Genomic DNA, 56,072 nt, shown 5'->3' with positions numbered 1-56,072 from the left:
GGGAGCGCCAGGTACAGCACCTTGTCGTCGTTGGCCGGGCTGACCATGTCGATCACGGTGGCCGAGAACCGTGTGCCGGCGGCCGCCGCGTCTCCGGCGGTGGTGCTGCTGCGGTCCGGGGTGCTGACGAGCAGGACCTTGTCCCCGGGGTGCAGTTCGCGGGCCGGCACCTGGGCGGTCTTGAGGCCGAGCGCGATCTGCTGCTGGCCGGGCCCGAGCAGCGGGTCATCGGTGACCTGCCCCAGGGTGAGCAGGGTGCCTGGGAGGAGCGCCACCGCGGCCCGTTTGCCGACCACCTCGTCGAGCCGACCGGCGGGCACCGGGCGCAGCCCCTGGCCGCCAGCGACCTGCACGGTGACCAGGTCGGCGGCGCTGATCTCCCGGCCCACCTCGACCGGTCGGGCCACCGCGAGGTAGCTGCCGGTGGCCCGGACCGAGGTGACCGCGAAGGCCGCGCCCAGCCCGCCCAGGGCGATCAGGAGTACGGCGAGGCCGAGCAGCCCCGGGCGGACCCGGCGTTGCCGGACCACCTTGGGCGGGTTGACCGGTGCGTCCACCGACCCGGTCCCGTTGCGTGTCGCGAGGCTCATCGGGTCACCACCTGGAGTTCGTTGATCTGGATCTGCACGGTGCCGCTGGTCCGGGTCTGGAGGATCGGTTCGCCCTGAACGCCGTCGTCGGTCCACCAGCGCACCGTCCAGTGCGTGGTGGCGCTGACCCTGTACGTGTCGGCTTTCGGGTAGCCCTTGTCGTAGCCGCAGTCCGGAGACGCGCGGCCGGCAAGATCTTTGTTCTTCGCGTCGTACGGGGTGCCGGGGCCGTGGCAGGTGACCCGCTCCTTGTTGCCCATGTCCCAGACGATCCGGTCGACCTTCGCCTCGATGGAGACGGTTACGCCCCGGTCGGTCGCGGAGGCGGTCAGCGGGCCGAAGTAGCTGGCGCTCGGGGTGGCCCACATCCACACCGGCAGACCGACCAGGCCGGGGCCGACGTCCTTGCGCGGTGCGACCTTCAGCCGTGCCGGCAGCAGCTTGATCGATGCCAGGGCGCGGCGGGCCAACTCCTCCGGGTCGGGCGGTGCGCCGTAGCCGGGTGGCGGCTCGTCCCGCAGCTCCGGGCGCTGGCTGCCCTGGTTGCCGCCGTCGCAGGTCAGCAGGTACCACTGCTGACCCTCGGGGGTGTTGTCCGGCTGCGGCTCCTCAAGCTTGTAGTAGCAGCCATCGCCGCTGTTGAACCAACCCATCAGGTCGTCGTAGCAGGCGATGGTCCGCCCGTCCCACTGGCAGACGCCGCCGCCCCCGCCGCCGGAGTCCCCACCGCCGTTGTCCCCACCGCCGCCGGGATCTCCGGGGTTGCCGGGGTCGTCGTCCCAGACGCTGCAGTCGGGCTGGTCGGGTGGGCAGCCGGCCCCCGGGTCGGCGCGTCGAGCGGCGGCGGCCGGCAGGGTCGCGCCGATCACCAGCAGGAGTGTGAGGCCGATCCCGGCGAGCGCCGGCCGGGCCCGGGGGGTACGGGCCGGAGCACGCCTTCCTCCCCAGCTCAGCACGGCTGGTCCCGGTGCGTCACGCCGGAGTTGATCAGCCAACGGCCGTCGGGATATCGGGCCGCGGTGGCGGTGGAGAGGTGCTTGCCGCCCCCGCTGCCCGGCACCACGCGCTGGTCCTTGGCGTAGATCAGCCGGTAGCTGGTCGTGTCCAGGCAGTCCTGGATCTCCACGGTGGCCGGTTTCGCGTCCAGGCTGACGGCGGTCACGGTCGGGTCGGACGTCAACGTCCCGGTACGCATAGCGCCGTGCTCCTTAGCCGCGCGAATGGACAATCGGACCCGAGTGAGCAGTGGATCAGCGAGAAAACGGGACAGTTCCGGCGCGCGTGGATCACCGCGCCCACTCGCCGTACGCGAGGCCGCGAGATAACCGGAGTACGCGTCAAGTGCCGCCTTTTCGGCGGCTTGTCGGTCGACGTCGGGACCTGCCGGTTGTCTGTCGTCCTGGGCCGCTGTCGGTCGTTCAACGGCCTCCCGTCCGCTGGCGCAGGCGGTGACCGGCACCGCCGCCACGACCGCCAGCAGGCAGATTGCCGCTCGTCTGAGCTGCCGTCCGCGCACCGTCGAGCCTCCTCGTGGTCGCCCGGTGCGGTGACGGGTCACCGCCGCCGGGCATGCGGAAGCGCGCCCGGATCAGCACATCCGGAGCCGTTCATTGCGCTTCTGCATTCACCGTTACGGATCTTTTGCAAATGCTTGGTCCTGTGTCGTCCGGTTGTAGAGGTGAGGCTTGCGTCACACCCAAGGGGCGAGCATAGGCTGACGTTCGCCGATGCAACAGAGGCAATTCAAGTGAACACTCTCTGTGATGACAGGTGGTGGTGACGGGTGTCCGCACTGCGTCCCGGGCAGTGGTCGAGCGTGGCGTCGTCAAAGATCGGGCGTCGCCGGGTCGAGGGGGGTCACGTCAGCCTCGTCGCCGGTCCCGGGAGTGGGACATCGCGGCCTCATCCCGGCATCCGATGGGAGTTTTCGGCCGATCGACGAGCTGCTACGTCCGACGGGGTGCCCGGCCCGGATCCGGGCGAGGGTGCCCTCTGGTGGCCGGGTGAGGAGGTCGCTTTCCGCGTCATCCGCTACACCGAAGCGATCGTTCAGTCACGATCCGTGTTCACCTTCGCGGGGGAGTCCCGGGGCGCGATGGAGGCGACATGGCGCTGACCGGCCCCCCTGCGGCCGTCCCAGGTCGGGAGAACCCACCCGATCAGACACCCCGGCCGTCCGGCGGCGCGACAGAACCCGCCCGTCAGGCAGCACCCTCTCCGCATCGCGAACGACCGGCGAGAGGCGTCTCGGCTGCGGCTCGCGCCCGGGTCTCGACCGTGCTCGCGATCCTCGCGGTCAGCCCGCTGATGCGAATGGCTGCGCTGCGCTACGCCGTACCCCCGGGCATGCCCAGCCGGACCGGCTGCGACGCCTGCGGCGCGTCGGTCGGCCTGACCCGGCCCTGGCCGACGCTGGGTCCGGCCGCCAGGTGCGGTCGCTGCCGGGCCCGGGTCGGCCCGCCGCCGGGCACGGTCGAGCTGGCCGTGCTCGCCGCGATGGTGCTGCTGGCACTGGTCGGTCCGTCGGGTGGGGCGCTGCCGGCACTGGCCTGGTGGCTCGGCTGGACGATTCCGGCGGTCTTCGTCGACCTGGCCGTGCACCGGTTGCCGGATCGGCTCACCCTGCCAGCGGCAGCAGGAACCTGGCTGCTGCTCGGCGTGGCCGCGCTCGACGCGGAGCCGGGGCACTGGCTGAGGGCCGTCATCGCCGGCGCGGGGCTGGCGCTGTTCTTCGCCACCAGCACGTTGCTGCTCGGCCGTCGGGGCTTCGGGTTGGGCGACGCCAAGCTGGCGCTCAGCGTGGGGGCGCTGCTCGGCTGGTACGGCTGGCCGGTGCTGCTGCTCGGGCTGCTGCTTGCTTTCGGGCTGTCCGCCCTGGTCAGCCTGGGTCTGCTGGCCGCGCGTCGGGCCCGCTGGAGCACGCATCTGCCGTTCGGCCCGTTCCTGTTGCTCGGCACGGCGGGCGCGCTCCTGCTGGTCAGCTGACCGCCCACCCCGCCCCTCAAGATCGCGCTCGATCCAGGATCTAGTGGTGTTGGCCGTGCTGGAAGACAACTACAACCAGGATCGAGCGCGATCTTGTTCGCGGGACCCACGGCGGAGCGGGCGCGGCGGTCAGGGGCGGGAGCGGCTCGCCAGTTTGGCGACCGGCCGGCCGGCACGCTCGGCCCGGCGGCGCAGCACCTCACCCGCAGGGCGGGCCAGCAGTGGGGTTGCCACCACGGCGACCAGAGCGCCGAACAGCACGCCCACGATCACGTCATGCGGGTAGTGCAGGCCCACGAAGACCCGGGAGAAGGCGCCGAGCGCGGCCAGTGGCAGCGCGATCAGGCCGAGTCGGCGGGAGAGCAGCAGCGTGGTGACCGCCAGCGCGCCGGCCACGGTGGCGTGGTTGCTGGGAAACGACCAGTCGCCCGGGGGCGGGCAGGCGCCCGCGATGATCGCCCGGCCGACTGTCCGGCATGGGCGATCCTCGTCCACCACGGTCTTGAACCATTCGCTGCCCGCGTACGCCAGGAGGGCCGGCACCGGCGCGATCAGGGCGAGTGCCCGGTCGTGCGGGCCGCCGGACCGGCGGCTCAGCGCGGCCATCAGCAGCAGCGCGCCGAGCAGCAGGATCACCCCCTCGGTGGCGTGTCCGACGAACCACTGCACCGGCTCTGGGCTGGCGGCGGCGGCGTCGACAACGTCGCGGTACCACTCAACACTGATCTCCGGAACGTCCATGCTGCCGTTGTCGAGCATGCATCACCTCACATCACGTTCATACCCCGTTCACCCTGGGGACACCGTAGAAACAGGGCAGATGGCACCGCAGCAGTCGAAGGTCGGGCGGCCTTCATGACCTTCGTCCAGGGTTCGTACAGCGGGCTCTGCTTGGCTGGTCGCGGACGTCGGCATTCACAGGAGGCTTCGTGCAGACCAGTTCGGCCACCGACCAACCGCCGCCCGTTGCCGGTGCGGTGGAGGACGAGACCTGGCGAATTCGGCGTGCGGCGGCCGACCTGGACCGGCTCGGCGAGACCGAGTCGATCTTCGCGTTGGGTAACGGGTGGGTCGGCTGGCGCGGTGTCCTGGACGAGGGCGCGCCGTGCGGAATGCCGGGCAGTTACGTCAACGGCTTCCACGAGCGGCGCGAGCTGAGCTACCCCGAGGAGGGGTACGCGTTTCCGCAGGCCAGCGACACCGTCATCAGCGCGCCGAACGCCGCGCTGATCCGGCTCTGGGTCGACGACGAGCCGCTGGACATTCGCACCGGGACGCTGCGCAGCCACGAACGGGTGCTCGACCTGCGCACCGGAGTGCTGCGGCGGGAGACCGAGTGGATCTCACCTGCCGGGCGGGGGGTGCGCATCCGCAGCACCCGGTTGGTGTCCCTGCCGCGTCGCCCGGTGGCCGCCGTCCAGTACGAGGTCGAGCCGTTGGACGCCGCCGTCGAGTTGCGGGTCTGCTCGGATCTGCTGGCGAACGAGAAGGTGCCGGAGCGCTCGGACGACCCTCGGGCCGCCTCGGTGCCCACCGACCCGCTGACCGCCGAGGCATACAGTGCGGCCGGCCTCGACGGGGTGCTGGTGCACCGCACCGAGCGCAGCGGCCAGCGCGTCGCGGTCGCGGTCAGCCACCAGGTCGACGGGCCGGGCACGGTCACCACCACCGGGGACTGCACCCCGGACCGGGTACGGCTGACCGTGGCGGGTCGGCTGCATCCGGGGGAGCGGCTGCGGCTGACGAAGTTCGCCGCGTACGAGTGGTCGACGGTCGACGAGGCACCCGCCGACGAGTTGGCCGCCCTGGTCGCCGCCGAGGCGGACGCGGCCCGCGCGGACGGCTTCGACGCCCTGCTCACCGACCAGCGTGCCGCCCTGGACGCCGCCTGGCAGGTCGCCGACGTGCAGCTCGACGGCGACCCGGAACTCCAGCAGGCGGTGCGCTTCGCGATGTTCCACCTGATCCAGGCCGGCCGCCCGGATTCCGACCGGACCATCTCGGCCAAGGGGTTGACCGGCAACGGCTACGACGGGCACGTGCTCTGGGACACCGAGACCTACGTCCTGCCGGTTCTCACCTACCTGGCCCCGGCGGTGGCCCGTTCGGCGCTGAGCTGGCGACACGCCCACCTGCCCGAGGCCCGGGAGCGGGCCGCGGAGCTGCGGCTGACCGGCGCGACCTTCCCGTGGCGCACCATCGGTGGCCGGGAGTCCTCTGGCTACTGGCCGGCCGGCACCGCCGCGCTGCACGTCAACGCCGACATCGCCGACGCGGTGTTGCGCTACCTGGCTGCCACCGACGACCAGCGGTTCCTTGCCGAGGCGGGGCTGGAGCTGCTGGTGGAGACCGCCCGGCTCTGGCACGGCTTCGGCCACTGGTCGGCTACGGGCGACTTCCACCTGCACGGGGTGACCGGCCCGGACGAGTACGCCGCGCTGGTCGACGACAACGTCTTCACGAACCTGATGGCCAAGCGCAATCTTCGGGGCGCGGCGGACGCCGCCGAACGCCACCCCGACCCGGCCGGTCGGCTCGGCGTGGACCGCGACGAGATCGCCGGCTGGCGGGCCGCCGCCGATGCGGTCTTCGTCCCGTACGACCGCGAGCGCGGGGTACATCAGCAAGCCGCCGGGTTCACCGAGCAGCCCGAGTGGGACTTCGCGAACACGGGCGAGGACGACTACCCGCTGCTGCTGAACTACCCCTATCTGGAGCTGTACCGCAAGCAGGTGGTCAAGCAGAGCGACCTGGTGCTGGCCATGCAGCTCTGCCCGGGCGAGTTCACCGCCGACGAGAAGGCCCGCAACCTGGCCTACTACGAGGCCCGCACGGTCCGCGACTCGTCGCTGTCGGCCGCCCCGCAGGCGGTGCTGGCCGCCGAGGTGGGGCACCTGGATCTGGCGTACGACCTGTTCGCCGAGTCGGTGCTCCAGGACCTGGCTGACCTGGGAGACAAGACCGCCGACGGGCTGCACCTGGCCTCGCTGGCCGGCGCGTGGCTGGCGCTGGTGCAAGGCTTCGGCGGGCTGCGCGACGACCGGGGGGTGCTCTCCTTCGACCCCCGGCTGCCCCGGCGGATCGACCGGCTGGTGTTCAGCCTGCGCTGGCGCGACCACCGGCTACGGGTCACGTTGACCCCGGCCGAGGCCCGCTACGAGCTGCCCGACGCCGCCTCCGGCGCCGAGGTCGAGCTGTGGCACCACGGGGAGCGGTTGCGGGTCACGGGCGCCGAGCCGGTCACCCGGCCGATGCCGCAGGTGCCCGACCCCGGACCGGAGCCGCCCTCCCCACCCGGCCGCCGCCCCGCCCGCCGCTCAACGGGCTGACCCGGCGCGGCCGGCTCAGGGCTGACCCGTTCCGGCCGGCTCAGGTCGGGCCGGGTTCGCGGCAGCCGGGTCAGGCCGGCCCGGGACCGCCGGCCATCCGCTCGCGGACGGCCTCCAGCGCCTCGAAGGCGTACGCCCAGTTGTGGCACTTGAAGCTGCGCAGGCCGTCGATCGCGGTGTGGCAGTCGGCGCAGCGCACGCCGGCGATGGCATCCGGGATCTCGGTGTTGACGTACTTGCGTTCACCGAGGATGACCGTCGCGATCATGGCCTTGTCGTGCAGGCCGGAGAGCGCCGAGGAGACGATGTCGTACCAGGTGACCCGCCGGCCGCACTTCGGGCAGTCCGGTTCGTCGCCGCTGACCCAGAGCGGGGCGCCGATGCTGCGCGCCGGCATGCCGAGCAGTTTCTCCAGCCGCCGGACGTCCGACTCCGGGGTGGTCCAGCGGTGTCGGCCGGGCAGCGATGCGGGTGAGTCGTACACGGCGCGGAACAGATCGTGGTCGACCTGCACGGTTTCCCGCTGAGTGGTCATCGGCGTCCCTCCTCGTTGAGTCGGTGTCCCCACCGTGGTCAGCGATGACCATGGGTGCAGCCGGATCAACGACACGAGGGGTCAGCGGGTCGTCGCCATGGGGTGCTAGACATCGAGATCCGCCTCGCCGTCGAAGGGGCCCCTCATGACCGAGCAGCCGGCACCCGACGTCACCACCACACCCAACGTCGCCCGGATGTACGACTACTTCCTCGGTGGCAGCCACAACTTCGCCGCCGACCGGGCCGCCGCAGAACGGGTGCTGGAGATCTTCCCGGAGACCGGCGTCGCCGCCCAGACCAACCGGCACTTCCTGCGCCGAGCCGTCCGGTACGCCGCTGAGCAGGGCGTCCGGCAGTTCCTGGACATCGGGGCCGGGTTGCCCACCCAGGACTCCGTGCACGAGGTGGTGCAGGCGGTGGCACCCGATGCGAGGGTGGTCTACGTCGACTACGACGAGGTGGCCGTCGCGTACGCCAGGCAGTTGCTGACCGGCGTACCCGGCACGGCGGTCGTTCAGGGTGACCTGCGACGGCCGGACGAGTTGCTGGCCCACCCGGACGTGCGGGCCACCCTCGACCTGGACCGCCCGGTGGCGGTGCTGCTGCTCGCGGTGCTGCACTTCGTGTCGGACGACGACGACCCGTGGGCGGCGGTCGCCAAGCTGCGTGACGCCACCGTGCCGGGCAGTCACCTGGTGCTGTCCCATCTGACGTTGGACGGCATCCCGCCGGAGCTGGCCGAGCGTGGGCAGGCCGTCTATCGCAACAGCAGCGCCCCGCTGGTGCCCCGTACGCACGCCGAGGCGTCGCGCTTCTTCACCGGGTACGAGCTGGTGGAGCCCGGCCTGGTCGCCGCCACCCGGTGGCGGCCGGACGGCGAGCCGGAGGCCGTGGATTCGCACGGCTACGCCGGGGTTGGCGTCCGCCGCTGACCCGCTTTCGCCTCCAGCGGCGTTCCCGGGTGGTACGACGGACGCAGGGCGTGCGTGCCACCGGGAGGAGCGCCGATGGTGAGCAGGCCCCAGCGGCTGCTGCGGGGGAACGACTCGCCGCTCAGCGCCTCGTTCCTGGAGCTCTTCTTCGATCTGGCGTTCGTGCTCGCCCTCAGCCAGTTGGCCGGGCACCTGCTCCACGACCTCACTCTGGTCGGCGCGTTGCGGACCGCCCTGCTGTTGACCGGGATCTGGTGGATCTGGGTGACCACCACCTGGTTCGCCGACTGGTACGACCCGGAGAGTCCGGCGGTCCGAGGGCTGCTGGTCGGCGCCGCGCTGGGCAGCCTGCTGGCCGGGGTGGCGATCCCGCAGGCGCTGGATGGGCGGGGCCTGCTCTTCGCCGGCGCGTACGTCGCGGTCCACATCGCCCGGGGCGTGGTGACGGCCGTCGCGCTGCGCGGGCACCCGCGGCAGAGCCGGGCGGTGCGAATCCTCTGCTGGTTCAGCGTCTCCGCCGTACCGTGGCTGGCCGGCGGGTTCCTGCCGGAGTGGCGGGTGCCGCTCTGGGTGTTCGCCCTCGCGATCGACCTCATCGGCCCACGGCTCGGCTGGCCCACCCCGCTGATGGGTCGCGCCCGGCAACAGGAGCTGCACCTCTCCGGCGAGCATTTCGCCGAGCGGTACCAGCAAATCATGATCATTGCGCTCGGTGAACTCGTCCTGGTCGCCGGCCTGTCGTACTCGGGCACCCGCCTCCATTTCCCGGAGACCGCCGCCTTCCTGCTGGTCTTCCTCACTGCCGTGCTGATCGGGCTGCTCTACGTGACGCCCGCCGGCCTGCGCCTGGGCCCGGTCATCGAGCGCGCCGACCCGTCCCAGCTCGGCGTCATCACTGGATACCTGCACCTGGTGATGATCGCCGGGCTGGTGGTCACCGCGGTCGGGGCCGAGCTGAGCATCGCCCACCCCACCAGGACCGGTGACATGACCGCCGTCGTGGTCATCCTCAGCGGACCCGCGCTGTTCCTCCTCGGACGGATCCTCTTCTCGCTGGCGATCCACCGGCGAATCTCCTGGCCACGGGTGGTCGCCCTGTTCGTGCTGGCCGGCGCCGGGACCGCCCTGTGGCTGCCGCTGCTGGCGGTCAGCGCGATCGCCACCGGGGTGCTGCTCGTGGTGGTCCTCCTGGACCACGCCGGCATCTTCTCCTACCACCGCTCCCGATCTGGCGCGTAGCGGAGAAGCCTGACTAAAGTCAGGTATATGGATTCCGCGCTCATTGCCGCCGTGCGGCGGTTCAACCGGACGGTCACCCAACGGGTGGGTGCGCTCGACGACGAGTACATGGCCCAGGGTCGGCCCCTGGGGCAGGCCCGTCTGCTCTGGGAGATCGGTCCTGCCGGCGCCGAGGTCGCCGCGTTGCGGGCCCGGCTCGGCCTGGACTCGGGATACCTGAGCCGGCTCCTCCGCATCCTGGAGAACGACGGCCTGGTCACCGTGGGACCGGCCGACCAGGCCGGCGGTGATGCCCGGGTACGTACCGTCGCGCTCACCGCCGCCGGCCACACGGAATGGGCCCAACTCGACGAGCGGTCCGACGAACTCGCCGCCTCGATCCTCGAACCGCTCACCGAGCACCACCGCGAACGACTCGTCGCCGCCATGGCGGAGGTCGAACGGCTCCTCATCGGGTCGATGGTCGTCATCGAGCCATGCCCGCCGAGCGACCCACGGGCCCGAGCGTGCGTGCGTGCCTACGCCCGGGACGTCGCACGACGGTTCGACGACGGGTTCGACCCGGCACTGAGCAACCCCGTCCACGACGAGGCGCTCGTCCCGCCGGCCGGCGTGTTCCTGCTCGCCACCCTCAACACCGAACCGATCGGCTGCGGCGCGGTCAAACTGCACCCCGGCGCACCCGCCGAGATCAAACGCGTCTGGGTGGCCGACACCGTACGCGGGCTCGGCGTGGGGCGGCGGCTGCTGGGCGAGCTGGAACGGTACGCCGCCGAGCGTGGCGTGACCGCCGTCCGGCTGGACACCAACCGCAACCTCACCGAGGCGATCGCCCTGTACCGCGCGGCGGGGTATCGGGAGATCGAGCCGTACAACACCGAGCGTTACGCCCACCACTGGTTTGAGAAGCAGCTCAGGCAGTGAGGTGCTGTGCGGTGCCGGCGAACGATCGGATCAGTTCCGTCTCGTTGCCGGTGCGCCAGATCAGCCCCCATCGGGCCGGCAGGGCATCGCGGATGGGCACGTAGGCGATGTCTGGTCGCGCGTAGTAGCGGGCGGCCTGGGCGTGGACGGGCGAGACGGCTTCGCCCGTGGCGAGGATCGGGATCATCTCCTGAAAGTTGGAGACGGACGGGCCGATGCGGATCAGACGCCCGCTGGGCGTGCGGAGGGGCACCAGGATCTCCCGCCAGTAGTCGGGCCGCGCCCCACCCATGACCGTCTCGTCCGCCAGATCCTCGTAGGAGACCGACTCTCGGCTGGCCAGCGGATGGCCTGCCCCAACTGCCAGCACGATGGGTTCGGTGTAGATGACCGGGCCGACGGTGAGGTCCGGCTCCTTGACGGGCAGCCACACGATCTGCACGTCGATGTCGCCGGCGCGCAGCCGACCGAAGGGGTCGCCGAAGTCGACATGCCGGAGCTGCACCTCGCACTCGGGGTGATCCTTTGCGAACCCGTCGAACAACTCGCGGAAATCGTGGAGGTTGACGGCGATGGACCCGACCCGCAGCACCCCGGTCTTGCCGCGGGCGGCGAGCCTGGCCCGCTCCATGCCCTCGCACAGACCTCGGTACATGGGCTGAATGTCGTCGAAGAGTCGTTGACCGATCGGTGTCAGTGCCACCTGCCGGTTGTTCCGCTCGAACAGCGCAGCGCCGATCCGACGTTCCTGCGTCTTGATCGCCTGGCTGACCCGGGCCTGGGTCACGTGCAGCCGCTCGGCGGTGCGGGTGAAGTGCAGTTCCTCCGCCAGGGTCAGGAAGATTTCGATGTCGCGGAGTTCCATCACGGTTCCCGATCCAGGTATTAGCGAGGGGTTATGACATGGTGCCAGGTGTGATCTTGTAGGCCGGGGCCTCGCCGGGCAGGCTGATGGACGTCGGAGCGGAACAGCAGCCGGCACCCTGAGCGAGGAGATCGTCGTGCGCAAGCTCGTGTATTACATCGCCGCCACCCTGGACGGGTTCATCGCCGGTCCCGACGGCGCCGACCCCACCGGCCCGGACGGCTTCTGGCCCATCCCGGACGACTACCTGCACCACCTCGTCAGTGAGTATCCGGAGACCCTGCCCGGTCCGGCCCGGCAGGCGTTCGGCATCACCGACCAGGGCAGCCGGTTCGACACCGTGCTGGAGGGGCGCCACTCCTACGAGGTGGGCCTGAAGGCCGGCGTGACCGACGCGTACCCGCACCTTCGCCACCTGGTGTTCTCCCGCACGCTGGGTGGCAGCCCGGACCCGGCCGTGGAGGTCATCGCCGAGGACCCCATTGCCACGGTACGAGAGCTGAAGCGCCACGACGGCAAGGACGTCTGGGTGATTGGCGGCGGTGCCCTGGCCGGTGCCCTCTACCCCGAGATCGACCAGCTGATCATCAAGCTGGCCCCGTTGACCATCGGCGCCGGCATCCCGCTCTTCGGCCGCGACGCGGTCTTCGCACCACGCACCTGGCGCCTGACCGACCACACCGTTCTGGACAGTGGCGCTCTCTTCCTCACCTACACGCGCGCCCAGACCGGAAACGAGTCCGCATGAGCACATCCCCCGACACCGTCACGATCCGTCCCATCACCGGGTCGGACGAGATTCCCCTGTTCAACCGCCTGCCGTACACCATCAACCACGAGCTCGACGACGACCTTGCCGACAAGCGCCGCCGACCGGAGTGGATGTGGGTGGCCCTGCGCGGCGACCACCTGCTGGCCAGGGTCGCCTGGTGGGGCCGCGACGACGACGCCGCTCCGCTGCTGCTGGACATCCTCGACGTCGACGACGGCGCCGAAGACCTGACCGAGGTGGCGCAGGCGTTGTACGAGACCGCCGCGAAGCAGGTCCTGGCACCCGGCGCGGTCCCTCCCGAATACGGTCGCTTCATCCCAGCCGACTGGCGCGAGGACCCGGACACGTACCGGGCGGTGCGTACCAGGATGGGTGTCCTCGAGCGCACCGGCGCACGCCTGACTGTCGAACGGCTACGGCTGGAGTGGCGCCCAGCGGCCGGCCTGCCCACGCCCGACCAACGACTGGCCTTCCGCCCGGCCCTGGACACCGACGAACTGGTCGCGCTGATGACCCGTGCCCTGGACGGGACCCTGGACGCACACAGCCGTGCCGACCTGGCGCAGATGTCGCCCCACGAGGTTGCGCTCAGGCACTACGAGCAGGAACTCGCCACGTACTCCAGCCCTCGTGAGTGGTGGCGCATCGGCACGTTGGGCGAGAACGGCGAGCAGGTCGGGTTCGTCATTCCGGCGCGCAACGCCTACCACCCGGTGATCGCCTATATCGGTGTCGTCCCCGAACACCGGGGCCACGGGTACGTCGACGGCCTCCTCGCCGAAGGCACCCGAACCCTGGCCGCGGAGGACGTCCCACGCATCCGCGCGGCCACCGACCTGGGCAACGTACCCATGGCCAAGGCCTTCGCCCGCGCCGGTTACGTCAACTTCGAGCGGGCCATCAACATGGCCTGGGAGTGAGCGGCGGCCAGCAGCCCGGCACCTGTTCCCCCTCCCGGCGAGGTGAAGGTGCGCGACGACTCGGAGGCCATGCGACCACGGCTGCCCGCATGCCGGGCCGCTGGTGCCCGATCGGCACCAGCGGCCCGTCGGTTCGCTTGATCAGCCCTTCACCGCGCCTGCGGTGAGCCCTTCGGTCAGGAAGCGCTGCCCGAAGGCGTACATGACGACCACGGGGATGCTGACGAGCAGCGACGCTGCGGCGAGCTGTCCCTGCGGCACGACGTCTCCGGCGATCATCGATTGCATCCCCACGGGGAGCGTCTTGTACTCGTCCTTTGTGATGAACACGAAGGCGAAGAGGAATTCGTTCCAGGCATTGGTCAGGGTGAAGAGCGCGACCGCCAGCAACCCTGGCTTGGCCAGCGGCAGCACCACCCGGCCGAACGCCTGGACGCGGGTGCAACCGTCGACCAGCGCGGCCTCCTCCAGTTCGACGGGGATCGACGAGAAGTACCCCACCAGCAGCCAGGTGGCGAACGGAAGCGTGAAGGTCGGGTACGTCACCACCAGAGACCACAACGAGTCGGTGATCCGCGCGCCGATGAGCATCTGGTACAACGGGATGAACAGCAGCGCGCCCGGCATCACGTAGGTGAGCAGCACCGTGACGGTAAAGCCCTGCGCCCCGCGGAATCGCAGCCGGGCCAGCGCGTAGCCCGCCAGGGCGGCGCAGACCAGTGCCACTGCGGTGGACGCCGCGGACACCAGCAGAGTGTTGAGGTACCAGCGGCCGAACGGTTGGTTGGCGAACAGGGCACCGAACTGCTCCAGGGTCCACGGCGTTGGCCACAGGTCGTCGGTGCGCATGACGACCTGGCCCTCGGACTTGAAGGCCGTGACGGCGATCCAGTACAGCGGGCCCAGTGTGAAGACGAGCAACCCGGCCAGCGCGACACCGGACCCCAGGCCCGACACCAGGGACGACGCCCGGCGACCGCCCCGGGACTGGAGGCCCGAGACCACCCGGCCGACCGCCGCCGCGATCAGCAGAATCACCCCGAGGACCACCGCGGCCTTCCAGAAGATCTCTGGCGATGCCCAGAAGAGCAGAGCGGTGACCCCTACGGCGATGACCCACGGGAGCGCCTTCCGCGCCGTCCCGGCCCACCGCCGCGCCCCGATCCACCACGCTGCCCGGCGTCGCCGGGGCAGTCTGATGCCGGTGTCCTGGCGCAACAACCGGACCAGGACGAACACCAGCCCGCCGATGATCGGCAGCATGACGAGCGTGACCGCCGCCCCCGCGCCGTACTGCAGCTGCAAGATCGCCTTTGAATAGGCGACGAGCACGTACGGCGCGGTCACGTCGCCCGGGCCGCCCTGCGTCAGCAACCAGACGAGGTCGAAGTTGTTGAACGTCCAGATCGACGACAGGGTCACCGTCACGGTGATCACGTGGCGCAGTCCGGGCAGCGTCACGTGGGTGAACCGCTGCAACGACGACGCGCCGTCGATGGTTGCCGCCTCGTACAGGTCCGCCGGGATGGCCTTCAACCCCGCGAGGAAACACACGGTGAAGAATGGCACCCCCTTCCAGACGTTGACGAGGATCACCGACGGCATGGCCAGCGACGGGTCGGACAGCCAGCCGGCGGGCCAGCTGTCGACCAGGTGGGCGCTGGCCAGCAGCGGCCCGATCCCCGAGGCGGTGAGCAGGGTGTTGACGCTGCCGAAGATCGGGTCGAGCAGCGCGCGCCAGCTGAACGCCGTCACCACCGTCGGCACCACCCACGGCACGAGGAGCAGCCCGGTCAGCACGGCCCGCCCACGACGCCGCTGGTGCAGCAGCAGGGCCGCGGACAGCCCCAACACCACCTTGAAAATCTCGGCGTACGCGGTGAAGACGAAGGAGTTCACCACGCCTGTGTGGAACTGCTCGTCGCCGACGAGGGCGAGATAGTTGTCCAGGCCGACGAACACGGTGTCCTGCCCGTGCCGTTCCGTGGTGCTGGTGAGGATCGACCGGGCGATCGGCACGAGAACGAGACTGCCGACCAGCACGGCCATGGGTGCGAGGAACAGTGCGGCCAGCCGCCAGTCACGACCCAGCCGTCGCTGGGTCGCTGTGAGAGAGCCGGGTCCCGACGGCGGGGAAATCCTCGCCGTCGGGACCCGCGCAGGATGGACCGATTTCACTGCGGCAGCCCCTGCTGGTTGAAGATCTGCACCGTCTTCGCGTGGGCGGCCGTCACGGCCTGCGCCGGCGCCGTTCCCTGAACGACCTGCTGCATCATGTCGGTGAGGACGTAGGCCGCGGCGGTGGCCTGCTGGCCCGCGCTTGCCTTCTGCGGGAAGGCCAGGCCGTTCTTCGTGTTCAGCGGCAGCGACAGCTGGGTGATCTTGCGCAGCATGGGGAACGCCGGGTCGCCGCTGGTGAAGAACGGGTCGGCGTCCCAGACCTTCTCCCAGGCGGGCATGACGAGGCCGGGTGCCTCCTTCGCCACCCCGAGCAGCGCGGGCGCGCTGACCAGGTACTGCGCCAGGAGCTTGGCGAGCGCGGGGTTCTTGGCGCCCTTGAAGACAACGAAACCTTGCGACTGGCCGAGCAGCAGGGGGTTGGCGGTCGCCGGGCCGATGCAGTCGGAGAACACGTGGGTGTTCGCGTAGACCGGGTTCTTCTTGGTCCGGGAGTCCGCGTAGACGCTGAACTGGTTGCGGGTGTAGCCGAGGACCCCCGCGAGCCAGTTCTCGTTGTTGCTGGTGTCGGTCCAGCTGGCCACCCCCGGCGGCAGCATCGGCTTGTACTTGGGATTGGTGTAGATATCGCCCAGGAAGGTCACCGCCTGCACCGTCTCGGGGGAGTTGAACGTGACCTTCCTGCCATCGTTGGAGGCGATCGACCCGCCATAGGCGTTGATCAGTGCCTCGATCATGCCGTTGGCGTCACCGGACCGATTCACCGTCATGCCCCAGCCGAACCGACGTTTGGTCGGATCGGAGATCTCCAGGCACAGATCCCGCAGCTCCTCCCAGCTGTAGATGTCCTTGGGGGCGATGCCCTTGTCCTGCATCCAGTCCTTGCGCAGGAACGACCCGATCCCGATGAAGTGGTAGGGGATTGCGAACCACTTGCCGTCGAAGACGCAGAAGTTCTTGGCCTCAGCGCAGGGTTCGCCGTACTTGGCCGTCAGCGCCTTGACGACGTCCGTCACGTCCTCCAGGTCACCCAGCGCCTGGAACTGTGCGACGAACCGTGAGTCGGTCATGAACGCCAGGTCGCGCGCCACACCGCCCTTGACCTCGGCGTCGATCTTGGCCACCACATCACCGGCGTCGGCCTGGACCAGACTGTTCTCGATCTTCGTCCCGGTGGTGTCGGCGAACTTCTTGATCGAGCTGTCGAGGGCGTCGTTCGCCGCCGTCGAATACAGCTTCTGGGACAGCATCCCCATCGAGGAGCCCTTCATCGCCGCCGCGGCGTCGATCAGCTCCTGCGGAACCTCCGGCTGCACCCTGGTGGGCGATTCGGAGTCGCCCCCACACGCCGCCAGACCGGTTGCACCGAGGACCCCCACCCCCATCCCCAGAAAGCCGCGCCGAGACCACATCGGGTTGTCCTTCATGGATATTCGCCTCCTTTTGTCCCGGCGTCGCTGCACACCGAAGGCGTACTGGGCGAACACCGAGGTCCTCGTGCTTCAGGTGTGGATCGATGCGGGCGACGTGTCCGTGGTCGCCTGCATCCCTCGATGCGTTCACGTGAATCCATCGAATGCATCGCGGCCTTGGCCTCGACGAACAGCGTCGAAAGGCCGAGGCACGGATGTCATGGCGGTGAGTTTGCGAACCGTGCGAGTCCGGTCGGCGCGTCCCAAGAATCCGAGCGAGCCTCGCGAGAGAAGCCCGTGCCGCTCGCTGGGTGGTGCGACAAGCACGGGGCAGTCGACGATCGGGCTGAGAATGCGGCGCTGAGGTTCCACTTCGGTCGGACCACGGAGGACCACCGCCGTTCGAGATTTCGAACTGAGTTCGAGATACCGTATCGAGTGGTCGCGACGCTAGAGCAACACCCTGAGAGGTGTCAATGTTTCGATGTTGTTTCGGTCCGAAACGGCGAGCCGACTATCGCGGCTGGGCCCGGTAGCCCATCCGGGCGGACAGCGTGGCCGCGCCCTCGCGCACCAGCCCCGTCCACTCCGTGTGCGCCTGAGGGGTCCAGCGAATGATCGGCGCGGACAGGCTCATGCCAGCGATGATTGCGCCGGAGTGGTCTCTGACCGCCGCAGCGACGCAGCGCATGGCGGTGTCAGACTCGCCGATGTCGACCGCGACGCTCTCCGCCCGGACACGTTCGAGATGTGCACGCAGGCGGTCCGGGTCGGTGATGCTGTCCGGCGTCATGCCGGGCAGGGGGCCTTTCAGGACGGCGTCCAGGCTCGCCTGGTCGAGGCCCGACAGCAGTACCTTGCCGACCGCCGTGCAGTGGGCCGGCAGCCGCCGCCCGACCGCAGAGACCATCCGGACGGGATGTGTGCTGTCGAACTTCACGAGATAGATGACATCGGGGCCGTCGAGCACGGCCACGTGGACCGCCTCGTCGCATGCGGCGGCCACGTCCCGTGCGACGCTCTGCGCCTCGCGGACCAGGTCAAGCCGGCCGGCGAACGCCGCGCCGAGCTGGAACAGCGGCATGCCGAGCCGATACTGCACCGGCTGGCCCGGGACGGAGATCAGGTACGAGCGAGCTTCGAGCGTGACGAGCAGCTCGTGGACGGTGGTGCGGGGGAGGTCGAGCCGCTCCATCACCTGGCGGGCCGACAGTTGGGGGCGGTCCAGGAACAGTTCGAGGATGTCGAGTGCGCGGATGACCGCGGATACCACACGAGGCATGTCGATAGTCCCTTCGAAATGCCGGACTCGTGTCAACGATCTCCACGTGGGCCAGCTTTTGAAGAGGATAACTGCGTCAGCCCCCGGCGCCAGGGTCCGGACTCATCGTCGATCAGAGCGGCCTCGATGCGGTCAAAAACGGGGCATATCCCCGCATGTTGGCCCTTTTTCGCAACCGGTCATTGCCCTTCGTTCTGCGGCCGCCCCTTGAGCTCCCGCTTTCCGCGCCAGCCGCAGGCTGTGTTGTGTGAGCCGGCAGACGGTCGAGGGCTGGCCGAGATCGCCGCGCCAAGTTCTAGCTGATGCACGAATCCTCCACCTGGGTGCGGCCCCTGACCAGCAGAAATACGGTCAAGGGCTTCGCCGAGTCAGGAGGCATCGCTTACGAGGTCTGCGCCTAGCCTGCAGATGTCTGTCCACGTGCGCGACCTCAAATGGTCGTCCCCACTGACGCTCCGGGTCTCGGTTGGTCCATGCCGGTTGCTGTCGGCGTTGCTGTCCATCTGGTGGGGTCTGTGTATGGTCCGTCGATGGTCTTTGTGAACTCCTGTCATCGGCGCGGCTTGCCATGACGCCGATATCGCGGTGGCCCGTCCTCGCGCCGGCAGTCGCGGTCGGGGTGCTGGTGCTCGGTCTTACGCTCAACGCCGCAACGATCATCTACGACCTTACGAATTACGACGTCGCGTACTACGTGCCTCCAGGGGAGGCATCCAACCGGAACGGTCTTGCAGACCTCGGCATTCAAGTCGTCAACCAACTGGCCTTGGTTCTGTCCGGCCTGGCCGTGGCTGGCCTGCTCCTGTCTATGGCAGGGCTCCTGCGCAGCAGGACGTGGGCACATGTGACGACCCTCCTCCTGGCTGTTCCATTCGCTCTTTGCTGTGGCCTGACGTTCATTGGCGATCCGGGCTCCGCCACCGGGAAACCGGGACATACCTGGGCGCCGACCTGGGTTCGCATCGGTGACGCGCTGGCACTACCCCTGGTTGTGGGCGCGGCAACCGTCGTCGTGATCCTGCTGTTTGTCCCGGCGGTGCACCGGCGCTTCCACCCGTCCGGTCGGCAGCACGACCCGCGAGGGCTTCGTCATCACGAATAGCTGAACCGTTGCTGGCCTGCGTTTGTAGGCCGACTCCTTGCGGAGTGTGACCTCTTCGGCAGCGGCCAGCCCACCCCAACGAGCTTTCCTTGGTACACGATCTCGATCCTCAGTGATGCGCTCGGTCTGTCGACCTACGTCGTTCGAGAGTCGCGTCCGCGGCTCTACGTGCTCGCCGCCGCCGTCGTCTTCGCCGTCGTGGGCGTGACTGGCATCTTCCTCTCGGACTAGGCGGCACTGATGACGCTGCCGTCGAGCCGCAAGCGCTGGTCGGCTTCGCCCGCCAGGTCGACCGCGCCGCCCCCTCAACCGACTCGCCTGTCTGCTGGAGAACTCTGCGCCCAAGCTGCGGGCCACCGCCGACTACTACGGCACGACAGAACTGGCCAAAGCCGAGCGCCTGGACCGCGCCGTGCCGCAAGCAGGTGACCGTTGCATCAGACTCCTCGAACTGGAACTCGCGAACAACCTCTGCGCTTCGGCGAACTTCGTCGACGTCCGCGACGTCCGCGACGTCCGCGGCCAACTCGACAACCCCGGTAGAGTGACGCCTCGCTACAAGATCTGTGCATCGCGTACGGACACATCCGGGACCGATCGGCGCCGGCCCCGATCGGGCGAACGGGCCGGTCCAGTGAGGGTCGTTGACCTGCGTGTGCGTGGGCCGCCAGGGACTCGAACCCTGAACCTATGGATTAAAAGTCCACAGCTCTGCCATTGAGCTAGCGGCCCGCGCGCTCAGGTTACCCGACGGTCAGCGCCGACGACTCTCGGCTTCCGGCTGGCCGTCGATGCGTGCTGCTGGCCGCGCTCGCCGCGCCTGATCATCACCAGATCGGCGACCCGGCGGTGTCCAGCGCGTTGGATACCGCCGGGTCGGGGATGTGGAGTGGATCAAGCGATGTGGGGCGGCGGTGCATGGGTGCGGGCGGGTGGGGAACCGGGATGGGCATGAGATCGAGCAGCACCCCGGCCGTGGCGGCGTCCGGGGAGGAGATCGGGCCTGATGGCGTACGCCAGCCGGGTGGTGAGGTGCATGCCTGGCTGCCCGGTCAGAACCAGACCGTCTGCGGCCTGGCCCTGAGTCGGACCAGGTTGCGCCGTTTTCCGCACGTGAGCTTCGACTACTCGGGCACTGACGTGCTCACCGAGACGGACGCGGTCGGCTGGATCTGCCCGCGTTGCCTGGCCGCCACGACTGGCCGGCGGGGGAAGGAGAAGCACGGCTGGGTCCGGGACTCACCTCGCCCTTGATCGACTTGGGTTCCGGAAGTCGGGCTGTCCTGCCCACGCGCGGATATACCGACTTCCCGGATGATGAGTGGATCAAGGCGCGAACCGTAGGGCGCGTGGTCTGCGCAAGCGAGCCGGGTGGGCGATTGAGCTGCGGCTGGGCGGGTACGGGGTCGGGCATGCGGATCGTGGTGGTGGGGGCGAGCGGCAACGTCGGTACGGCGGTGCTGCGGCGGCTGCGCCGGGAGCGGGGCGTGGAGTTGGCCGGGGTCGTCCGGCGGCTGCCCGGCCCGGATGCCGGGGAGCCGTACGACCAGGTGGAGTGGCACTCCTGCGACATCGGCGCACCGGGCGCGGCGGGGCAGCTCACCGAGGTGTTCGCGGGTGCGGACGCGGTGGTGCACCTGGCCTGGCAGATTCAGCCCAGCCACGACCAGCGGGTGCTACGCCGGACCAACGTCGATGGCAGTCGGGCGGTGTTCGACGCGGTGATCCGGGCTGGTGTGCCGGCGCTGGTGTACGCGTCCTCGGTCGGTGCCTACGCGTCCGGCCCGAAGGACCACCCGATCAGCGAGCGGTGGCCGGCGACCGGAGTGGCCGGCTCGTCGTACAGCGAGCACAAGGCGGAGGTCGAGGCGCTGCTGGACGGGGTCGAGCGGGATCACCCGACGCTGCGGGTGGTGCGGCTGCGACCCGGGTTGATCTTCCAGCGGGCCGCAGGCGTGGAGATCACCCGCTACTTCCTCGGCCCGCTCGCACCGGTGCGGCTGCTGCGCTTCGGCCGGATCCCGCTGGTGCCGACGAACCGCCGGCTGCGGATGCAGGCGGTGCACGCCGACGACGTGGCTGACGCGTACGCCAGGGCGGTGTTGGGTGATGCGCGCGGCGCTTTCAACGTCGCCGCGGACCCGGTGCTCACTCCGGAGCTGGTGGCCCGGCACTTCCACGGTTGGACGGTGCCGGTCGCCGCGCCGGTGCTGCGGGTTGCGGCGGCGCTGACCTGGCGGGCGCGGCTGCAGCCGGTCGACGCTGGCTGGGTGGAGCTGGGCCTGAACGCCCCGCTGATGTCCAGCGAGCGCGCGGAGACGGAGCTGGGCTGGCAGCCCAAGATCAGCGCACTCACCGCGCTCAAGGAGCTCTTCGTCGGCATGGCCGACGGCGATCACACGGGAAGCCCGCCCCTCTCCGGCGCACGCGATCTGCCGGGCCGCCCCGCAGCCCTCCTCCAAGCCCGCCCCCCAGGCCAGGGAAACCCCTACTAGGCCTCGGTGATCAAGAGATTTCGGTCAGAAAACGGGCTCCCAGTGACCGAAACCTCTTGATCACCGGCGCGGACGCGCGCGGGGCGGGGCGGGGCGGGCGGACGGTTAGGTCAGCTTGGAACTGGTGACTTCGGGGTTGCGGGCTCCTAGGAAGAAGATGCCGGGGAAGCCGCGGGTCTCGAACTTGCCGCTCGGGTTGCGGCGCAGGGTCGAGTTTTCGATCTTCATGGTGCCGGTGCGGTTGTTGCTCACGAAGAAGACCGCGCCGCCACCCTCGTTGGCCTTGTTGTTCTCGATGATGGTGCCGGCGATCCGTACGGTGAACTCGTTGCCGTCGCAGTAGATCGCGCCGCCGCTGCCGCCGCCCGGCGTGCCGGACTTGGCCGGGTTGGCGCCACTGCCGATCGCCTCGTTGTGGCTGAGCACGCTGTTCAGCACCACCCAGGAAACGCCGATGCTGCTCAGCGCGCCCCCGTTGGAGCAGGAGCCGCCCTGGCCGGCGGCGCCGCCGAAGGTGCTGCCCACCACGTACACCGGCTTGTTGTCGTACTGGCTCAGCACCCGGATGGCCGCTCCGCCCAGGTCGGGGCCGGTGCGGTCGCAGCGGTTGCGGACGAAGCGGGAGTTGACGACCTTGAACCGCCCGCCGCGTACGAAGATCGCCCCACCACCGCCGCCCTCGGCCTTGTCGCCGGTGGAGTTGCCATCGGCGAAGGTCAGGTTCTGCACGGTGAGCTGCGGGTGGTCCTGGTTCTGGCAGTGCGAGGTCGTCCAGCCCTGGGCCTCGTCGCAGGTGTTCATGTAGAGGATCCGGCGCTTGCCCTGACCGCTCAGCGTGACCTTGCCGCCGCCGTCCAGCACGACCTTCGGCCCGTTGGCGTTGCGGACCTTCGCGGTGGCGGTCATCCTGATCGTCACCGGGGCCGGTCCACAGTTGAACGTGATGACACCGCCGGCCGCGACGGCCTTCACCACCGCGGCGGAGGTGCAGCTCGCCGGGGTGCCGGTGCCGATGGTCCGGGTCGGCTTCGCGGTGCTCACCGCGCGCGCCTCGGCCGGCACGGTGGCCTTGCCGTTCGGGTTGCCGGCCGCGAGCACCTTGTCGGCGGGCTTCGGGCTCGTACTGGCCCCGGGGCTCGCGCTGGCCGGGGTCGCCGGCGCGACGCCCTGGTCGCCGGTCGACAGCGGCTGCGGCTCGGCGGATGAGCCAGGCTGGAAGGTGGGAGCCGGATCGTTGGGCGCGCAGGCGGGCAGGGTCGCGGTGGCGACACCGAGGACGAGCAGAGCGGCAAGCGACGTCAGGCGCACCCCGTGATGCTAGGAGCCACAACGGCGTCGCGACGAATCCGCCATGCCGGCTTAACCCCTGGCTAAGGCTGGATGGGCAGTCAGGCGTGGGAGAGGGCGAAGGCGGTCAGGAAGCCGGCGACCGTGATGAGGCCGACCAGCAGATGGGCGTCCTCGAACGCCTCCGGGACCATCGTGTCAGTGATCATGGCGAGGATCGCACCGGCGGCCAGGGCGGTGATCGTGGCCAGTACCTCCGGCGGTGCGCCTCCCAGCAGGGTGTTGCCGAGCAGCGCGGCCACCCCGCTGACCAGGGCGATCCCGGTCCAGAGCAGGAAGACGTACCGCCGGGAGCGGCCGGCCTTGCGCATGCCGGCCGCGCTGGACAAGCCCTCCGGGACGTTGCTGAGGAACACCGCCGCCACCGTGACCAGGCTGACCGCGCCACCGCTGAGCAGGCTGGCGCCGATCACCACCGATTCCGGTACGCCGTCCAGCAGCGCGCCCACCGCGATGGCCGACCCCGAGCCGGGCTTGTCACTCTCGGAGGGCTGGGCACCTGAGCGCTTCCGGTGCCGTGCGCCGCGCCGGGCGAGGCCCACATTGGCCAGGGTGTAGACGACCGCGCCACTGGCCGCGCCGATCGCGGTGGGCAGCAGCCCGCCCTGCTCGTGCGCGACCTCGATCAGCTCGTACGAGACGGCGGAGAGCAGCACGCCCGCGCCGAACGCCATCACGGAGGCGGTGATCCGTTGCGGCACGCGCGTGAACCAGCCGACCGCCGCCCCGATCAGCAGGGCCGACCCGGCCAGCAACCCCCACCCGCCCGCCTGCAACCACTCCGGCATTCCGGGGACCGTACCCGCACGGCCGGGTGCGGCAAACCGTGCTCAGAAGTCGGCGAAGAGGTACGGCACCTGGCGGGGGAAGATGCCGCGCAGCTCGGCGGCGGCGTCCGGCGGCACCTCGCCCAGGCCTCGCAACGGCAGCTCGGCGGGATCCAGCACCCCGTACGCGAGGGCGGAGAGCCCGGCGGCGGTGAGGGTTGCCGTCGGCACCCGACCGCTGCTGTCGGCGACCAACTCCAGCGCACCGGTCGTACCGTCGAGCAGGTGGCTGCCGGCCAGCCACCGGTCCCCGGTCAGCTCGATCCGGACCCGGCCCGGCCCTGCGGGCAGGCCACTCAACGCGTCCAGTGACAGCAGTCGGGCCATCGGCGCGGACGAACCAGGCCGGCCCACCCGCGCCTCGACGTGCACGTCCAGGTCGGTCAGCCACAGCTCTGGCAACTCGTCCGGCGGAACCTGCACGGTGACCCGTTCGACCTGGTCGACGTGCCGGGCGAAGAACTGCAACAGCAGCGCGCGGGCGAGCGGGTCGGTGAACAGCAGTTCGTTGCCGTGCAGAGTGCCGCCGTGCTCGTCGATGCGGTACGTGACCGCGCCGGTGGTCTCGCCGTCCACCCGGGCGGTGAGCAGCCAGTGTTCGTCGCGCTCGCGCAACCCGACCGCCCGGTAGTCAGGGAAGGTCGCGAAGCCGTGCCGGGCCTGGAGGCAGCGCTCGGTGAACGCACGCCACACCGGGTAGCCGGCGCCGATCCGCTGCCACCCCACCTCGCCGGGCAGTTCGGCACGGACCAGCGACCCCAGATCAGCCGGGGTGAAGGTGACCATGCGTGGCTTGGGCAGCCCGGTGTAGCCGAACCGGGCGTAGAAGCTGGGCCGGAACGGGTAGAGCGCGCTGAGCGCATGCCCCTCGTCGCGCATCTCGTCGAGGAGCTGGTGCAGCAGCGTCCGGACGTGCCCCTGCCGGCGAGCCAGCGGATGCGTGGCCACCCCGGCGACGCCGGCCATCGGCAGCACCACCCCGCGCAGGTTCTGCCGCATCGGGATGGCCGTGACGGCGGCCAGCGTGACGTCGTCCTCCTCGACCACCAGCGTCGTGTTGCCCTCGTGGTAGGGCAGGTAGTCGCGGAACTGCTCGGCCCGCGCCGCACCGAGCGGCGAGGACTCGAAGGCGTACGCGGCCAGCGGGAAGCTGGTGGTGAGGCGGTCGTCGGCGGTCACCCGGCGGATGGTCATCCGCCCATCTCAACCTGCCCCGATGACCTGAGCAACCGGATTGGCCCGATCCGCGCGGATCGCCGAGCGGGCCGTACGGGTCAGCGGGCGACGACGTCGGAGACCACGACTGTCACGTTGTCCGGTGCGCCGGCGTGGTGGGCGAGCTTCACCAACTGCTCGCCGCACTGCTGGCGGTCGGCGTACATGCCCAGCGCCGCCGCGATGGCCTCGTTCTCGACGTAGTCGGAGAGCCCGTCGCTGCACAGCAGCAGCCGGTCGCCGGGGACCACGGTGAGCACACCGATCGCCGGTGGGGTGTCGGCGCCCTGCACGGCCCGGGTCACCAGGGACCGCTGCGGGTGGTGGCGGGCCTGCTCCGGCGAGAGGGTGCCCTGGTCGACCAGCGCCTGCACGAACGTGTCGTCCCGGGTGAGCTGGGTCAGGTCCCCGTCGCGCAACAGGTAGCAGCGGGAGTCACCGACCTGGGCCAGCACCAGCGTCTCCCCGGCCAGCAGCGCCGCGGTGAGAGTGGTGCCCATCCCGTCGCGGCTCGGGTCGACGGTGATGGCGGCGTGGATGCGTTGGTTGGCGGTGCTGACCACGGCACGCAGGGCGTCGGCGGCGGCGTCAGGGTCGGTGGGTGGAGCCAGCTCGTCCAGGATCCGGATCACGATCTCGCTCGCCACCTCGCCCGCGGGCAGCCCGCCCATGCCGTCGGCGACGGCGATCAGGCGGTCCCCGGCGAGGGCGGAGTCCTCGTTGTTGGTGCGGACCAGACCGATGTCGTTGAGGATGACCGAGCGGAGGATCAGCGTCATGGGGACAAGCTTGCCAAGAACACCCCGCATTCGTCTCTACGCCTACTGCGTAGGTCGAGAAATCATTGCGAAATCCGCCGTCGGTCGGGCGAATCGGGGTCGATCGGCGGGGCTCAACGACGCGGATAGCGCAGTAGCAGGCTGGCGGCGACCTCCTCGTCACCCACCGTCGCGTAGCTGTGTGGCACGTCCGACACCCAACGGAGGTGGCCACCGGCCGGTGCGGTCAGCGGCGCGTCGGCCGGGCCGGCGCGCAGCACCCCGGCGAAGACGGTGACGTGCTCGGTGACCCCGGGCTGGTGGGCGGGGGAGAGCTGCCCCGGGCCGGGCGCGACACGCATCCGGTACAGCTCGTAGGTCGCGTCGGTGTCGGTGAACACCTCCAGCAGGGTGGCACTGACCGCGGTGCCGTGCACGGTGGGCCCGGCGGCCGGCTCGGCCAGCACGGCGGTCAGCGGTACGCCGAGCTGCGCGGTGACCGCCCAGAGCGTCTCCAGGGTCGGGTTGCGGGTGCCGTGCTCCAGGCCGGAGAGGGTGGCCTTTCCGACGCCGGCGAGCCGGGCCAGTGTGGACAGCGAGATCCCCCGCTCCTCGCGCAGGGCGCGGACCCGACGGCCGACGACGGCGGGATCCACGTCGAGGCCCGGACGGCGGGCTGGTGGTGGGTGCGGCACCCCGCTATCGTGCTACACGCTGTCGTTCCGTAAACGGAACAGTGGGGAGGGTGGGATGGCCGGACGCGTACAACCGCTGTTGGCGGGCGTGGTGACCGCGCTGGTCGGCTTCGCCAGCTCGTTCACCGTCGTGCTGGCCGGGCTCCGGGCGGCCGGCGCGTCGGACGCGCAGGCCGCGTCGGGCCTGCTCGCCCTCTGCGTGGCGAGCGGGCTCGCCGCGGCCTGGCTGGGCTGGCGGCACCGGATACCGATGAGCGTGGCCTGGTCCACGCCGGGCGCGGCGCTGCTGGTGGCCACCGGGCCGCCGCCGGGCGGATGGCCGGTCGCGGTGGGCGCCTTCCTCGTCTCCGGTGTGCTGATCGTGGCGGCGGGGCTGTTCCCGCCACTCGGCCGCGCGGTGGCCGCCATCCCCAAGCCGGTGGCCGGCGCGATGCTCGCCGGGGTGCTGCTGCCGCTCTGCACCGCCCCGGTCCGCGCGCTGGTCGAGCTGCCCACGGTGGCTGGCCCGGTGGTGGTCGGCTGGTTGCTGCTGCACCGGTTCGCCCGCCGCTGGGCGGTGCCCGGCGCGCTGGTGGTGGCGGTGGCGGCGATCGCGCTGACCGCACCGCCGGCCGGCCTGACCGGTGCCGCGCTGACCCCGTCGGTCACGCTGACCGCGCCGGCCTGGAACGCGTCCGCGCTGATCGGGCTCGCCCTGCCGCTGTTCCTGGTCACCATGGCCGCGCAGAACGTGCCCGGCATGGCGGTGCTGGTCGGCTACGGCTACCGCCCGCCGTTCGGCGCCGCGCTGCGGGCCACCGGCCTGGCCAGCCTGCTCGCCGCCCCGGCCGGCGGGCACGCGGTGAACCTCGCGGCGATCACCGCCGCCCTGGCCGCCGGCCCGGACGCGCACCCGGACCCGGAGCGCCGGTGGGTCGCCTCGGTCACGGCCGGCGCTGGGCTGGCCCTGCTCGGGCTGGGCGCCGGCGTGGCCACCGCGCTGGTCGCGGTCGCCCCGCCGATCCTCATCGAGGCGGTCGCCGGGCTGGCCCTGCTCGGTGCGCTCGCCACCGCGCTCGCCTCGGCGGTGACCGACCCGGCGACCCGGGAGGCCGCCGTGGTCACCTTCGTGGTGACCGCGTCCGGGGTGACGCTGATCGGCGTGGGCGGCGCGTTCTGGGGACTGGTCGCGGGTTGCCTGATGCTGCTGCTCTTCCGCCGCCGATCCGACCCGTCCGCCGCTCCGGCCCCGCCTTCCCTGGAGAGATCAACACCAGATCAGCGAAGTGGTGCCATCCCCGCCGACCGGACACCGCAACATCGCTGATCAGGTGTGGATCTCCGTCAGGTGTTCCCGGCAGTTCGGGCCAGGACCACGGCGTCCGCCCGACGACCCGGGAAGGCGAGGAAGCTCCGCAACACACCCTCCTCGACGAAGCCGGCCGCCGCGAGTACCCGCCGGGACACCAGGTTGTCCGGCTCGACCCACGCCTCCACCCGGGCCAGACCGGCGGTCTCCAGCGCCCACTCCGTGAGAAGTCGCGCCGCCCGGCTGGCCAAACCCTGCCCCCGCGCGGCGGGGATCAGCCAGTAGCCAAGGCCGGCCACACCCGGCTGAGGCCGCAGCAGCAACGTGACCGAACCAACCGCGACGTCGGTGTCCGCGCGGGCGACCGCCAGCGAGAGGCCGGCGCCGTCGGTGGTCCGACTCCATTGCCGGCGTACGAAGGCAGAGCCCGCTTCCTCGGTGAACCGGACCGGGACGGTGGTGGCCTCGGTGATCCGCCGATCCGCCGCGGCCTGCCGAACGCAGTCGAGGTCATCCATCGTCCACGGGCGGAGCCGGACGCGGCCGTCGGACAGGTCCGGTTCCGGTGGCACCAGTGACATCCGGCGGACGGTACGCGCCCGTCGGCGAGCACGCCCACTCCCTGATCCACTCCGGATCGCCGACGTGGCGGTATTCGGGCTCCAGGACACCCCCACATCGCCGATATGGAGTCGATCATCGGCCCGGCCCGGCCCGGCCCGGCCCGGCCCGGCCGCCCGGCGCGGCGGGTGGCGTCACCTTCCAGGGCTGGAGGGCTACTCCTCGGGCGGCAGGTCGGCCACGCCCACAGCCAGGAGGACCCGGCCGTCGGCCACCGACCCGATCCGGTCGGCCGGTACGTAGACCGCGCCGGTGCGGGTCAACTCGGTCGAGACCTTCAGGTAGCCGCTGTGCAGCAGCCGCGCCGCCAGATCGGCCGGAACGTCCGGCTCCTCGACCGCCGTGGCCTCGATCAGCTCGTCCAGGCTGCTGCCCGGGTCGGCGGTCGACGCCTGGACGGTCACCGCGTTCGGGTCGCCTCGCTGGACGAGGTCCACGGTCCCGACCTCGGTGCCGGCGGAGTCGATCACCGGCATCCCGGTGGTGATCCGTGAGATGGTCGCCTGCTGCTCGTCCTGCTGGTCCATCCCAGTGCGGTTCCCGGGGCGGTACGCCGCTAAACGCCGTCGCCGACCCACCCGGCGCTCAGTCAGCCCGGCAGCGGCAGCGGCAGCGGCAGCAGCGGCGGCGCACGGGGGCGGCAGGCACGGAGAGCGTGATGACTCTGAGGCATATTTATGCCACAGAGTCATCACCGTCGAAAGCACTACCGCCTCCAGGGCCCGGAGCGACACTGGCGGGCGACGGACCGCGTCGCCAGAGGCACACGGCACACCGCACCCGGCGGCACCGCGCAGACCGCCCGGTCAGCTGTTCGGGAGGGTCCAGCCGCCCGGCGGGCGAGGGGACAGCTCCCGCCAGGTGTCCGGGCCGTCGAGCAGCGCCCGGACCGTCTCCTCGGCCTCGTCCGCACTGCCGTACTCGTAGAACCGGGAGATGCCCTCGGCGCCGCCAGCGCGTTGCTCGACGTGCCACCGGTCGGCGTCCACCCGCAGGAAGACATCCCGCCGGGCCAGCCGCCCCCACTTCCCGTTCCACCAGTGCTTTCGCTGCTCCATGGCCGGACTCTATCGAACACATGTACGAGAAGGTGCGGCCCCTGCGGGAATCCCACAGGGGCCGATGTGCATCCGCTCGCGTCAGCGCGGCGCCGGCGGCTCGGTGCGGCGGCCCAGTACGTCGTCCAGCGCCCCGCGCTGCTGGCCCGGGGTGGTGTGACCGGCGGAGACCAGCGCGTCCCGGATCTCGGTGAGCAGCTTGACCTCCTCGCTCGGTGCGGAGGGCGGCGGCTCCTCGCCCCGCTTGCGCCGCTCGGCCAGCTTGTTCATCGGGAACACCACGAGGAAGTAGAGCGCCGCCGCGGTCAGCAGGAAGGTGATCACCGCGTTGACGAAGCTGATCCAGTCGAACTCGACGCCGCGGACCGTCCAGGCGGCGCCCGCTAGGCCGTTGTCCTTGCCGGTGATCAGCAGCACGAACAGCGCGATCAGTGGTTTGAGGAACGCGTTGGTCAGCGACGTGACCACTGTCGTGAACGCGGCGCCGATGACGACACCGACCGCCAGGTCGACGACGTTGCCGCGCATGATGAAGTCTTTGAAGCCCTTGAGCATCCGTACTCCTGAGGTGTCCGGTTTTCTGTCCGGCACAACCTATGCCCCTCCGGCGGGCTCCAGAAAAGCGCCGGCTTCGATCGCCGCCCGGCCCGGGTCGCCGGCCCGGATCGCCTCGACCAGCCGGGTGTGGTCGACGTAGCGCTCGGGGATGAGCGCGTCCCCCATCGCCTGGGCGACCGTGCTGCGCAGGGCGGCGCCCACCGAGCCGTACAGCTCGCCGAGCATGGCGTTGTGCGCGGCGGCGACCACCGCCGTGTGCAGTGCCGCGTCCGCCTCGACGAACGCGTCGATCCGGCCGCCGTGCCAGGCGGCCTCGCGTTCGGCGAGCGCGCCGTCGAGCGCCGCCAGGTCCTCCGGTGTACGCCGCAGCGCGGCGAGCCGGGCGGCCTCCACCTCGAAGGCGCGGCGCACCTCGATGACCTCGGTCATCCGGTCGTCGCCGAGTTGGCGGGCCACCACCGGCGCCAGTTCGTCGGTGGACACCACGTACGTGCCGGAGCCCTGCCGGCACTCCAACACCCCGGCGTGCACCAGGGCGCGGACCGCCTCGCGGACCGTGTTGCGCCCGACGCCCAGCGCGGCGACCAGTTGCGGCTCGGTGGGAATGCGCCCGCCGACCGGCCACTCGCCGCCGAGGATCCGGGCGCGGAGCTGCTCGGTGGTCTGCCGGACCCGGTGGCCGCGGGGCGGCACCGGCGGCGCGGAGGGGAAATTAACCGACGGTGGCACTGGTTACATCACCGGTCCCAAATTCATCCCATGATTGTAGGTTAGAGGTCATGACCCCGCCACCAACCGCCGCTTCGGCGCCGCCCGCTCCCGTCGCCGTCGACCCTCGCCCGACGCGCGACCCCGGTACGGGCCGTCGGACCCACCCGGCGACCGGCGGCGCGCTCGTGCTGGTCGGGATGCTGCTGGTCGCGCTCAACCTGCGCGCCGTGGTGACGAGCCTCGGCGCCCTGCTCGACGAGGTCCGCGACGGGCTGGGCCTCTCGGGCGCCACCGCCGGTCTGGTCACCACCCTGCCGACCATCGCGTTCGCCGGTCTCGGCGCGCTCACCCCGTGGCTGGTCCGCCGGGTGGCCCCGGCCCGGGTGCTGGTGGTCGCCATGCTTGCCCTCGCCGTCGGCCAGGTGCTCCGGGTCGTCACCGACTCGACCTTGATCTTCGTGCTCACCAGCGCGCTGGCGCTGTCCGGCATCGCGGTCGCCAACATCCTGCTGCCGATGCTGGTCAAGCAGCACTTCCCGCATCGCACCGGCCTGGTCACCGGGGCGTACACGATGGCGTTGACCGTGGGCACGACGGTGGCCGCCGCCTCCGCGGTGCCGATCGCGCACGCCTTCGGGTCGTGGCGGGCCGGGCTCGGCATCTGGGCCGCGATGGCCGCGGTGGCCGTACTCCCGTGGGTGCCGCTGGCGCTGAGGGCTCGCGCCGCCGCGCGGCGAGCGACCCCGACGGCGGTCGAGGTCGCACCGACGCGGGTCCGGCCGGCGCGGACCCGGCTCGGCTGGGCGATGGCCGTCTACTTCGGGGCGCAGTCGCTCAGCGGGTACGCGATCATGGGCTGGCTGGCCCAGTTGTTCCGGGACGCCGGCTACCAGCCGGAGTCGGCCGGGCTGCTGCTCGCCGGGGTGACCGCGCTCGGTGTGCCGATCGCGCTGGTGATGCCCACCCTGGCCGGCCGGCTGGGCAGCCTGCGCCCGCTGGTGCTCGGGCTGACCACGGCGTCGACACTGGCCTACCTGGGGTTGGCGCTCGCCCCGCACAGTGCCGCTCTCCTCTGGGTCGCCCTGCTGGCGATCGGTCAGGGCGCGTTCCCGCTGATCCTGACCGCCATCGGTCTGCGCGCCCGCACCGCCGAGGGGACTGTCGCGCTCTCCGCGTTCGCGCAGAGCACCGGGTACGTGATCGCCGCCCTCGGCCCGCTGATGGTCGGCATCCTCTACGGGGCCACCGGCGGCTGGACCGCGCCGATCGGGTTCCTGCTGGGCGCCCTCGCCGTGCAGACGACGGCGGGCATGGCGATCGCTCGTCCCCGCTACGTCGAGGACGAGTGACGAACGGCAGCGGTCAGGAGGAGGCCGGAGTCGGTTCGCCGGCGACTGCCTCATCCACCGTCGGGTAGGTGTGCAGCACCTCGACCAGCCCGCTCACCTCAAGGATGCGCAGCACACCCCGCTGCGGGGCGGCCAGCCGGACGACGCCGCCGGCCTCGTCGCAGCTGTTCTTGGCGCGGACGAAGACCGACAGGCCGGTCGAGTCGCAGAACGAAACGTCCGCCAGGTTGAACACCAGCCGGTTGCGGCCCTTGTCGAGCAGGTCGGTGATCTGGTCCTGCAGCTGTGGCGCGGTGGCCATGTCCAGCTCGCCCCCGACCGACACGACGACTACGTCGCCCCGTTGTTCCGTGTGCACCGTCAAGGACATTCGCCAGACCTCCTGTTAGGGGGGAACGGTATCCCACGACCGGGGTCGAACGCAGAACGGGAGCCGTGATCCGGTGGCCATCATCATTCCGTTGCTACGGGGCAAGTAGTCGGTCAGTCCCCGGTGATAGAGTCCGCCCGGTCCAGGTCAAGGGGGTTCGAAATGGCGTTGAGCACCGAGGAAAGTGGTCGACTCGTCGCGCTGCTCGGCGGGAAGGCCGACCGGGTCACGACCCGGTGGACCGAGATCGTCACCAGTTCGTTGCGGGGCCGACTGAGCCAGGCCGAGCTGCGCCGGCAGGTCCAGGATCTGCACGGCGCCATCGTCGTCACCGGCAAGCAGGGCGACATCGACCTGACCGCCGACAACGCGGCCGAGTTGCGGGCCGCGCTCTCCGAGTTGTCCCGTGGTCGGGCCCGGCAGGGCTTCTCTGCCACCGAGACCACGATCAGCGTCTTCGCGCTGAAGGACGTGCTGGCCGAGCTGGTGCAGGAGGCCGGCGGCGCCAACGCGCTGCACGACTACGTCGCCTTCTCCAGGCTGATCGACGAGATGGGCCTGTTCACCTTCGAGAGCTTCGTGCGCACCCGGGAGAGCCTGATCGCCGATCAGGCCGAGCAGCTGCTCGAGCTCTCCACGCCGGTGGTCAAGCTCTGGGAGGGCGTGGTCGCTGTTCCGCTGGTCGGCACCCTGGACTCGGCTCGGGCCCAGGTGGTGATGGAGCGGCTGCTGCAGACCCTGGTCGACACCGGCTCTCCGTACGCGATCATCGACATCACCGGCGTTCCGGCAGTGGACACCCAGGTCGCCCAGCACATCCTGAAGACCGTGGTGGCCGCCCGCTTGATGGGTGCCGACTGCATCATCTCCGGCATCCGCCCGCAGATCGCGCAGACCATCGTCGCGCTCGGCATCGAGTTCGGCGACATCGCCACCAAGGCGACCCTCGCCGACGCGCTGCGCCACGTGCTGCGGTCGGCCGGCGTGGAGAACGCCCGCCGACAGCCACGCCGGGATGCCTGATGGAACGGGTTCCGATCCTCAAGATCGGTGACATCCTGCTCGTCTCCATCCAGCTCGACATGTCCGACCAGACCGCGGTCGCGCTCCAGGAGGACCTCGCCGAGCGGATCGTGGCCACCGGCTGCCACGGCGTCATCATCGACATCACCGCGCTGGACATCGTCGACTCCTTCGTCGGGCGGATGCTCTCCACCATCGCGTCGATCTCCAAGGTGCTCGACGCGGAGACGGTGGTGGTCGGCATGCGCCCCGCCGTCGCCATCACCCTTGTCGAACTGGGGCTGTCGCTGAACGGCATCCGTACCGCGCTGAACGTCGAGCGCGGCATGGAGCTGATCGCGGCGGCCCGCGCCGACGAGCTCGACTACCAGCTCGACGACGATCCGGACGCCGAGACGGCCACGCCGTGACCGCGGGCATCGACTTGGGCCACCCGCAGGCGCAGGCGATCCAGAGCGACCAGGACGTGGTGCGTGTCCGGCAGTTGGTCCGTACGGTGGCGGTCGCCGTCAAGCTGTCACTCGTCGACCAGACCAAGGTGGTCACCGCGGCGAGCGAGCTGGCCCGCAACACCCTGGTGTACGGCGGCGGCGGCTCGGTAGAGGTGACGATCATGGACAGCGGCCGACGTAAGGGCGTACGGATCGTCTTCACCGACTCCGGGCCGGGCATCGCCGACCTCGACCTGGCCCTGACCGACGGCTACACGACCGGCGGCGGCCTCGGCCTCGGGCTCAGCGGGTCCCGCCGACTGGTCGACGATTTCGAGATCGAGACGTCTCCGGAGACCGGCACGCGCATCACGGTCACCAAGTGGTCCCGGTGAATGGCGACCCGGTCACCGACAGTGGCATCTGGTTTCGGGTGGAGGCCGGTAGCGCGACGAGCGCCGTCCGGCGCGCCGCCGAACGCCTCGGTGCGCAGGTGGCGATCGGTGAGGCACGCATCGCCGACCTGGCCATCGTCGCCGCCGAGCTGACCAGCAACCTGGTCAAGCACGCCGACGAGGGCGTCCTGCTGCTCCGGCCGGTACGTCGCGCCGGGGAAGCCGGCGTGGAGTTGGTGGCCATCGACTCCGGGCCCGGCATGGCCGATCTGACCGTCTCGTCCCAGGACGGGCACTCCACCACCGGCACGCTCGGCATCGGCCTGGGTGCCATCGTGCGGCAGGCCAGCTGGTTCGACGGATACTCCCTGCCCGGCCGTGGCACCGTCCTCGCCGTGCAGGTCTGGCCGGCGGAGCCGGCACAGCCGTCCTGGGCCGAGGCGCTGTCCCGGCCGCTGACCGGCGAAACGGTCAGCGGCGACGGGTACGCCGTCCGGGTCGCCGAGGGCCGGCACCAGGTGCTGGTCAGCGACGGGCTGGGGCACGGCCCGCTGGCAGCCGCCGCCACCGAGGCGGCGCTGGCCGCGTTCCGCAACGCTCCGGCCGGCCCACCCGCGGCAGTGGTCGGTCACCTGCACCGGAGCATGTCGCACACCCGTGGCTCCGCGCTCGCGGTCGCCGAGCTGGTGCCGGCGGCCGGTGTGCTGCACTACGCCGGCCTGGGCAACATCTCCGGCGTGGTCGTCGAGGGCGACGGCCGGCGTCGAGGGCTGGTGTCGCTGCCCGGCATCGCCGGCCACCAACGGCCGACAATCCGGGAGTACGACTACCCGTTCGGTCCGGGTGCCCGGCTGGTGATGCACAGCGATGGCGTGGTCGACCGTTGGCGGTTGACCGACTACCCGGGCCTGGCGGAGCGATCCCCACTGGTGATGGCGGCGACCCTCCTGCGCGACGCCGGTGTGCGACGCGACGACGCCTGCGTACTGGTGGCGAGGTCCTGGGCATGACCGGGGAGTCGGCCGCGCTGCCGCTGCTGCAGATGGCGCTGCGAGTCGAACAGGACATCTTCGTGATCCGCCAACGCGGCCGCGAGGTGGCCGCGGTGGTCGGCCTGGAACACCAGGACCAGGTTCGGATCGCCACCGCGCTCAGCGAGGTGGCACGGGATCTGCTGCGGACGGCCGCGGGCGCGGACGTTTCCTTCCACGTCGACGCGGGTGCCGACGGCAGGTTCCACCTGCGCGCCGACCTGGCCCCGGTGGCCCCGCTGCCGGACGGTCGCTACCAGCCGCAGTCCGGCGCGGTGTCCCGACTGGTCGACACGTTGAGCGTGTCGACCGTCGGCGGGGTTACGGTCGTGAGGATGTCCCGACGAGTCCCGGCCAACGCGCCGATGCCGACCCCGGAGCGGCTCGCCGAGTTCCGTATCGAACTCGGCCGCACCGCGCCGGCCAGTGCGTTGGACGAGTTGACCGCGCAGAACGGGCAGCTCATCGCGGCACTCGACGAGGTGCGCAGCCAGCGCGACGAGCTGGCCGTGCTGAACGACGAGCTGGCCGAGACCAACCGCGGTGTGCTGGCGCTCTACAACCAGCTCACCGAGGAGTTGGAGGAGACCAACCGGGGCGTCGTCGCCCTGTACGCCGAGTTGGACGGGAAGTCGGCCCAGCTGCGCGCGGCGAGCGAGTCGAAGAGCCGGTTCCTGGCCAACGTGAGCCACGAGCTGCGCGCCCCGGTCACCGCGATCATCGGGTTGGCGCGGCTGCTCTCCGACTCCGCCTCCGACCCGCTCACCGCCGAGCAGGCCCGCCAGGTCGGCCTGATCCGCTCCTCCGCCGCGGACCTGCTCGGGCTGGTAAACGAACTGTTGGACCTGGCCAAGGCGGAGTCCGGCCGGATCGAGCCCGACCTGGCGGACGTCGACCTGCGCCCGGTCTTCGGTCAACTGCGCGGCACGTTGCGCGCGCTGGCCACCCGCCCTGAGGTGGAGCTGGTGGTGGAGGAGCCGACCGCGCCGGCCGTGCTGCGCACCGACGAGGTGCTACTCGGGCAGGTGCTGCGCAACCTGCTGCACAACGGGTTGAAGTTCACCGAGCGCGGCGAGGTGCGGCTGCGGGCCCGCCAGCACGACGACCGGTGGAACTTCGAAGTCAGTGACACCGGGCCCGGCATCGCTGCCGACCTGCGCGAGCGGATCTTCGAGGAGTTCTATCAGGTGCCGGGCGCGACCCGGGTCGGCGGCACCGGCCTCGGCCTGCCGTACGCCCGGCGGTTGGTGACGCTGCTCGGCGGGACGCTGAAGCTGACCAGCGAGCCGGGCCGGGGCAGCACCTTCACAGTCTCCCTACCGACAGACCGGGTGTGACGGCGTGGAGGGCATGCCGGCGACCATCCTGGTGGTCGATGACAGTCGTACCAAGCGTTACCTGCTGGTCAGCTGGCTGACCCGGGCCGGGTTCACCGTGCTGGAGGCGGAGAACGGCGCGGACGCGCTGGCCCGGGTCGAGGTGGACCGCATCGACCTGGTCGTGCTCGACGTCCGGCTGCCCGACCTCAGCGGCTACGAGGTCTGCGAACAGATCAAGGCACGGCATCCGGCGATGCCGGTGATCCACGTGTCGGCGCACGCGGTGGACGTGGCCGACCGCGCTCAGGGGCTGACCCGGGGTGCGGACGCGTACCTGACCGAGCCGATCGAGCCGGAGGAGCTGATCGCCACCACGCGGGCGGTGTTGCGCTACTACCAGGCACGGCAGCGCGCCGAACTGCTCGCCGAGCGACTGCTCGGGCTGGCCGACACGACCGTGGCGGTGCACGCCGCGCCCACCTTCGTACGCCTGCTGGAAGCCGCCGCCGAGGGTGCCGCGCAGATCTTCAAGAGCCCGGCGGCGGTGATCGCCGAGACGTTCGACGGTGACTGTCTCGCGGGGATCTGCGCCGGTCCGGGCGCGGAGGCCGCGGTGGTGCCGTGGGTCGTCGACGACACCGGGGTGCCGACCGGCGCCACGGTCCGGGTGCAGACCCCGGCGAGCTGGGCGCTGGTCGACTGGCCGGCGGACGACTCGGTGACCGTTGCCGCCGCTCGGCTGCGGGAAGACCGGGCCCCGCTGTACGTGGTGGTTCCGACCGCCACCCAGACCGCTCGGACCCCGGTGCTGGTGCAGCTCGCCCAGGCGGTGGCGGCGGCGGTGGAGGGGCAGCGCTCGTTCGACGAGGAGCACCGGATCGCGGTCACCCTTCAGCGCAGCCTGCTCCCGCGTGGGCTGCCCAACGTGGTTGGGCTGGATCTCGCGGTGCGCTACGAGCCGGCCAGCGCGCAGACCGAGGTGGGCGGCGACTTCTACGAGCTGGTGATGCTCGACGGGCACCTGCTGCTGGCGATCGGCGATGTGGCCGGCCACTCGCTGCACGCCGCGACCGTGATGGCCGAGCTGCGGCACGCGGTGCGGGCGTACGCGGTCGAGGGCCACCAGCCCGGCGAGATCCTGCACCGGGTCAACGAGCTGATGCGGACACTGCTGCCCAACGAGCTGGCCACGCTCTGCGTACTGCTGCTGCACCCGTCGACCGGGCGGGTCCGGCTGGCCAGCGCGGGGCATCTGCCACCGGTGCTCACAATGGACGGCAAGGTCGAATTCGTGCAGCACTCGGCGCCGTTACTCGGCGTCCGTGCGCCTCGCCCGGCCGACCTGGAGTTCGTGCTGCCGGCCGGGGCCACGCTGGTCTTCTATACCGACGGGCTGATCGAGCGACGGGACGCCACCATCGACGAGGGGATGGCCGCGCTCGCCGCGCTCGCCGTCACGGTCGACGACGACCTGGACCGTTTCTGCGCCCGACTGCTGGTGGAGCTGGCCCCGCCGGAGATCCAGGACGACGTCGCGGTGGTCGTGCTGCGCCGCCGCTGAGCCGGTGTCGGCCGCAGCGCGTGGCTGGCGTCAGCGCGTGGCCGGCGTCAGTGCACCGAGCGGGCGTACGCGGCTGGTGACACCCCGGCGACGGCGGTGAAGTCGCGAACCAGGTGGGCCTGATCGCTGTAGCCAAGGTCGGCGGCGAGGTCCGCCCAGTTCAGCGGGCCACCGGCTGCCTGTTCGACGGCCTCCTGGAGCCGGTAGCGGCGGATCACCCACTTCGGCCCGACCCCCACGTACTCCGTGAAGAGCCGCTGCAATCGGCGGACCGGAAGGTCGTGCCGCGCGGCGAAGTCGTCGACGCGCAGCACCGACCGGTCGGTACGGATCGCCTCGGCCAGCCGGACCGCCTCGTCGGCCATCGGGTCCGGCTCCGGTTTCCAGGCGGTGAGCAGGGTGTCCAACGCGCGGCAGCGCTCGTCGTCGGTGCCCGCGCACACCGGGAAGTCGGGGAGTGTCAGCCGGCCGGTGGGCAGCGGCACCCGGCGCCCGGTCAGTTCGGTGACCGGCTGCCGCCAGAACGCGTGGAAGCCACCGGGGCGGAACTGCACCCCACACACCCGGCCGGTGCCGGTCAGCGTGATCCGGAACAGATCGCGGCCCACCCCGGCCACCTCGCCGGACTCGGGCCCGTCGCCGTCACGCCGGAACACCACGTTCACCGCCGGGTGCGGCACGACCCGCTGCTCGAACGGTGTGCTCAACACCCAGTCGATCAACCAGTAGTGCTCGACCCACGGGCGTAGCGACTCCACCGGCAGGTGCCGACGAAAGCGAACCTCGCGCAGCATGCGCCCGGGGTCGAGAATTCCCCGACTGTCGCCACGCGGTCGCTGTCGCATTCTTTCAAGACCACCCTCATACGCTGGCCCTATGACCACTCAGACTAGCGACCTGCTGGCGGCTGCCGCGCCGCGAACCGTCGATGTGGTGCGTGGCATCGCCGACGACCAGCTCGACCTGCCCACTCCCTGCCACGACTACGTGGTCCGTGACCTGCTCAATCACCTTTTCGAGGTGGTGGTCAACTTCCAGGATCTGGCCGTGAAGCGACAGGTGGAGTGGGCCGAGAAGCCCGACCACCTGGACGACGGCTGGCGGGACCGGTTCGAGGCGGAGACCGGCCGGTTGGTCGCCGCCTGGTCGGACCCGTCCACCCTGGAGGGGGTGTCCCCGGGTATGGGCATGCCGCAGGCCGTCATCGGCGGCATGGCTCTGCTGGACCTGACCGTGCACGGCTGGGATCTCGCCGTCGCCACGGGCCAGCCCTACCAGCCGGCCCCGGAGGCGGTGGCCGAGTTGCACGGGCTGGTGGAGCAGTTGGGCCCCAACGCCCGCAAGATGGGCGTCTTCGCCGAACCAGTACCAACCCCAACCACCCCAGCTCCCACCTCCACCACCCCCGACCTGGCCCACCTCCTGTCCCAAACCGGCCGCACCCCAACCTGGCCCACCCCCACCCCCTGACCGGCCCCCCGCCCCCTGACCGGCCCCCCGCCCCCTGACCGGCCCCCCGCCCCCTGACCGGCCCCCCGCCCCCTGACCGGCCCCCCGCCCCCGTTGATCATGAAGTTATTGCGCGCCCGCCCGGCGTGTCGTGGCAATAACTTCATGATCAACAGGGAGGGGGTGGGGGTGGGTGGTTGTTGACTTGGGTATTCGCTCAGTGAATAGTGGGCTGCGTGTCTACGCCGCATGTCTTGCTTGGGCTGTTGGCTGGTGGGAGCCGGCACGGCTATGAGCTCAAGCGTGCGCATGACGAGCGGCTGCCCCGGGCTCGACCACTGGCCTTCGGGCAGGTCTATGCCACTCTCGGCCGCCTGGAACGCGACGGCCTGGTGGCCGCCGCCGGGCAGGGCCGCGCGGCCGGGCCGGATCGCACGGCGTACGCGCTGACCGGCGAGGGGCGGGCCACATTGGACCAGTGGCTCTCCACCGTGGAACCACCCATGCCATACGTGGCCAGCACGCTCTTCGCCAAGGTCGTGGTGGCGCTCCTGGTCGCCGACGTCGACCGGGCCCGGTCCTACCTGATCGCCCAGCGCACCGCGCACACCGCGCGGCTGCGTGAGCTGACCGCGGTCAAGACCGACCCGGCGGCCACCCTCAGCGACGTGGTCGCCGCCGACTTCGCGATCGCCCACCTCGACGCGGATCTGCGGTGGCTGCACGCCACCCTGGGCCGGGTCGCCGACTGGCACCGGGAGGTGCATCCGTGACGCAACTCCAGGCTCGCGGCGTGGTTCGGGCGTATGGCCCGACACCCGCGCTGCGCGGTGTGACGCTCGACGTGGCCGAGGGCGAGATCGTCGCCGTCACCGGTCCGAGCGGCTGCGGCAAGTCGACCCTGCTGCACTGCCTGGCCGGGATCCTCCGGCCGGACGTCGGCGAGGTCACCTGGCGCGGGCACCGCATCGACACCTGGTCGGAGGCGGCCCGTTCCCGGCTACGGCGCACCGAGTTCGGGGTGCTGTTCCAGTTCGGCCAGCTGGTCGCCGAGTTGACCGCCGCGGAGAACGTCGCCCTGCCCCTGCTTCTCGCCGGCACGGGGCGGCGAGAGGCGCGGACGGCGGCGCTCACCTGGCTGGAGCGGTTCGGCGTGGCGGAGCTGGCCGACCTCCGGCCGGGTGAGATGTCCGGCGGTCAGCAGCAGCGGTGCGCCACGGCTCGGGCGCTGGTCACCGAGCCCTGGGTGCTCTTCGCCGACGAGCCGACCGGTGCGCTGGACACGCTCACCGGCGAGCAGGTGCTCACCCAGCTGGTCCGGCTCGCCCGTGAGCAGCACACCGCCGTCGTGCTGGTCACCCACGAGCCGCGGATCGCCGCGTACGCCGATCGGGAGATCGTGCTGCGCGACGGCCTGGTGGACCACACCGGCCTGGGGCTCGATGTGCCGCTGGCCGGCGGCGCCCGGTGAGACCGGCAACGCTGGTCCGGCTCGCGCTGGCCGGCACCCGCACCGACACCGCCCGGGTGGTGCTCACCGCGCTCAGCGCCCTGCTGGCGACCCTGGCCGGGCTCGCGGCGCTCACCGTGCTGGCCATCGAGAAACCGGCCGGTGACGCCTGGGCGCAGTCCGAGCAGTACCGCAACGCGTTGCTGCGGGAGCCCGGGTTGCGGGGCGGGACCGCGTTCGCGCTGGTGATGCTGATGATCCCGGTGCTGGCGCTCGCCGGCCAGTGCGCCCGGCTCGGCGCGCCAGCGCGGGACCGCCGGCTGGCCGCGCTCCGGCTGGCCGGCGCCACCCCCGGCCAGGTCACCCGGCTGGTGGTGCTGGAGACCGGCGTGGCCGCCCTGCTTGGCACGCTCGTCGGGCTGGGCGCCTACCTGGTCGGTCGCGAGTTGCTGCACCGACCGGACGAGCGCGGTCAACTGGCCCTGCCCACCGATGTGCTGCCGTCGACCGGCGCACTGGCCGCGGTGGTGCTTGGTCTGCCGGTCGTCGCGGCACTGGCCACTGCCCTGATGCTGCGTACGGTCACCATGAGCCCGCTCGGGGTCAGCCGCAGGGCCGTCCGCGAGCGTGGTCCGCGGCCGTGGGCCGGGCTCCTGATCGGGCTGGGCGTGGCCTCGTTCGCAGTGGTCCGTCCGGTGATGTACAGCGTGGACGGCAACGATGATGTGCTGGGCTGGCTGGTGCCGCTGTTGTACGTGGCGGGTGGGCTCGCGGCGATGATCGGGGTGGTGATCGGCACCGGCTGGATCTCGTACACCTGCGGGCGGTTGATGCGTCGGCACGCCCGCCGTCCCGCGGCCCTGCTCGCGGCGGGCCGGCTGATGGCCGACCCGTGGGCGGGCAGCCGCACGTTCGCGGCACTGCTCGCGGCCCTGATCTTCGGTGGCGGGGCGGCCGCGCAGCGCGCCTACTTCGCGACCCAGGATCAGCTCGACCGGGAGCAGAGTCGGCTCGCCGGGGTGGACGGGGGTGGCGCCGACCCGTTCTACCTGTCCACCATGGATCTGGTCGAAGCGGCGGTCGCGGTGGCCATCCTGATCGCGGCGGGCGGGCTGATCGTCGCGCTGGTCGAGGGGATCGTCGCCCGTCGGCGCGCGTACGCCGCGCTGGTCGCCACCGGGGTGCCCCGCGCCACGCTGAGCCGTTCGGTGGCCTGGCAGGCGTTGGCCCCGGCGGTGCCGGCGATCCTGCTCGCGCTCACCGTGGGCACGCTGCTCGGCCAAGGGCTCTTCCGGGAGGTGTCGACGGGCGTATCGTCGAGGGAGATCTGCGAGGCCACGGCCGCGCTGTGTGACGACCCGGCGACCCGCGACCAGTACACCCGTATCGTCTACACCCCCGAGATTGTGCGAGCCATCCCCGTACCCCTGGAGCAGTTGGCCTGGCTCGGCGCCGGTGCGTTGGTCGCGGTGCTGGTGACGGTCGGCATCGGCCTGCTCTTCCTGCGCGCCAGCACGGCGCTGGACGAGCTGCGCACGACCTGAGCACAGGTGGACTGGTCAGGTGGGGGCGTGGAAGAGGCCGGCGGACCAGGAGATCAACAGGCCGACGGCTGCGGAGCAGCAGCAGACGAGCAGCGCGGCGGCGACCACCCCGAGGATCATCCACCCGGACATGCGGCGGGCCGCACCCGGCTTGTCGGTCCCCGATCCGTCCCGATCGCCGGCCTCGTCGTTCACGCCGGAAGTCTAGGTGGGTTGATCGCGCAGTTCCTTGGAAGTAGTGGCCTCGACGGACGACCGAGGCCACTACTTCCAGGATCGAGCGCGATCATGCACACCTGACGGGTCAGGCGCGGCCGATACGGTCCAGGATCCAGGCGTTGATGAACGCCTCCTCGCGCCAGGCGTCGTAGCGACCGCTCGGGCCACCGTGCCCGGCGCCCATCTCGGTCTTGAGCAGGTAGTCGCCGCCCGGGGCGACCGCCCGCAGCCGTGCGACCCACTTCGCCGGCTCCGAGTAGAGCACCCGCGTGTCGTTGAGGCTGGTCACCGCGAGGATCGCCGGGTAGTCCACCGCGGCCACGTTCTCGTACGGCGTGTAGGACTTCATGTACGCGTACACCTCGGGGTCTTCCAGTGGGTTGCCCCACTCCTCCCATTCGGTGACGGTCAGCGGCAGCGACGGGTCGAGGATCGACGTGAGCGCGTCCACGAACGGCACCTGCGCCACGATCCCGGTGAACGCGTCCGGGGCGAGGTTGGCCACCGCACCCATCAGCAGGCCGCCGGCCGAAGCGCCCCGGGCGACCAGCCGGTCACTGGCCGTCCAGCCGGCCTTGACCAGGTGCCGGGCGCAGGCGACGAAGTCGGTGAAGGTGTTCTTCTTGGCCAGCAGCTTGCCCTGGTCGTACCAGCGCCGGCCCAGCTCACCGCCGCCCCGGGTGTGCGCCACCGCGAAGACCACGCCCCGGTCCAGCAGGGACAGCCGGGCCACCGAGAACCACGGGTCCATGCTGGCCTCGTACGAGCCGTAGCCGTACAGCTCGCAGGGCGCCGAGCCGTCCCGGGGCGTGCCGACGCGGCAGACCAGTGAGATCGGCACGCGGGTGCCGTCGTCGGCGAGCGCCCAGTCACGGTGCTGCTCGTACTCGGCCGGGTCGTACGGTCGCCCGTCCGGACCGGGCAGCACCGGCTTCTGCTTGCGCAGCACCATCTGACGGGTGACCAGGTCGAAGTCGTACACCGAGTCGGGGGTGATCAGCGAGGAGTAGCGCAACCGGACCTGCCCGGTGCGGTACTCCGGGTTGGCGTCCAGCCCGACGCTGTACAGCGGCTCGGGGAAGTCGATGTCGTACCCGTCGTCGCTGCCCACCGGCAACACCCGCAGCCCGGTGAGCCCGTCGGTGCGCAGCGAGACCACCAGGTGGTTGGCGAAGGCGTCGACGGCCTCCAGCCGGGTGCCGGGGGTGTGCTCGATCAGCGGCACCCAGTCGCCCGGCACGTCCGCCGAGGTGAAGGCCAGCGCGAAGTCCTCCGCGCCGTCGTTGTGCAGGATCAGGAAGCGGTGGCCGTGATGCTCCACCGCGTACTCGATGCCCTGGCGGCGGGGTGCGATCACGGCCGGCGCGCCGGTCGGGTTGCCGGCCGGGATGACCAGCACCTCGCTGGTGATCTTGCTGTGGATGTCGATCAGGATGAACTTCTCCGACCGGGTCAGCTCCACGCCCACCCAGAACCGCTCGTCGTCCTCCTGGTGGACCACCACGTCGTCGGCGGCTGCCGAGCCGACGGTGTGCCGCCAGACCCGGTTCGGCCGCCAGGCGTCGTCGACCGTCACGTAGAACAGCACCGAGGCGTCGGTTGACCAGGCGGTGCCGTAGAACGTGTCCGGAACCTCGTCCGGCAGCAACTCGCCGGTGGTCAGGTCCTTCACGCGCAGGGTGAACCGCTCGTCGCCGGAGAAGTCGGTCGAGTAGGCCAGCCAGCGACCGTCGGGGCTGACGTCGAACGCGCCCAGCGAGAAGAAGTCGTGCCCCTCGGCCAGCAGGTTGCCGTCGAGCAGCACCTCCTCGCCGTCGAGCGGGGCACCCTCCGCGCTGACCGGCGGCTCGACCTCACCGTCGCGGACCGCGCGCCGGCACTGCACCCCGTACTGCTGGCCCTCGACCGTCCGGGTGTAGTACCAGTGCCCGCCCTTGCGGGTCGGCACGGACAGGTCGGTCTCCCTGGTGCGCCGGCGGGTCTCCTCGAACAACTCGGCGCGCAGCGCGGTCAGGTGTGCCGTCCGCGCGTCGGTGTACTCGTTCTCGGCGGTCAGGTAGGCGATCGTCTCCGGGTCGTCCTTGGCGGCGAGCCAGGCGTACTCGTCGACGACGGTGTCGCCATGGTGGGTGCGCTCGCTGGGCACCCGCTTCGCCGCGGGCGGGGCAGTCTCGGTGGTCACGGCGGCCACGTTACCGGCCGGCCCCCGCTGTAGGCCGGACCAGCGGCATCCCAATAGCAACCACGAGGGCATTCGAACACATGTACGATGGCCGGCATGGCGGCAGCAGCAAGTTCCCTCGGCCGGTCCGGAGCCCTTGAGATCACCCGGCGGTTGGCGGCGATCTGCGGCCCGCCGTTCTCCCGGATGGCCGGGCCGGCCGACGAGGTGGCGGGTCGGCCGGCGCGCTGGGTGGCGGTGCCGGGCGGCCCGCACGCCGCCGCCGAGGTGCTGCGACTGGCCGCCGCGCACGACCTGGCGGTGGTGCCCCGGGGTGCCGGCACGAAGATCGACTGGGGTGCCACGCCCGTCCAGGTCGACATCATGCTCGACACCGGCCGGCTGGCCGGCATCGGTCACGAGCCGGTCGGCGCGCTGGTGACCGAGGTGGGGGCCGGCACCCCGCTGCGGGCGGTGCAGGCCACACTGGAGCGCACCGGGCAGCGGCTGGCGATGGACGCCCCGTCACCCGGCGCGACCCTGGGTGGGGTGCTCGCCGCCGGCGAGGCCGGCCCGCTGCGCTACCGCCACGGCAGCCCCTGTGACCAACTGCTCGGTGTCCGCTATCTCGGTGCTGACGGTGAGCTGGTCAGCGCCGGAGGCGGCGCGCCCGGGCTCGACCTGGCCCGGCTGCTCTGCGGCTCCCAGGGCGCGCTCGGCGTGCTGGTCTCGGCAAGTCTGCGGGTGCAGCCGGTGCCGGCGAGCCGACTCTGGGTGTCCCGCCCGGTGTGGACGCCGCTGGAGGTGCACGACCTGATCCGGACGATCCACGCAGCCCGGCTGGAGCCGGCGGCCATCGAGCTTGACCTGCCCGGAGGCACGCCCCGGCCGCGCACGCCGTACCCGCCCGGCCACCCGGCCGCCACCGCCCGTGAGCGTCATCCGTCGATGTCCGGCCGGGCCGGTGCCCCGTCGCGAGCGGGCAGCCTGGTGGTGCTGCTGGAGGGCGGCCCCGCCGACGTTACCGAGCGCGCCGAGCGTCTCGTCGGTCTGCTGCACGGGGAGGCGACGATCGCGCACTCCGCGCCGACGTGGTGGCGCCGTTACCCGTTCGCGCCCGGCGACACGGCGCTGCGCCTGGAGGTGCCGATCGGCGACCTGCACGCCGCCGTCTACGCCCTGCGCGACGCGGCCGGCGCCCCGGTGCCGGTGCGAGGGTCCGCCGGGCTGGGCGTGGTGCACGCGGCGCTGTCCGGAGCGCTGGCTCCCGACCGGGTGGCGTCCATCCTGGCCGCCGTCCGAGGGGTGCTGCTGGCCCGGCAGGGTCGCTGCGTGGTCGTCTCCGCTCCCGCGCCGGTCCGGCAGGCTGTCGACCTGTGGGGTGAGCTTGCCGGCCTCGCCCAACTGCGAGCGGCCAAGGAGCACCTCGATCCGGAGCACCGGCTCGCCCCCGGGCGCCTACCTGGCGGCCTCTGACACCACCGTCGGCCGCCCGGTCAGTCCAGCCACGCCAACGGTGGCCAGCTGCGCGGTGATCAACGCACGGACCACCGGCGGGGAGTACGGCGTGGCCTGCGCGACACTCGACATGACCGTCAATCTACCGAGCAGACCCGAAATCCGGGGGCCGCGTGCGACGGTCAGGGCGCGTCGTTGCGGAGCATGTCAGGGCGCGTCGTTGCGGAGCACCAGGATGGCGATGTCGTCCCGGGGCGGCTCGACCGAGAAGTTGATCGCGGCGGCGCGCAGCCGAGCGGCCACCACGTCGGCCGAATACCCGGCCAGGGGCGCGGCGGCGTCCCGCAGCCGGTCGGTGCCGAACAGCTCCCGGCCGCGCCGCCGCTCGGTGACGCCATCGGTATAGAAGATCAGCGAATCGCCCGGTGCGAGCGTGATCTCCGCCGTCGGCGAGGTGATCGTGTCGAGCAGACCGAGCGCGGTGCCACCGGTGCCCACGAACCCGGCGCCACCCCCAGCGGCCAGCAGCACCGGCCGGTCGTGGCCGGCCAGGTGCAGCGACACGTCCAGCTGGTCGCCCTCACCCGGCCCGACCGCCGCCAGTGCCAACGTGCAGTACCGCCCGCCACCGCGCTCGACCAGCGTCTCGTTGAGCCGCGCCAGCGCCTCCGGCAATGGTTTGCCGTCACCGACGAGCACCCGGATCACGTCCCGGACCAGCCCGGTCACCGCGGCGGCCTGGACACCCTTGCCCGAGACGTCACCGATCACCACCAGCCAGCGCCCGTCGGGCAGCGGCACCACGTCGTAGAAGTCGCCCCCCACCTCCGCGTCGTCACCGGTCGGGACGTACTCGGCGGCGAAGCCGATCCCGTCCACCAGCGGCAGCACCGGCGGGAGCAGGGACTGCTGGAGCGTCTGCGCCACGCGGCGGCGCTCGGCGTGGATCCGGGCGTTCTCGATGGCCAGCGCGGCCCGCCGGGCCACGTCCTCCAACACCGCCATCTCGTCCGGGTCGTGCCGGTGCCGCTGGTGCCGCCCCACCGCCAGGGTGCCGAGCCGCTGCCCACGCGCGATCAGCGGGACCGCGAAACCCTCCATCGGCCCGCCCAGGGGGATCTGCGCCGCGTTGCGGGACGCCTCGCGCAGGCGGGCCTGGATCGAATCCGGCCCGGTCTCCGCCAGCACCTTGTGCAGCTGCGGCAGCACCGACTCGTCGGCGTGGCTGGCCGCCGCCAGTTTGAGCCGGCCCCACTCGTCGGTGGTGTGCACCGCGCACCACTGGCCGAGCCGCGGCACCACCAACTGCGGGACCAGCGCCATGGTCAGCTCGACGTCCAACGACTGGGCGAGCAGTTCGCTCGCCTCGGCAAGGAAGGTGAGCCACACCTGGCGGCGAAGGTCGGCCCTGCGCAGCCGGTCGTTCTCCAGGTGCAGCGACAGCCGTTCGGCGGTGAGCACCGCCAACGGCCGGGCGTACGCCGACGGTGCGGCGTCCAACTCCAGCTCCCCGGCGTACGGGCGGTGCACCGTCAGCGGCACCCGGAGCAGCTCAGTGCCGGGGCGGGGCGGTCGGCCGAAGCGGGCCAACACCTGGCGGCCCTGCCCGTCGCCCCGGTCGAGGCGGATCGTGCCGCCGGCCGCGCCCACCATCTCGGCGACCCGGCTGAGCAGGCTGGTGGCGAAGTCGGGCAGCGGGTCGTCCGCGTACAGGTCGGGGGTGGTTTGCATGAGTTCGCTCATCGCGCTGGCGCTCGGCGCGGAGCTGTCGGTGCTCGTACGAGAGTCGGCGCTGGCCGGTGACGACTCGCCACCGACGGTGCCCTCGGCCGGCGGGTCGGCGCCGGGGCGGTCCAGCCGGAACCAGACGCCCTTCCCGGTGGGCAGGTACGTGGTGCCCCAGCGGCTGGCGAAGTGGTCGACCAGCAGCAGCCCTCGACCCCGCTCGGAGACCTCGTTGATCTCCGTGGAGTCGTTGCGGGTCCCGACGGTCAGCTCGTCGCCCGAGCCGGGCGCGAAGTCGGAGACGGTGACGGTCAGCCCGATCTCGTCGGCGACGACCTCGATGTCCAACTCGGTGCGGGCGTGTTCGACGGCGTTGGTGGTCAGCTCGGTGGTGAGCAGCAGGGCCTCGTTGGCCAGCTCGTCCAGGTGTGACTCGGTCAGCACCGAGCGGACCACGGCGCGGGCGGCGGCGGGCGTACGGCGGTCTGCGGGCAGGCGGACGCGCCGGACCGCCCCGTCCCGGGCCCCGGCCGTCGCGGGCCCCGCCTCGGCTGACACCCCCGTATCCTCCACCGTCCCCCTGCCGGGTGCCAAGCCGATCACTGATCCGGGACGGCGCACCTGCGGTAGCGCACGGGCCTCGTGCGCCGGAAGGAGAGTAGGGATTCGCCGCGAGATTTACGACGCGCCGGGCCGGTTCGGCGTCGATCGGGCGGATCCGGCGGCGATCCGGGCCACCTGGCGGGTCGCACACCCTGGCACCACGGCGCGCGCGGGCACAATATGGGGTGCCGGTGTGTCCGCACGGACCGGCGCCCCCGAGTTGAGCGAGGAATGATGACCACGGCGAAGCAGTCGGTGGCGGATCCGTCCGCGCCCGACCACGAGGCGCTCCTCGGTGAGTTGACCGAGGCACTGCGACGGGTCCGTCGCGGCGACCTGAAGGTCCGGCTTCCCCGCCGCGCCGGCACGGCCGGTGAGGTGGCGGACGCCTTCAACGAGGTGGTCTCGCTCCAGGAGCGGCAGTACCTGGACCTGCGGCGGATCAGCCGGATCGTCGGTCGCGACGGCCGGCTCACCGAGCGGCTCGACGACGAGGGGTTGGACGGTTCCTGGGCGGAGGGGCAGCGGGCGATCAACTCGCTGATCGACGACCTGGGCCGACCGACCACCGAGATCGCCCGGGTGATCGTGGCGGTAGCGGACGGCGACCTGTCCCAGCACATGGCGTTGGAGATCGACGGCCGGCCGCTACGCGGTGAGTACCTGCGCATCGGGCGCACGGTGAACACGATGGTCGACCAGCTGTCGTCGTTCTCGAACGAGGTGACCCGGGTGGCCCGCGAGGTGGGCACCGAGGGCAAGCTGGGCGGCCAGGCCGACGTCCGGGGCGTCGCCGGCACCTGGAAGGACCTCACCGACTCGGTGAACACCATGGCGTCGAACCTGACCGGCCAGGTGCGGTCGATCTCGCAGGTGGCGACGGCGGTGGCCAAGGGCGACCTGTCGCAGAAGATCACGGTTGGCGCGCGCGGTGAGGTCGCCGAGCTGGCCGCCACGATGAACTACCTCACCGACACGCTGCGGCTCTTCGCCGAGCAGGTGACCCGGGTGGCGCGTGAGGTGGGCACCGAGGGCAACCTGGGCGGCCAGGCAGAGGTGCCGAACGTGGCGGGCACCTGGAAGGACCTGACCGACAGCGTCAACTCGATGGCGTCGAACCTGACCGCCCAGGTCCGCAACATCGCGCAGGTTTCCACGGCGGTGGCGCGTGGTGACCTGTCGCAGAAGATCACGGTGGCGGCGCAGGGCGAGATCCTGGAGCTGAAGGACACCGTCAACACGATGGTGGACCAGCTGTCGTCGTTCGCCGACGAGGTGACCCGGGTGGCCCGTGAGGTGGGCATCGAGGGGAAGCTGGGCGGTCAGGCCCAGGTGCGCGGCGTCTCCGGCACCTGGCGTGACCTCACCGAGAACGTCAACCAGCTGGCCGGCAACCTGACCAGCCAGGTCCGCAACATCTCCCAGGTCTCCACGGCGGTGGCCAAGGGTGACCTGTCGCAGAAGATCACCGTCGACGCCCAGGGCGAGATCCTGGAGCTGAAGAACACCGTCAACACGATGGTCGACCAGTTGTCGTCGTTCGCCGACGAGGTCACCCGGGTCGCGCGTGAGGTGGGCACCGAGGGCAACCTGGGCGGTCAGGCGCAGGTGAAGGGCGTCTCCGGCACGTGGCGTGACCTGACCGACAACGTCAACTCGATGGCGTCGAACCTGACCAGCCAGGTCCGCAACATCGCCTCGGTGACCACGGCGGTGGCGAAGGGTGACCTGTCGCAGAAGATCACGGTGGACGCGCGGGGCGAGATCCTGGAGTTGAAGTCGACTGTCAACACGATGGTCGACCAGTTGTCGTCGTTCGCGGACGAGGTGACCCGGGTCGCGCGTGAGGTGGGCACCGAGGGCAAGCTCGGCGGTCAGGCGCAGGTACGCGGGGTTGCCGGCACCTGGCGCGACCTGACCGACAACGTCAACTCGATGGCCTCCAACCTGACCGCCCAGGTGCGCAACATCGCCCAGGTCTCCACGGCGGTGGCCAAGGGTGACCTGTCGCAGAAGATCACCGTCGACGCGCGGGGCGAGATCCTGGAGCTGAAGTCGACTGTCAACACGATGGTCGACCAGTTGTCGTCGTTCGCCGACGAGGTGACCCGGGTCGCCCGTGAGGTGGGCACCGAGGGCAAGCTCGGCGGTCAGGCGCAGGTGAAGGGCGTCAGCGGCACGTGGCGGGACCTCACCGACAACGTGAACTCGATGGCCTCCAACCTGACCAGTCAGGTCCGCAACATCGCCTCGGTGACCACGGCGGTGGCGAAGGGCGACCTGTCGCAGAAGATCACCGTCGACGCGCAGGGCGAGATCCTGGAGCTGAAGTCCACGGTCAACACGATGGTCGACCAGCTGTCGTCGTTCGCCGACGAGGTGACCCGGGTCGCCCGTGAGGTCGGCATCGAGGGCAAGCTCGGCGGTCAGGCACAGGTGAAGGGTGTCTCCGGCACCTGGCGCGACCTCACCGAGAACGTCAACCAGCTCGCCTCGACGTTGACCACGCAGCTACGTGCCATCGCCCAGGTGTCCACCTCGGTGACCCGGGGCGACCTGACCCAGCGGATCGCGGTCAAGGCGCAGGGCGAGGTCGCCGAGCTGAAGGACAACATCAACCAGATGATCGTCACCCTCCGGGAGACGACCAAGAAGAACGCCGAGCAGGGCTGGCTGGACTCCAACCTGGCCCGGATCGGCGGCCTGTTGCAGGGCCAGCGCGACCTCGGCGAGGTCTGCCGCATGATCATGACGGAGGTGACGCCGCTGGTCGACGCCCAGCTCGGCGCCTTCTTCCTGGCCGACGACACCGACGGCAGCATGCGGCTACGGCTGACCTCCTCGTACGGGTACGTGGCGCGGGGGAACGACGTCACCTTCGGGCCGGGTGAGGGGCTGGTCGGGCAGACCGCGCTCTCCCGCCGCACGATCCGGGTCAGCGCCTCCCCGAACAGTCGGCTCACCCTGCGCTCCGGCCTGGCCGAGACACCCCCGTCCGACCTGGTGGTGCTCCCCGTGCTGTTCGAGGGTGAGCTGCTCGGGGTGATCGAGTTCGCCAGCGTGTCGGCCTTCTCCGAGCTGCACCTGTCGTTCCTGGAGCGGCTGGTGCTCACCATCGGCATCGCGGTCAACACCATCCAGGCCAACCGGCGTACGGAGGAACTGCTGGCCCAGTCGCAGCGGCTGGCGCACGAGATGCAGGAACAGTCGGCGGAGTTGCAGCGCACCAACGCCGAGCTGGAGGAGAAGGCCACTCTGCTTTCCGAGCAGAAGGGCAACATCGAGACGAAGAACCGGGAAATCGAACTGGCTCGGCTGGGCTTGGAGGAGAAGGCGCAGCAGCTGACCCGGGCGTCGGCCTACAAGTCGGAGTTCCTGGCCAACATGAGCCACGAGCTGCGTACGCCGCTGAACTCGCTGCTCCTGCTGGCCCGCCTGCTGGCGGAGAACTCGGAGCAGAACCTCAGCCCGAAGCAGATCGAGTTCGCCCGGACCATCCACGGTTCCGGCTCCGACCTGCTGCGTTTGATCGACGACATTCTCGACCTGTCCAAGATCGAGGCGGGCCGGATGGACGTCGAGCCGACCGAGATCCGCTTCGCCGAGCTGCGCGGCTACGTCGAGCAGGCGTTCGCGCCGCAGGCCGAGGAGAAGAACCTGGACTTCCAGGTACGGGTGAGCAAGGATCTGCCGCCGGCGCTGGTGACCGACGCGCAGCGGTTGCAGCAGATCCTCCGCAACCTGCTCTCCAACGCGGTGAAGTTCACCGACAACGGTGCGGTGACGCTGCGGATCGCCCCGGCGGCGGACAACGCGGTCTTCGACGTGCCGGCGTTGACCAACGCTCAGCAGGTGATCGCGTTCACCGTGATCGACACCGGGATCGGCATCTCCGACGACAAGTTGTCGATCATCTTTGAGGCGTTCCAGCAGGCAGACGGCACGACCAGTCGCCGCTACGGCGGCACCGGCCTGGGCCTGTCGATCAGTCGCGATCTGGCCCGGCTGATCGGTGGCACCATCACCGTGTCGTCCGCGCCCGGTCAGGGTTCGACCTTCACCCTGTTCGTACCGCAGGTGCTGGCCCCGGACGCGGTGGTCGCGCCCCAGTCTCCGTCCCCGCAGCGCGCCGGCCTGCCGTCGTCGCTGCTGATGCCGCCGCTGGAGCTGCTGCCGGAGCGGCCGGAGGCTCCGGTCACCCGCCAGCTGGACGGCGCCACCGTGCTGATCGTGGACGACGACGTGCGCAATGTCTTCGCCTTGACCAGCGCGTTGGAGCTGCACGGGATGACCGTGCTGTACTCGGACAACGGGGCGGACGGTGTCCGCCTGCTGGCCGAGCATCCGGAGGTGGACATCGTGCTGATGGACGCCATGATGCCCGACCAGGACGGTTACGAGACCACCCGCCAGATCCGCCGCAACCACCGGTTCGCCGACCTGCCGGTCGTCTTCCTGACCGCGAAGGCGATGCCGGGCGACCGCGAGTCGGCGCTCGCTGCCGGGGGCAGCGACTACATCACCAAGCCAGTCGACCTGGACGACCTGATCGAGTTGATGTCGTCCTGGATCAGCGGCAGCCGGACCAAGGAGACCTCGTGACCCAGACGGCCAAGGCGCTGCTCGTGGACGACCGGCGGGAAAATCTGATGGCCCTGGAGGCGATCCTCCAGGGCCTGCCGGTCCAGTCCGTGGCCGTGGAGAGTGGCGAGGCCGCGCTCAAGCAACTGCTGGTGGACGACTTCGCGGTGATCCTGCTGGACGCCCAGATGCCGGACATGGACGGCTTCGAGACGGCCAGCCACATCAAGCGCCGCGAGCGGACCCGGCACGTGCCGATCATCTTCCTCACCGCCGCCGACCGGGACGCCCAGCTCGCTCTCCGGGGCTACCAGGTGGGCGCGGTGGACTACCTGACCAAGCCGTTCGACCCGTGGGTGCTGCGGGCCAAGGTGTCGGTCTTCGTCGAGCTGTGGGTGAAGACCCGGCAGTTGGCCGCCCAGTCTGACCTGGTCCGGGAGCGCGATACCCAGTGGCGGCGGCTCACCGACGCGGTCGACGAGGCGACGACCCTGCTCCGTTCCGACGACCCGGAAGCCCGAAACCGGGCGGTGGATCTGATCGAGCAAGCCCGCTGGGGCAACACCGCCTAAGTACGTCCCCCGCCCCCGCCAAGCCGCCCCCCGCCAAGCCGCCCCCCGCCAAGCCGCCCCCCGCCAAAGCCGTTCCCCGCCGATCTAGGGCGAATCGCTGTTCGCAGAGATCAACTAGCGAGGATTTCCCCTAGATCGCCGCGAGCATGGGGCGGCGCGGCGCGGGGAGGGCGGGGCGGGCGCGGGGAGGGTGGGGTGTTAGCCGGTGGGTTGGTCGTTGCGGATCATTAGGGCGCTGCGGAGGCCCGTTATGTCCAGTACTCGGATCAGGAAGTCGCCCACGTGGGTCAGCATCAGCAGGCTCTGCGCGTGGCTGGCCTTGCGGCTGAGGACGACCAGGGTGCCCAGCCCCTGCGAGTCGCAGAAGGTGACGCCGCCGAGGTCGAGCACGATTCGCGGGGGCGGGTCGGCCAGCACCTCGTTGACCACGGTGGAGAGCTGCGCTGCCGTGAGCATGTCGATCTCACCGGCCAGGCGCAGCACTGCTTCGTCGCCCGTCCGGTGTAGCGTGATGGACAGTTCGGCACGATCCACCCGGTCAGCCTAGCGCGATCCGACCGCCCCGGCCTGTCGAGGCCGCGAGCCGTCTCCTCGCCCGTGTCGCCGCTGCTGGCGGGCACCGGCGATGGGTGAGCCCGGTAACCCCACTGCGGGGTGGCTGCTGGTTGGCCGTTCGGCGCTGACACAATGGCGGCATCGTGACCGACATCTTCCCAGCCGGACCCGGCCGTTACCCGGCCGAAGCGCCGGCCTCCGAGGCCCTGTTCGACCGCGCCCGCGCCATCGTGCCGGGCGGGGTGAACTCTCCCGTGCGCGCCTTTCAGGCGGTCGGCGGCACCCCGCGCTTCATGGTTCGTGGCGAGGGCCCGTGGCTGTACGACGCCGACGACCGTCGCTACGTCGACCTGGTCTGCTCCTGGGGCCCGCTGATCCTCGGGCACGCCCACCCGGAGGTGGTGGACGCCGTGCAGGCCGCCGCAGCCCGGGGCACCAGCTTCGGCACTCCCACCCCTGGTGAGGTGGAGTTGGCCGACGAGATCGTCGCGCGGACCCCGGTGGAGCAGGTTCGCCTGGTCAACTCCGGCACCGAGGCGACCATGTCGGCGGTCCGGTTGGCCCGTGGCTTCACCGGGCGCTCCAAGATCGTGAAGTTCGCCGGGTGCTACCACGGGCACGTCGACGCGCTGCTCGCCGCCGCCGGGTCCGGCGTGGCCACCCTGGGCCTGCCCGACTCACCGGGCGTGACCGGCGCGACGGCCAGCGAGACGATCGTGCTGCCGTACAACGACATCAGGGCCGTCGAGGAGGCGTTCGCCGCCGAGGGTCCGCACATCGCCGCGGTGATCACCGAGGCCGCCGCCGGCAACATGGGCGTGGTCGCTCCCCGCGATGGCTTCAACCAGCAGCTCGCCCGGATCGCGCACGCGCACGGCGCGCTGCTCGTGGTGGACGAGGTGATGACCGGGTTCCGGGTCTCCCGCGCCGGGTGGCATGGCCTCGACGCCTCCGACGCCGACCTGTGGACGTACGGCAAGGTCATGGGTGGTGGCCTGCCCGCCGCCGCGTTCGGCGGGCGCACCGAGATCATGGCCCGACTCGCCCCGGCCGGCCCGGTCTACCAGGCCGGCACGCTCTCCGGTAACCCGCTCGCCTGCGCCGCCGGCCTGGCCACGCTGCGGCTCGCGGACGACGCGCTGTACCGCCGCCTCGACGAGACGGCCGCCGTCGTGGGCAAGCTGGCCTCCGACGCGCTGGCCGCCGCCGGGGTCCCACACCGACTGTCGTACGCGGGCAGCATGTTCTCGATCTTCTTCACCGACGCCGACGTGGTCGACTACGACAGCGCCCGCACTCAGCAGGTGCCGGCGTTCAAGGCGTTCTTCCACGCGATGCTCGCCGCCGGCGTCTACCTGCCGCCGAGCGCGTTCGAGTCGTGGTTTGTCTCGGCGGCGATCGACGACGCCGCTCTGGAGCACATCGCCGCAGCGCTGCCGACGGCGGCGAGTGCGGCGGCAGCGGCTGGTCACGGGGGGTAGTGGTGAGCGCGAGGAGTGAGCCGGTTTTGCGAGCCCCGCAGTCGCGAACGGAGGGGGTCCGGTGAGCGCGAGGAGTGAGCCGGTTTTGCGAGCCCCGCAGTCGCGAACGGAGGGGGTCCGGTGAGCGCGAGGAGTGAGCCGGTTTTGCGAGCCCC

The 56,072-nt window shown here is 71.1% G+C and carries 52 protein-coding genes and 1 tRNA gene (1 of these 53 only partly in view); 26 read left to right on the top strand and 27 right to left on the bottom strand.

Annotated features, from left to right (window positions below):
* The 3 genes from ABZT18_RS16085 to ABZT18_RS16075 form a co-directional block, all read right to left on the bottom strand.
* Nucleotides 1-590: the 5' portion of an SAF domain-containing protein gene (locus ABZT18_RS16085; RefSeq protein ID WP_354992787.1), read on the bottom strand. Its footprint begins 76 nt before the window's first position; the window shows 590 of its 666 coding nt (coding positions 1-590); it begins with the start codon at nucleotides 588-590; the stop codon falls past the left edge of the window.
* The gene (locus ABZT18_RS16080; protein ID WP_354993119.1) at nucleotides 587-1,462 is read right to left on the bottom strand and encodes a hypothetical protein; all 876 of its coding nucleotides are present in this window, start codon (nucleotides 1,460-1,462) and stop codon (nucleotides 587-589) included. The genes ABZT18_RS16085 and ABZT18_RS16080 overlap by 4 nt, the downstream gene beginning before the upstream one ends.
* A gap of 77 nt (nucleotides 1,463-1,539) precedes the next feature.
* On the bottom strand, nucleotides 1,540-2,106 hold the full coding sequence (locus ABZT18_RS16075) for a hypothetical protein (RefSeq protein ID WP_354992786.1): 567 nt from the start codon (nucleotides 2,104-2,106) through the stop codon (nucleotides 1,540-1,542).
* Between the two features lie 791 nt (nucleotides 2,107-2,897).
* Between ABZT18_RS16075 and ABZT18_RS16070 the strand changes: the two genes are divergently transcribed.
* Complete coding sequence (locus tag ABZT18_RS16070; RefSeq protein WP_354993118.1) at nucleotides 2,898-3,575, top strand: A24 family peptidase; 678 nt, start codon at nucleotides 2,898-2,900, stop codon at nucleotides 3,573-3,575.
* A 129-nt stretch (nucleotides 3,576-3,704) separates the two neighbouring features.
* Here ABZT18_RS16070 and ABZT18_RS16065 read toward each other — a convergent pair whose 3' ends face one another.
* A complete protein-coding gene (locus ABZT18_RS16065; RefSeq protein ID WP_354992785.1) occupies nucleotides 3,705-4,334 on the bottom strand; it encodes a phosphatase PAP2 family protein in 630 nt (209 codons plus the stop codon).
* A 170-nt stretch (nucleotides 4,335-4,504) separates the two neighbouring features.
* On the opposite strand from ABZT18_RS16065, the gene ABZT18_RS16060 reads away from it, so the two are divergent.
* The gene (locus ABZT18_RS16060) at nucleotides 4,505-6,904 is read left to right on the top strand and encodes a glycosyl hydrolase family 65 protein (protein WP_354992784.1); all 2,400 of its coding nucleotides are present in this window, start codon (nucleotides 4,505-4,507) and stop codon (nucleotides 6,902-6,904) included.
* A 70-nt stretch (nucleotides 6,905-6,974) separates the two neighbouring features.
* Here ABZT18_RS16060 and ABZT18_RS16055 read toward each other — a convergent pair whose 3' ends face one another.
* Complete coding sequence (locus ABZT18_RS16055; protein WP_354992783.1) at nucleotides 6,975-7,439, bottom strand: hypothetical protein; 465 nt, start codon at nucleotides 7,437-7,439, stop codon at nucleotides 6,975-6,977.
* Between the two features lie 145 nt (nucleotides 7,440-7,584).
* On the opposite strand from ABZT18_RS16055, the gene ABZT18_RS16050 reads away from it, so the two are divergent.
* The 3 genes from ABZT18_RS16050 (at nucleotide 7,585) to ABZT18_RS16040 (ending at nucleotide 10,536) form a co-directional block, all read left to right on the top strand.
* On the top strand, nucleotides 7,585-8,373 hold the full coding sequence (locus ABZT18_RS16050) for an SAM-dependent methyltransferase (protein ID WP_354992782.1): 789 nt from the start codon (nucleotides 7,585-7,587) through the stop codon (nucleotides 8,371-8,373).
* 75 nt (nucleotides 8,374-8,448) lie between these two features.
* On the top strand, nucleotides 8,449-9,612 hold the full coding sequence (locus ABZT18_RS16045; protein ID WP_354992781.1) for a low temperature requirement protein A: 1,164 nt from the start codon (nucleotides 8,449-8,451) through the stop codon (nucleotides 9,610-9,612).
* A 27-nt stretch (nucleotides 9,613-9,639) separates the two neighbouring features.
* Entirely contained in the window at nucleotides 9,640-10,536 is an 897-nt protein-coding gene (locus tag ABZT18_RS16040) for a helix-turn-helix domain-containing GNAT family N-acetyltransferase (RefSeq protein WP_354992780.1), read from the top strand.
* On the opposite strand, the gene ABZT18_RS16035 is transcribed toward ABZT18_RS16040, so the two are convergent.
* Nucleotides 10,526-11,401, bottom strand: a complete 876-nt coding sequence (locus ABZT18_RS16035) for a LysR family transcriptional regulator (RefSeq protein ID WP_354992779.1) — start codon at nucleotides 11,399-11,401, stop codon at nucleotides 10,526-10,528. The genes ABZT18_RS16040 and ABZT18_RS16035 overlap by 11 nt on opposite strands.
* Before the next feature lie 136 nt (nucleotides 11,402-11,537).
* On the opposite strand from ABZT18_RS16035, the gene ABZT18_RS16030 reads away from it, so the two are divergent.
* Both ABZT18_RS16030 and ABZT18_RS16025 read left to right on the top strand, forming a co-directional pair.
* On the top strand, nucleotides 11,538-12,149 hold the full coding sequence (locus ABZT18_RS16030) for a dihydrofolate reductase family protein (protein ID WP_354992778.1): 612 nt from the start codon (nucleotides 11,538-11,540) through the stop codon (nucleotides 12,147-12,149).
* Nucleotides 12,146-13,093: a GNAT family N-acetyltransferase gene (locus ABZT18_RS16025; protein WP_354992777.1), complete on the top strand. Its 948-nt coding sequence runs from the start codon at nucleotides 12,146-12,148 to the stop codon at nucleotides 13,091-13,093. Before ABZT18_RS16030 ends, ABZT18_RS16025 begins: the two co-directional genes overlap by 4 nt.
* Nucleotides 13,094-13,234: 141 nt before the next feature.
* On the opposite strand, the gene ABZT18_RS16020 is transcribed toward ABZT18_RS16025, so the two are convergent.
* From ABZT18_RS16020 to ABZT18_RS16010, 3 genes are all read right to left on the bottom strand, one after another.
* Nucleotides 13,235-15,142 carry an ABC transporter permease subunit gene (locus ABZT18_RS16020; RefSeq protein ID WP_354992776.1) on the bottom strand — a complete coding sequence of 636 codons (1,908 nt, stop codon included), beginning with the start codon at nucleotides 15,140-15,142 and terminating at the stop codon, nucleotides 13,235-13,237.
* Nucleotides 15,143-15,267: 125 nt separating this feature from the next.
* Nucleotides 15,268-16,698: an extracellular solute-binding protein gene (locus ABZT18_RS16015; RefSeq protein ID WP_354992775.1), complete on the bottom strand. Its 1,431-nt coding sequence runs from the start codon at nucleotides 16,696-16,698 to the stop codon at nucleotides 15,268-15,270.
* A gap of 499 nt (nucleotides 16,699-17,197) precedes the next feature.
* Nucleotides 17,198-18,001, bottom strand: a complete 804-nt coding sequence (locus tag ABZT18_RS16010) for an IclR family transcriptional regulator (RefSeq protein ID WP_354992774.1) — start codon at nucleotides 17,999-18,001, stop codon at nucleotides 17,198-17,200.
* 583 nt (nucleotides 18,002-18,584) lie between these two features.
* Here ABZT18_RS16010 and ABZT18_RS16005 point away from each other — a divergent pair.
* Nucleotides 18,585-19,067 carry a hypothetical protein gene (locus tag ABZT18_RS16005; RefSeq protein ID WP_354992773.1) on the top strand — a complete coding sequence of 161 codons (483 nt, stop codon included), beginning with the start codon at nucleotides 18,585-18,587 and terminating at the stop codon, nucleotides 19,065-19,067.
* A 660-nt stretch (nucleotides 19,068-19,727) separates the two neighbouring features.
* Here the strand turns inward: ABZT18_RS16005 and ABZT18_RS16000 are convergent.
* Nucleotides 19,728-19,799 (bottom strand) — tRNA-Lys (locus tag ABZT18_RS16000).
* A gap of 219 nt (nucleotides 19,800-20,018) precedes the next feature.
* Here ABZT18_RS16000 and ABZT18_RS15995 point away from each other — a divergent pair.
* Both ABZT18_RS15995 and ABZT18_RS15990 read left to right on the top strand, forming a co-directional pair.
* Nucleotides 20,019-20,321: a hypothetical protein gene (locus ABZT18_RS15995; RefSeq protein ID WP_354992772.1), complete on the top strand. Its 303-nt coding sequence runs from the start codon at nucleotides 20,019-20,021 to the stop codon at nucleotides 20,319-20,321.
* A 158-nt stretch (nucleotides 20,322-20,479) separates the two neighbouring features.
* Entirely contained in the window at nucleotides 20,480-21,562 is a 1,083-nt protein-coding gene (locus ABZT18_RS15990; protein WP_354992771.1) for an NAD-dependent epimerase/dehydratase family protein, read from the top strand.
* Between the two features lie 105 nt (nucleotides 21,563-21,667).
* On the opposite strand, the gene ABZT18_RS15985 is transcribed toward ABZT18_RS15990, so the two are convergent.
* From ABZT18_RS15985 to ABZT18_RS15965, 5 genes are all read right to left on the bottom strand, one after another.
* Complete coding sequence (locus ABZT18_RS15985; RefSeq protein ID WP_354992770.1) at nucleotides 21,668-22,870, bottom strand: hypothetical protein; 1,203 nt, start codon at nucleotides 22,868-22,870, stop codon at nucleotides 21,668-21,670.
* A gap of 80 nt (nucleotides 22,871-22,950) precedes the next feature.
* Entirely contained in the window at nucleotides 22,951-23,697 is a 747-nt protein-coding gene (locus tag ABZT18_RS15980) for a ZIP family zinc transporter (RefSeq protein ID WP_354992769.1), read from the bottom strand.
* 42 nt (nucleotides 23,698-23,739) lie between these two features.
* Nucleotides 23,740-24,930 (bottom strand): GNAT family N-acetyltransferase, encoded by a 1,191-nt coding sequence (locus tag ABZT18_RS15975; protein ID WP_354992768.1) that lies wholly within the window; start codon nucleotides 24,928-24,930, stop codon nucleotides 23,740-23,742.
* A gap of 80 nt (nucleotides 24,931-25,010) precedes the next feature.
* Nucleotides 25,011-25,730, bottom strand: coding sequence for a protein phosphatase 2C domain-containing protein (locus tag ABZT18_RS15970; RefSeq protein ID WP_354992767.1), 720 nt, complete (start codon nucleotides 25,728-25,730; stop codon nucleotides 25,011-25,013).
* A gap of 113 nt (nucleotides 25,731-25,843) precedes the next feature.
* Nucleotides 25,844-26,404 (bottom strand): XRE family transcriptional regulator, encoded by a 561-nt coding sequence (locus ABZT18_RS15965; RefSeq protein WP_354992766.1) that lies wholly within the window; start codon nucleotides 26,402-26,404, stop codon nucleotides 25,844-25,846.
* A 55-nt stretch (nucleotides 26,405-26,459) separates the two neighbouring features.
* Between ABZT18_RS15965 and ABZT18_RS15960 the strand changes: the two genes are divergently transcribed.
* Nucleotides 26,460-27,710, top strand: coding sequence for a benzoate/H(+) symporter BenE family transporter (locus ABZT18_RS15960; protein WP_354992765.1), 1,251 nt, complete (start codon nucleotides 26,460-26,462; stop codon nucleotides 27,708-27,710).
* A 17-nt stretch (nucleotides 27,711-27,727) separates the two neighbouring features.
* Here ABZT18_RS15960 and ABZT18_RS15955 read toward each other — a convergent pair whose 3' ends face one another.
* From ABZT18_RS15955 to ABZT18_RS15935, 5 genes are all read right to left on the bottom strand, one after another.
* On the bottom strand, nucleotides 27,728-28,273 hold the full coding sequence (locus tag ABZT18_RS15955; protein WP_354992764.1) for a GNAT family N-acetyltransferase: 546 nt from the start codon (nucleotides 28,271-28,273) through the stop codon (nucleotides 27,728-27,730).
* A gap of 195 nt (nucleotides 28,274-28,468) precedes the next feature.
* Nucleotides 28,469-28,840, bottom strand: a complete 372-nt coding sequence (locus ABZT18_RS15950) for a hypothetical protein (protein ID WP_354992763.1) — start codon at nucleotides 28,838-28,840, stop codon at nucleotides 28,469-28,471.
* A 279-nt stretch (nucleotides 28,841-29,119) separates the two neighbouring features.
* Nucleotides 29,120-29,371 (bottom strand): hypothetical protein, encoded by a 252-nt coding sequence (locus ABZT18_RS15945; protein WP_089018164.1) that lies wholly within the window; start codon nucleotides 29,369-29,371, stop codon nucleotides 29,120-29,122.
* Between the two features lie 81 nt (nucleotides 29,372-29,452).
* Nucleotides 29,453-29,926, bottom strand: a complete 474-nt coding sequence (gene mscL, locus ABZT18_RS15940) for a large conductance mechanosensitive channel protein MscL (protein ID WP_354992762.1) — start codon at nucleotides 29,924-29,926, stop codon at nucleotides 29,453-29,455.
* 39 nt (nucleotides 29,927-29,965) lie between these two features.
* Nucleotides 29,966-30,658 (bottom strand): FadR/GntR family transcriptional regulator, encoded by a 693-nt coding sequence (locus ABZT18_RS15935; RefSeq protein WP_354992761.1) that lies wholly within the window; start codon nucleotides 30,656-30,658, stop codon nucleotides 29,966-29,968.
* 179 nt (nucleotides 30,659-30,837) lie between these two features.
* On the opposite strand from ABZT18_RS15935, the gene ABZT18_RS15930 reads away from it, so the two are divergent.
* A complete protein-coding gene (locus tag ABZT18_RS15930; protein ID WP_354993117.1) occupies nucleotides 30,838-31,989 on the top strand; it encodes an MFS transporter in 1,152 nt (383 codons plus the stop codon).
* 13 nt (nucleotides 31,990-32,002) lie between these two features.
* On the opposite strand, the gene ABZT18_RS15925 is transcribed toward ABZT18_RS15930, so the two are convergent.
* Nucleotides 32,003-32,359 (bottom strand): STAS domain-containing protein, encoded by a 357-nt coding sequence (locus tag ABZT18_RS15925; protein WP_354992760.1) that lies wholly within the window; start codon nucleotides 32,357-32,359, stop codon nucleotides 32,003-32,005.
* A gap of 162 nt (nucleotides 32,360-32,521) precedes the next feature.
* On the opposite strand from ABZT18_RS15925, the gene ABZT18_RS15920 reads away from it, so the two are divergent.
* The 6 genes from ABZT18_RS15920 to ABZT18_RS15895 are packed head-to-tail and all read left to right on the top strand — an operon-like array spanning nucleotide 32,522 to nucleotide 38,119.
* Nucleotides 32,522-33,382, top strand: a complete 861-nt coding sequence (locus ABZT18_RS15920) for an STAS domain-containing protein (RefSeq protein WP_354992759.1) — start codon at nucleotides 32,522-32,524, stop codon at nucleotides 33,380-33,382.
* Complete coding sequence (locus ABZT18_RS15915; protein WP_121657234.1) at nucleotides 33,382-33,792, top strand: STAS domain-containing protein; 411 nt, start codon at nucleotides 33,382-33,384, stop codon at nucleotides 33,790-33,792. Before ABZT18_RS15920 ends, ABZT18_RS15915 begins: the two co-directional genes overlap by 1 nt.
* A complete protein-coding gene (locus ABZT18_RS15910) occupies nucleotides 33,789-34,208 on the top strand; it encodes an anti-sigma regulatory factor (protein WP_354992758.1) in 420 nt (139 codons plus the stop codon). The genes ABZT18_RS15915 and ABZT18_RS15910 overlap by 4 nt, the downstream gene beginning before the upstream one ends.
* Complete coding sequence (locus tag ABZT18_RS15905; RefSeq protein ID WP_354993116.1) at nucleotides 34,205-35,218, top strand: SpoIIE family protein phosphatase; 1,014 nt, start codon at nucleotides 34,205-34,207, stop codon at nucleotides 35,216-35,218. The genes ABZT18_RS15910 and ABZT18_RS15905 overlap by 4 nt, the downstream gene beginning before the upstream one ends.
* Nucleotides 35,215-36,576: a sensor histidine kinase gene (locus ABZT18_RS15900; protein ID WP_354992757.1), complete on the top strand. Its 1,362-nt coding sequence runs from the start codon at nucleotides 35,215-35,217 to the stop codon at nucleotides 36,574-36,576. Before ABZT18_RS15905 ends, ABZT18_RS15900 begins: the two co-directional genes overlap by 4 nt.
* A gap of 13 nt (nucleotides 36,577-36,589) precedes the next feature.
* Nucleotides 36,590-38,119, top strand: a complete 1,530-nt coding sequence (locus tag ABZT18_RS15895) for a SpoIIE family protein phosphatase (protein WP_354993115.1) — start codon at nucleotides 36,590-36,592, stop codon at nucleotides 38,117-38,119.
* A gap of 47 nt (nucleotides 38,120-38,166) precedes the next feature.
* Here the strand turns inward: ABZT18_RS15895 and ABZT18_RS15890 are convergent, their stop codons facing one another.
* Complete coding sequence (locus ABZT18_RS15890; RefSeq protein ID WP_355251542.1) at nucleotides 38,167-38,964, bottom strand: AraC family transcriptional regulator; 798 nt, start codon at nucleotides 38,962-38,964, stop codon at nucleotides 38,167-38,169.
* Between the two features lie 31 nt (nucleotides 38,965-38,995).
* Here ABZT18_RS15890 and ABZT18_RS15885 point away from each other — a divergent pair, with 31 nt between their 5' ends.
* The 4 genes from ABZT18_RS15885 to ABZT18_RS15870 all read left to right on the top strand — a co-directional run bounded on the left by ABZT18_RS15885 (nucleotide 38,996) and on the right by ABZT18_RS15870 (nucleotide 42,562).
* Nucleotides 38,996-39,589 carry a TIGR03086 family metal-binding protein gene (locus tag ABZT18_RS15885; protein ID WP_354992755.1) on the top strand — a complete coding sequence of 198 codons (594 nt, stop codon included), beginning with the start codon at nucleotides 38,996-38,998 and terminating at the stop codon, nucleotides 39,587-39,589.
* A 215-nt stretch (nucleotides 39,590-39,804) separates the two neighbouring features.
* Nucleotides 39,805-40,341 (top strand): PadR family transcriptional regulator, encoded by a 537-nt coding sequence (locus ABZT18_RS15880; protein WP_354992754.1) that lies wholly within the window; start codon nucleotides 39,805-39,807, stop codon nucleotides 40,339-40,341.
* Nucleotides 40,338-41,039: an ABC transporter ATP-binding protein gene (locus tag ABZT18_RS15875; RefSeq protein WP_354992753.1), complete on the top strand. Its 702-nt coding sequence runs from the start codon at nucleotides 40,338-40,340 to the stop codon at nucleotides 41,037-41,039. The genes ABZT18_RS15880 and ABZT18_RS15875 overlap by 4 nt, the downstream gene beginning before the upstream one ends.
* On the top strand, nucleotides 41,036-42,562 hold the full coding sequence (locus ABZT18_RS15870; protein WP_354992752.1) for an FtsX-like permease family protein: 1,527 nt from the start codon (nucleotides 41,036-41,038) through the stop codon (nucleotides 42,560-42,562). The genes ABZT18_RS15875 and ABZT18_RS15870 overlap by 4 nt, the downstream gene beginning before the upstream one ends.
* Before the next feature lie 15 nt (nucleotides 42,563-42,577).
* Here the strand turns inward: ABZT18_RS15870 and ABZT18_RS15865 are convergent, their stop codons facing one another.
* Nucleotides 42,578-42,757, bottom strand: a complete 180-nt coding sequence (locus ABZT18_RS15865; RefSeq protein ID WP_354992751.1) for a hypothetical protein — start codon at nucleotides 42,755-42,757, stop codon at nucleotides 42,578-42,580.
* A 109-nt stretch (nucleotides 42,758-42,866) separates the two neighbouring features.
* A complete protein-coding gene (locus tag ABZT18_RS15860; RefSeq protein ID WP_354992750.1) occupies nucleotides 42,867-44,963 on the bottom strand; it encodes a S9 family peptidase in 2,097 nt (698 codons plus the stop codon).
* 96 nt (nucleotides 44,964-45,059) lie between these two features.
* On the opposite strand from ABZT18_RS15860, the gene ABZT18_RS15855 reads away from it, so the two are divergent.
* Nucleotides 45,060-46,418 carry an FAD-binding oxidoreductase gene (locus tag ABZT18_RS15855; protein ID WP_354992749.1) on the top strand — a complete coding sequence of 453 codons (1,359 nt, stop codon included), beginning with the start codon at nucleotides 45,060-45,062 and terminating at the stop codon, nucleotides 46,416-46,418.
* On the opposite strand, the gene ABZT18_RS15850 is transcribed toward ABZT18_RS15855, so the two are convergent.
* Together ABZT18_RS15850 and ABZT18_RS15845 are read right to left on the bottom strand one after the other, a co-directional pair.
* Nucleotides 46,401-46,532: a hypothetical protein gene (locus tag ABZT18_RS15850; RefSeq protein ID WP_354992748.1), complete on the bottom strand. Its 132-nt coding sequence runs from the start codon at nucleotides 46,530-46,532 to the stop codon at nucleotides 46,401-46,403. The genes ABZT18_RS15855 and ABZT18_RS15850 overlap by 18 nt on opposite strands.
* A gap of 75 nt (nucleotides 46,533-46,607) precedes the next feature.
* On the bottom strand, nucleotides 46,608-48,683 hold the full coding sequence (locus tag ABZT18_RS15845; protein ID WP_354992747.1) for a SpoIIE family protein phosphatase: 2,076 nt from the start codon (nucleotides 48,681-48,683) through the stop codon (nucleotides 46,608-46,610).
* A 279-nt stretch (nucleotides 48,684-48,962) separates the two neighbouring features.
* Here ABZT18_RS15845 and ABZT18_RS15840 point away from each other — a divergent pair, with 279 nt between their 5' ends.
* Together ABZT18_RS15840 and ABZT18_RS15835 are read left to right on the top strand one after the other, a co-directional pair.
* Nucleotides 48,963-53,330 (top strand): HAMP domain-containing protein, encoded by a 4,368-nt coding sequence (locus ABZT18_RS15840; protein ID WP_354992746.1) that lies wholly within the window; start codon nucleotides 48,963-48,965, stop codon nucleotides 53,328-53,330.
* Nucleotides 53,327-53,881, top strand: a complete 555-nt coding sequence (locus tag ABZT18_RS15835; RefSeq protein WP_354992745.1) for a response regulator — start codon at nucleotides 53,327-53,329, stop codon at nucleotides 53,879-53,881. The genes ABZT18_RS15840 and ABZT18_RS15835 overlap by 4 nt, the downstream gene beginning before the upstream one ends.
* A gap of 198 nt (nucleotides 53,882-54,079) precedes the next feature.
* Here the strand turns inward: ABZT18_RS15835 and ABZT18_RS15830 are convergent, their stop codons facing one another.
* Entirely contained in the window at nucleotides 54,080-54,415 is a 336-nt protein-coding gene (locus tag ABZT18_RS15830) for an STAS domain-containing protein (RefSeq protein WP_007454492.1), read from the bottom strand.
* 164 nt (nucleotides 54,416-54,579) lie between these two features.
* On the opposite strand from ABZT18_RS15830, the gene hemL reads away from it, so the two are divergent.
* Nucleotides 54,580-55,917: a glutamate-1-semialdehyde 2,1-aminomutase gene (hemL, locus tag ABZT18_RS15825; protein ID WP_354992744.1), complete on the top strand. Its 1,338-nt coding sequence runs from the start codon at nucleotides 54,580-54,582 to the stop codon at nucleotides 55,915-55,917.
* Nucleotides 55,918-56,072: the final 155 nt, after the last annotated feature.

The sequence above is a fragment of the Micromonospora sp. NPDC005291 genome, from assembly GCF_040607415.1.
In the GTDB taxonomy this organism is placed as follows: domain Bacteria; phylum Actinomycetota; class Actinomycetes; order Mycobacteriales; family Micromonosporaceae; genus Micromonospora.
The sequence above is the reverse complement of the archived record's forward strand: the minus strand, read 5'-3'. Positions and strand labels throughout refer to the sequence as shown.

Bases quoted from the DNA above. Each gene is read 5' to 3' on its own strand.
- ABZT18_RS15970 (WP_354992767.1), bottom strand. From the start codon at position 25,730: ATGACGCTGATCCTCCGCTCGGTCATCCTCAACGACATCGGTCTGGTC.
- ABZT18_RS15925 (WP_354992760.1), bottom strand. From the start codon at position 32,359: ATGTCCTTGACGGTGCACACGGAACAACGGGGCGACGTAGTCGTCGTG.
- ABZT18_RS16045 (WP_354992781.1), top strand. From the start codon at position 8,449: ATGGTGAGCAGGCCCCAGCGGCTGCTGCGGGGGAACGACTCGCCGCTC.
- ABZT18_RS15995 (WP_354992772.1), top strand. From the start codon at position 20,019: ATGAGATCGAGCAGCACCCCGGCCGTGGCGGCGTCCGGGGAGGAGATC.
- ABZT18_RS15930 (WP_354993117.1), top strand. From the start codon at position 30,838: ATGCTGCTGGTCGCGCTCAACCTGCGCGCCGTGGTGACGAGCCTCGGC.
- ABZT18_RS16070 (WP_354993118.1), top strand. From the start codon at position 2,898: ATGCGAATGGCTGCGCTGCGCTACGCCGTACCCCCGGGCATGCCCAGC.
- ABZT18_RS15955 (WP_354992764.1), bottom strand. From the start codon at position 28,273: ATGTCACTGGTGCCACCGGAACCGGACCTGTCCGACGGCCGCGTCCGG.
- ABZT18_RS16035 (WP_354992779.1), bottom strand. From the start codon at position 11,401: ATGGAACTCCGCGACATCGAAATCTTCCTGACCCTGGCGGAGGAACTG.
- ABZT18_RS16065 (WP_354992785.1), bottom strand. From the start codon at position 4,334: ATGCTCGACAACGGCAGCATGGACGTTCCGGAGATCAGTGTTGAGTGG.
- mscL (WP_354992762.1), bottom strand. From the start codon at position 29,926: ATGCTCAAGGGCTTCAAAGACTTCATCATGCGCGGCAACGTCGTCGAC.
- ABZT18_RS16020 (WP_354992776.1), bottom strand. From the start codon at position 15,142: ATGGCCGTGCTGGTCGGCAGTCTCGTTCTCGTGCCGATCGCCCGGTCG.
- ABZT18_RS15975 (WP_354992768.1), bottom strand. From the start codon at position 24,930: ATGACCATCCGCCGGGTGACCGCCGACGACCGCCTCACCACCAGCTTC.
- ABZT18_RS15960 (WP_354992765.1), top strand. From the start codon at position 26,460: ATGGCCGGACGCGTACAACCGCTGTTGGCGGGCGTGGTGACCGCGCTG.
- ABZT18_RS15850 (WP_354992748.1), bottom strand. From the start codon at position 46,532: ATGTCGAGTGTCGCGCAGGCCACGCCGTACTCCCCGCCGGTGGTCCGT.
- ABZT18_RS16055 (WP_354992783.1), bottom strand. From the start codon at position 7,439: ATGACCACTCAGCGGGAAACCGTGCAGGTCGACCACGATCTGTTCCGC.
- ABZT18_RS15900 (WP_354992757.1), top strand. From the start codon at position 35,215: ATGACCGGGGAGTCGGCCGCGCTGCCGCTGCTGCAGATGGCGCTGCGA.
- ABZT18_RS15840 (WP_354992746.1), top strand. From the start codon at position 48,963: ATGACCACGGCGAAGCAGTCGGTGGCGGATCCGTCCGCGCCCGACCAC.
- ABZT18_RS15980 (WP_354992769.1), bottom strand. From the start codon at position 23,697: ATGCCGGAGTGGTTGCAGGCGGGCGGGTGGGGGTTGCTGGCCGGGTCG.
- ABZT18_RS15895 (WP_354993115.1), top strand. From the start codon at position 36,590: ATGCCGGCGACCATCCTGGTGGTCGATGACAGTCGTACCAAGCGTTAC.
- ABZT18_RS16050 (WP_354992782.1), top strand. From the start codon at position 7,585: ATGACCGAGCAGCCGGCACCCGACGTCACCACCACACCCAACGTCGCC.
- ABZT18_RS15915 (WP_121657234.1), top strand. From the start codon at position 33,382: ATGGAACGGGTTCCGATCCTCAAGATCGGTGACATCCTGCTCGTCTCC.
- ABZT18_RS15885 (WP_354992755.1), top strand. From the start codon at position 38,996: ATGACCACTCAGACTAGCGACCTGCTGGCGGCTGCCGCGCCGCGAACC.
- ABZT18_RS15990 (WP_354992771.1), top strand. From the start codon at position 20,480: ATGCGGATCGTGGTGGTGGGGGCGAGCGGCAACGTCGGTACGGCGGTG.
- ABZT18_RS16015 (WP_354992775.1), bottom strand. From the start codon at position 16,698: ATGAAGGACAACCCGATGTGGTCTCGGCGCGGCTTTCTGGGGATGGGG.
- ABZT18_RS16025 (WP_354992777.1), top strand. From the start codon at position 12,146: ATGAGCACATCCCCCGACACCGTCACGATCCGTCCCATCACCGGGTCG.
- ABZT18_RS15855 (WP_354992749.1), top strand. From the start codon at position 45,060: ATGGCGGCAGCAGCAAGTTCCCTCGGCCGGTCCGGAGCCCTTGAGATC.
- ABZT18_RS15890 (WP_355251542.1), bottom strand. From the start codon at position 38,964: ATGCGACAGCGACCGCGTGGCGACAGTCGGGGAATTCTCGACCCCGGG.
- ABZT18_RS16040 (WP_354992780.1), top strand. From the start codon at position 9,640: ATGGATTCCGCGCTCATTGCCGCCGTGCGGCGGTTCAACCGGACGGTC.
- ABZT18_RS15920 (WP_354992759.1), top strand. From the start codon at position 32,522: ATGGCGTTGAGCACCGAGGAAAGTGGTCGACTCGTCGCGCTGCTCGGC.
- ABZT18_RS15950 (WP_354992763.1), bottom strand. From the start codon at position 28,840: ATGGACCAGCAGGACGAGCAGCAGGCGACCATCTCACGGATCACCACC.
- ABZT18_RS15945 (WP_089018164.1), bottom strand. From the start codon at position 29,371: ATGGAGCAGCGAAAGCACTGGTGGAACGGGAAGTGGGGGCGGCTGGCC.